This window comes from Mucilaginibacter sp., assembly GCF_028288105.1.
Taxonomy (GTDB): Bacteria; Bacteroidota; Bacteroidia; order Sphingobacteriales; family Sphingobacteriaceae; genus Mucilaginibacter.
Map to the genome: position 1 here is coordinate 1 of NZ_JAQBOI010000069.1, position 48,493 is coordinate 48,493.

A 48,493-nucleotide genomic window follows, 5' to 3' on the forward strand; every position below is an offset into this window, starting at 1 on the left:
ATAGGTAATTTAGGTATTTGTTTACTCCGCTTGATTTCTTAGTTTTATAGCGCACACAATAAGCAGTATGGTTAAATTATTTGTTGGTGGTTTTCCGCTGGATATGACAGAATTGGAACTCGTTCAGCTTATCGCGCTTCATGGAGATGTTAGCACGATCAAGATCGTTCGTGATAAAAAAACACGGGTATGCAAAGGGTATGCCTTTGTGGAAATGACAGACAGGAAAGGTGCCGAACAGGTAATAGAAATGCTGGATGGTACCCCTTTGGGTGACCGGAAATTAAGCATCAGTATTAAAGAAGATGAACCGGCAGTAGTTAAACCTGCCAACCTCAATATAAGGCGTTACGATGCACCTGTTAAAGCCAAACGGCCGAGACGCCAGTAATGTGTTGTTAATTTAAATTTAAACTTCCATAACGAGCTTTATCTCGCCATTTTCCTTAATCTTTACATCTGTCTTTGTAGGAACTTTAACCCGAAAGTATTACTCCACTTTTATAAAGATACATTGATCTCTTCCTGCTTTGCATAAAGAGATAAAGAGATTGAAGTATTCGACCTTGATATTCACATTTCAATAGTTGTATAGGCCTACTTGGCAAATATTAGTTTCAATATAGCCAATAAGGACGTAAATTTAGGGTAACAAATCAATGCATTTACCAAAACATACAAAATGGAAACAACAAACAGCACATCTTCTGCAGGGGTAGTTAACTATGCAGAAGATACACACCTGGACAAAGGAACCAAAGAGTTTTTAAAGGCACTAAACTCGGGCGGTGGGGCACCATTGGAGACGCTCGCAAAAGAAGATGCCAGGCAGGTATTAGTTGGCGCACAGGCCTCTATTAAGGTCGATCTTTCAGGTGTCGAAGTTTCAGAAAAAACAATCACCGAAGATGGACAATCTGTAAAGCTAACTATTGTACGCCCGGAAAGTGTAAGCGAAGTATTACCCGTGTTTATTTTTATACATGGTGGTGGCTGGATATTGGGCGACTATCCAACCCATGAGCGTTTAGTACGCGATCTGGTGGTAGCCTCTGGCGCGGTAGCTGTTTTTGTAAATTATACACCATCGCCAGAAGCACAATATCCTGTAGCTATTAACCAAATTTATGCGGCTACAAAATGGGTTGCCAAAAATGGAGCAGAAATCAATGTGGACGGCAGCAGGCTGGCTGTTGTGGGCAATAGCGTTGGCGGAAATATGACCGCGGTAACCTGTCTTCAGGCAAAAGCCAAGAACGGCCCTAAGATTAGTCTGCAGGTGATGATGTGGCCGGTTACAGATGCAGGTAGAGATACTGAATCTTATCATTTATATGCGCAGGATAGATTTTTAACAGCCCCGTTGATGAACTGGATGTTTGATCAGTATACCACCGATCCGGATGAACGGAAGCTAATAACCGTATCTCCATTGCAAGCAAGCATAGCCGAACTCAAAGACTTGCCACCGGCGCTAATTCAGGTTGCCGAAAACGATATACTGAGAGATCAGGGTGAAGCTTATGGACGTAAGCTGAATGAAGCAGGGGTTACCGTAACAACTGTTCGCTATAACGGAATGATCCATGACTTTGGATTGTTAAATGCCCTGGCAACACTTCCAAGTGTTAAATCGCTTATTGTTCAGGCCGGCGCAGAATTGAAAAAACACTTATTCATTTAATCATACTTATCGCAATATTTAAATCATGAAAACTAACATCGGAATTAAAGAGGAAGACCGGAAAGCTGTTGCAGACCAATTAGCCAAGTTACTAGCAGACGAATTTGTATTATATACCAAAACCAGAAATGCACACTGGAATATTGAAGGCCCTGATTTTCATGCTATGCATATCTTTTTCGAAAGCCAGTATGAGCAACTGGATGAGGTGATGGACAGTGTTGCAGAGCGTATCCGCAAGTTAGGCCATTATGCACCAGGTACTTTAACCCAACTATTGCAGCTTACCCATCTTACCGAAAAAAACGATAGTAAAAATGATAGCCCGGGCTTTTTGAAAGAGTTATTGGAAGATCATGAAAGTATCATTGAATTTATTAGAGGTAATATAAATACGATAGCGGATAAGTATAACGATGCCGGCACCAGCGACTTTATTACAGGACTAATGGAAACTCACGAAGGTATGGCCTGGATGATCAGAGCTCACTTCAGATAATTTATCAGCAGGTATTAAAGTTGCATTTATAGAAATCAAATGCTTCCTGAAGGGAATAAAAACATTAATATACTGCGTTAAATATGATGATCGTAAATGCTAAAAGGACAATATATTTATATTGTCCTTTTAGCATTTATTAATTGGAGATCCCTTGATTTTATATTGAGTTCACAACACTATCGTTAACCAGATTATTATTCAATAATAGGCGTATTAACTGTACAAATGTGATAAAAAGTGTGTGTTTATACAGATTGGTACACAAAATGTAAAAAGAGTTATTTTGATGACTTTTATGATTTAAGTTTACTAAAGATTTCATTTCAAGGAAATCATTTCCAATCAAAATACTTCAAAATGGTCAGATGGCTGAGAGGAAGGCAAAGGCCCGCAAGTCCTTGTACAGTGGTTCGAATCCACTTCTGACCTCAATAAACGATGCGGAAAATGGTGATAGGCGGAACTCATTAGAGGTTCCGCCTTTTTTGTATGTAAGCTAATCTTAATTATGTCTATATACGCAATTAATGCTATTGGAATCTTAATCCAGGCTTGTTAAGCTGGTTAAAAACAGAAGGCTTCTTTCTTCACGCTGTTTTAATTTTGCAAATAATTCAGCCTTTTCAGGCATCATTAGTGTTTCAGCATAAAAGCTTAATTTCTCGTAACTTTTTATTTTGAAATCAATTATCTTTCTCATCCAGATACAAAACCAAGCTTTTTCTTCGGCTTCAGGGCAGTGCAATAGGGAGTTATTAAAATCTGTGGTTAATTTTTCAAAAGCAGTATTTATATACAACTCTTTATCTAAATATTCATCTCTGAAATAAACCTCAAGATGGAGAATGTTTTGGTTGGTATGATGATAATATTTAAGTATAACGATTTTAAGGTCTAATGAATGAACCTCATTTACCCATTCAAATAATAATAATTTTAACTGCATCTCTGCACTTATTATTTCTCCCGAATTTTTGTCTAACATTGTGAGAAAAGTGCTTTTAAAATTACTTTTATTTGTCATGTACAGGCCAAATTAATTGCTTTAGCACTAATTAGGGCAGTTAGTAGTTATATTTAATTATGATCTTAATCATAAAAAGGAAATTAAATAGTTTGAATCCAGATTAAGGTTGTACTTATATGTCAGTATTGAATAAACAGAAGACTCTGACAATTGATTCCCATCTATATCTTGTATAACAGGATCAATGATTTTTAACTGAATAGTTCTAACTAATAAATTTGCCTGTAATGGGCTTAACGTGTTTTTCCTCCAGTATGGGTTAATAATACTAACGCTGCCGGTAACGGTTTCATTACCTACCCTACGTGTAAGTATAGCACTTGTTTTGAAACCAACGTTTGAGCCTTTGTCCATAGGGTAATTGATTTGAAAGCTCACTGTTTTATTAGGGCCGCCAAATAAGCTTCTAAAACCAATTAATATACCTGCCCCTGTATTATATTCAGTTTTAGGGCTGTTAATAACAACATTTTTTAATTCATCAGTAAATGTCTCTGCTTCAAAGTCGATACCAGCTGAGGGAGGGGTGCCGTCGCTATACCCGGCATATGGTGCTTCTAAAAGCAGTCCATCAACACAGGTTACAGAAATACCATTTCTGCGGTTGTTTTTGCAATAGGCATTATAAATTTTAATGTTTTTATTAGTGATCCTATCTTTTGCTGCCAAATAAATGCCATCTCCCCAGCAATTACTAACACGTGGCCCGTTTATAGTAACATTGTAAGCCCCATATAAGCCTATCCCTTGTCCCCATTCGCCCCCATTATCCCCAATATGGTTATATCTTTCTCCAACAAGTACCGGGTTGTTTAAAGTAATATTTCCTGCATTTGAAATTCTTAGTATGCTGTAGTTACCGCTTGCCGTAGGCTTTAGTAGTAGCTGAGAGCCAGTCATAAATGTAATTGTTTTGTTAGACCCTATGGTTAGTCCTCTATCATTAACCATGATGGGAAATGCTGGAAAAACTAAATTAGAATTTTTGTTTATGGCATCCTGCAAATAAGTAGTATAGTCTTTAGATCCATCTTTTACATAGTTTTTTGGAAGCGCATTGGTTACATCATAGGCTGTAACCGGGATAGCGGTTGCACTAAATTTTTTATTAAGAAAAGGATTCTTTGCAGCGTCGTATTTGTCAACCGCGAAGTTATCTGCATTTTCTTTTTTGCATCCCTGATATACAATGGTTTGCGTAAGTAAAATTGGTATCACCAATAATTGCTTAATTCTAAAAGTAAAGTTTTTTGCTTTCATAGGGCTCAAAATTACAAGCTTATATAATTGGGCTGGTAAGCAATTTTAGGCACACTAATGTGCAATTATTTGATCAGGCTGAATATCATTATATAGTTTAACTTGAGCCCTATTATGTTCAAAAATTGTATAACGTTTAGAAAACTTATTACAGAAGATAGGTATAATTTTGTGATGATTATTTATTATTTAACATAATCATGAAAAAGGTGCTTGTAATTGACGATGACCCAATCTATCACCGTATTATGCAACTTATGCTTAGTAAGTATCAATTGTTTGAAACCAGCTTCTATTTTAACGCAACCGAAGTACTGGATTATCTTAAAAAAAACAAAAATATAGTTAACAACCTTCCAGATGTTATAATTTGTGACCTTTCTATGCCAAAAATGACGGGTTGGAAATTTTTAGAAATGTTAAAACAAATATACCCGTTGTTGAGTAAAAAAATTATTATTTATATTATTTCATCTTCTATAGATCCCCATGATTTAGCTTGTTCAAAAGAATATGAATTTGTAAAAGCGTATTTTATTAAACCTGTTACCCGGGAAATATTGATGGAAATAGCACAAACTCCTGATTAATGAATTTTATTTTTAAAATTGGCGGGCTACCATTTAATATAGCTATTAAACTGTTTTGTATATTCAATGTACCTTACAATTATATTGAACACTCCACTGTTGATAGCGTATATGAGGTAATTAACAGCTTGCCAAAAAACTATGTGCGCGATGGTAGTGTAGATTACACCTCAGCACTGCAAGTTGCCATATCCGAGCACCAAAATTTACTTTTTCCTTCTTTTCCACTATTGGTGAATGATAACGGGTTGCTCATTGGCTCAAACAAAACACTTACCTTTTTACCAGGTAGTGAGATAAGGCTAAAAGGATCTGATAAAAAAAGGTACAATATCATTAAAATTGAAAGGGCAGTAAATGTTACTATAAATGGCTTATTTATAAAAGGAGATCGATATACACATCAGGGTACCAAGGGTGAGTGGGGAATGGGTTTAGGCATTTATTCGTCCAGCAATATTACTTTAAATAATATAAAAATAGTTGATTGCTGGGGAGATGGGATCTATCTGGGAAATGCCGGAGGCAATGGCCCGCCGAATTATAATGTTTTAATAAAACGGCCTGAAATAAGTAACTGCCGAAGAGATGGGATCTCAATAATTACTGCCAGGCGTTTAACAATAATATCGCCGCACGTTACCGGCACTAATGGTACTTTGCCTATGAGTGGTATTAATTTTGAACCAAACAACCCAATGGATGAACTTCAACAAATTAATGTAATAGATGCATCTACCGAAGACAACATTGGGTCGGGTATTTCTATAGGGATAAAAAATTTATATGGTATGTCATCTAAAAACATAGACATAGCCATTATTCGCCACACGGATAAAGGATCTGGTATTGCCCTTAAAATTCATAATTACCTAAGCAAACGAAAGCTGGCTGAGACAATTACCGGAAATATTACCATTACAAACCCTGTGTGGACAAAAAATTCAAACTGCGCCATGCGGGCAATCCTATACGACCCCAATTTAAAACTATTTATAAGCACGCCAAGAGTAACAGATTTGCAGGGAAATAGCTTAACGCGTAGTGCAATATTTGATCGTCTCACAGCAGCTCCAAACGTGAATAAAGAAGCACAAATTAATGTTAGATTTTAATTATTATTTCTAATAATTATTAAAGTAATAAATAACATATTATTATTTTCAGCATGGCTGTTTTACACTTTTTTTGTGTAGGTAATTGTAATGCTTAGTGTGTTTAACTTATTCTGTTTTATTCTTTTTAAAGTTTTTTGTTTGTTAAATAGATGTGAAATAAAGTCTTTTCGCGTTGTATAACAGTGCTTTATAGTTAAATACCACTTGTTTTATTTTCGTTTGATTTTTTTTATACACGAAAGTGTGATAAAAAGTGTATCGGATGCACGACTTGTTATACAATCATGTAAAGGGTGTTTTACCTTGTATATTTAATATATAAGTTTGTTTCAACATAAAGAAATAGACAATAATATGAGCACAAAACTTACAAAATTGAACAGGTTTATCTGGGTTATTCTGTGTCTCCCTTTGGTAGCAGGATCATGCAGTTCCAACCGAAATTTGGTGTATTTCAGCGATATGCAGAATAGCACCAAGTACACCAAAAATGTGACCAAACTATTGGAAGATAGTCAACCCAAAATACAGCCTAACGATTTGCTCAATATTAGAGTTAATACTATAAGCGCAGAGTCTAACACCTTGTTTAACAATATAAGTTATACAAATAGCAATAATTATGATCTTATAAAATCTGGTTATAGGGTAGATAGGGCAGGCGATATAAGTTTCCCTGTTTTAGGCCAGGTTAAAGTGGGAGGGCTATCAATAGATGAGGCCAAAATTAAATTAGTTAAAATTTTAAGTGATTACACTAAAAACCCGGTTGTAAACCTCGACTTTATCAACTTCAAAGTTACCGTAATTGGCGAAGTGCTGCGGCCTGGTACTTACACAGTAACTGATGAAAGTATAACCCTATTAGGCGCGCTCGGGTTAGCCGGTGATATGACGCCATATGCTAAAAGAAATAATGTATTAATTGTTAGGGAAAATAATGGAATAAGAACAACGGAAAGAATAAACCTAAATAGTAGTGAAATTTTCGAATCTAAATATTATTACCTGAAACAAAACGATATAATATATGTAGAGCCGGATAAGGCAAAAGTACTTCAAACAGATCAAAACAATCGTTTTATACCAATAATTGCAGCTTCTATGTCTGTTATTGCAGTTGTTGTAAGCATATTGTTAAGAAACTAAAAAGAATCATTAAGTATAAAACCTAACTGTAAGAAATGAAAAATTTGTCAAAATATCTTAAACACTGGTATTACTTTTTAATAAGTATCCTATTCTTTATCGGCTTAGCTGTATTGTATATAATGTATGCTACGCCCGTTTACAAGGTAACTGCAACTATATTAATTCAGGATGATAAAAAAGGCGATGGGTTGCTTAAACAAACTGCTTTTAGTGATCTGAATATGTTTCATACAGTTAAAAATGTTGATAATGAGATCCAACTGTTAAAGTCATATAACTTATTAGAAAGAGTTTTTAAGCAATTGTCATTAGATAGCCGTTATTATACCGATGGGACGTTTAGAGAAAAAGAAATATACGGACGCGACGTGCCGGTTAAAGTAGCTATAAGTAAACTATATAATGGAGCTTACGACACTGAACCAAAAATTGTTATTTTAGATGATAGTACATTTACATACATTGCAGATAAAGGCGAAAGAGCGGTAACATACAGCTTCGGCCAACTGATCCGCGAACCACAATATGAGTGCAGGGTATTAAAAACCTCAACTTTTAAACTAACCAATAAACCAATTTATTTTAAGTTTAATAATTTAAAATCAATGGCCCGGGCATATGCCAATGGCAGGTTGGAAATAGCACCGGTAATAAAAGATGCGAATACTATTTCTTTAGGTGTAAATGATGCAATATCTCAACGGGGGATAGATATACTTAATACACTAATAACAGCCTATAATCAAAATAATGTAGAAAGCAAAAGTAAGCTTGCCCTGGCCACAATCCAATTTATTGATGATCGTATTAAGTATTTAGGTAAAGATTTGTCTGCAGTAGAACAGAATGTTGCCCAATACAAACAAAATAATATGGTTACAGATGTAAATGCCGATGCCCAGGTTAATTTGCACAGAGCCGATGATTATAGTTCCGAATTAGGGAAGATAGACCTTCAGTTAAAAATGCTTGATGCTACTGAATCTTACTTTGATCAATCAGTAAACCAATCTACTTTAGTTCCTAGCACATTGGCCATTCAGGATGGAACGTTGTCAGCGCTTATTAATAGATATAATAGCCTACAGCTCGATTATCAGAATTTATTGGGTGTAAATGAACCAAATAACCCACTGGTAATTAATGCAAAACAGCAATTAATTAACCTAAAACAAAGCATACAGGAAAACCTGCGGAATATTAAAAAAGGCTTGCAGCTAAGCTATAATAATTTGGCCTCAAATACTGCCCGGTTTGAATCAAAGGTTAAAACAGTGCCTACAATTGAGCGGGAATTATTACAGCGTAACAGGCAGCAGGATGTTAAAGAAAGTTTGTTTGCTTACCTGGTGCAAAAACGCGAAGAAACGGCGCTTTCATTAACTGCAGCACAAACAGATGCACAGGTAATAAACAGCCCAAATACAGGCGATGGCCCAGATAGCCCGAAAAAGCCGCTGATACTCCTATACTCCTTTATTTTAGGACTAATAGTCCCTGCTTTTATCATACAGGGTAAAGATCATTTAAATAAGAAAGTACAGCACGTAAGCGAATTAAAACTTTTGCCAAGTGTACGCATATTGGGAGAGCTAAGCCATTCTAAAGATAAAATGAGTTTGGTAGTGAAGAAAGGTAGTCGTACAAATATATCTGAGCTGTTTAAATACATCAGGGTAAATTTAAACTGTGATGCTACAAATGGCGCCAGCAGAGTGCTGATGGTAACTTCAAGCATGCAAGGGGAAGGTAAAACCTTTGTTAGCTTAAATCTTGGTGCAACATTAGCCCTTACAGATAAAAATGTTGTGCTCCTTGAGTTTGATTTGAGGAAGCCAGACTTATTAAAAAGATTGAAAATAGACAGCCAGCCCGGAATAACAGACTATTTAAGTTCAGAGGATACAAATTTGTCTGATATTATTACTCCATCAGGAGTAGCAGCCAACTTGTGGGTAATTGGAAGTGGGAAACTGCCGCAAGATCCGTCAGAAGAATTGCTTAATCCTAAGTTAGACCAGCTTTTTGAAGCGCTGAAAAAGAAGTTTGATTATATCATTATAGATACGTCGCCGGTTGGCCTTGTTGCTGATGCCTTTAGTTTTGAGAGGCATGTAGACGCTACGCTTTACGTGGTGAGATATAATTATACCAATAAGATGTACTTGAATACTATTGAAGACATTTTTAAAAATAGTAAGCTCACCAACCCCATGATTGTTTTAAACGATGCACGGCCCGAAAATTTAGAAAATTACGGATATGCAAGTACTGATTACGTTTATTCAGAATAATATTATTCAGGATAATATATTGTAAAGAATGTCCCTTTGATGGCCAGAGTAAAACTGGCCTGTTATTGCCACTACACCAAAGAATAAGCCGATCCTAAAACAGAAAGCCTGGTAATTAATATCCCCGCTTACTGTGTACCCGCAAAAAGAAGGCTTTTGACCTTCAAAAAAGGTAAGAAGGCATCTTTAGCCTTCAAAAAAAAATAAAAGTTGGCTAATCGGTATGTAACCGAGATGGCGAAGCCATACACCACCATTATACCTAAACTAAAAAAACAATTTTTTAGTATCCGTCCAAGAATTTTCTTAAACAAAAAATATTATGGAATTGGTTTACATCACAAAAAAAAACTTATCAAGGCGCTGGTTGGTCATCTATACACGCCCGAGATGGGAGAAAAAAGTAAGTCAGCTATTAGAAACACAGGGTATAATATCTTATTGCCCGGTAAGAAAGATAGAGAATCAATGGGCTGATCGAAAGAAAATAGTGGAGATCCCGCTATTTGCCTCTTATGTATTTACAAAGGTAAACGCCCTTGAAGAAAGCAAAGTAAGGCAAACCCTGGGTGTTATAAATTTTATATACTATCAGGGCAAACCGGCAGAAGTTCAGGATAAAGTGATTGAAGATATTCGTCACTTCTTAAGTATTTGCCCGGATATGGAGGTTGTTAGCCTTAATAACCTATCTGTTGGGGATAAAGTTCGGATAAAAAATGGCGCCTTTAATAACCACGAAGGTGAGATAATACAAATTCAAGGTAAGCATGTACTAATGATGCTGGATAACCTTGGTTGTTATTTAGTAGCCAGGGTACCGGTTAATAATATCATTATCGCTTAACTAAACTTTTATGAATAATCAGATTATTGATAACCCTAAAATAGCAATTATAGGATTGGGGTATGTTGGCCTTCCATTAGCTGTAGAATTTGCAAAACAATATAAAGTTTTTGGGATGGACACCAGCGCAATGCGGATAAATGATCTTAAAGATTACTGCGACCGTACATTAGAAATTACTCGTGAAGAATTGCAGGATGTAATCACTTTTGACTGTACCACCACAAGGGGTTTATATCTTACCACCCAAATGGAACAGACAAGAAGCTGTTCTGTATTTATAATAACAGTACCAACACCAGTTGATAAGAACAACCGCCCTGATTTAACTCCGCTTTTTAGAGCGAGTGGCATGGTTGGCAAAATGTTAAAAAAAGGTGATATAGTTATTTATGAGTCAACAGTATATCCCGGGGTAACAGAGCAAGAATGTGTGCCTGTGCTTGAAAAACACTCCGGATTAAAATTTAATATTGATTTTTTTGCAGGATACTCCCCTGAGCGTATCAATCCAGGCGATAAAGAACATACTGTTTCCCTTATCAAAAAGGTTACATCGGGATCTACCGAAGAAACCGCTGAACGTGTGGACAGTTTATACAGATCTATTATTAAAGCAGGAACCCACAAGGCCTCATCTATAAAAGTGGCTGAAGCTGCAAAAGTAATTGAAAATGCTCAGCGGGACATAAATATTGCCTTTGTGAATGAATTAGCCAAGATTTTTAACAGGCTAAATATTAGTACAAGCGAAGTTTTGGCAGCTGCCGGTACTAAATGGAATTTCTTACAATTTAAACCAGGCTTAGTAGGAGGCCACTGTATAGGAGTAGATCCTTATTACCTGGCACAAAAAGCACAAGAGGTTGGATACCACCCCGAAATAATTTTAGCCGGCAGAAGATTAAATGATGGCATGGGCAGTTACGTAGCTGATGAGTTGATAAAATTTATGCTGCTTAAGGGGATACAGGTAAAAGACAGTAAAATATTGATAATGGGTTTCACTTTTAAAGAAGACTGCCCTGATACACGTAATACAAAGGTTATTGATATTGTTACCAGGCTTAAAGGTTATCAAGCCAAAGTGTTTATTCAAGACCCCTGGGTTAACGTTCAAAAAGTGCAGGACGAATACGGAATTGTGTTTGACAATAACGATGGTAAAGCTCAAAAATATGATGCTATTATTATGGCTGTTGCTCATAAAGCCTTTAAAGAAATCAATATTAAGCCACTGCTTAAAAAGCATACCGTTGTGTATGATCTTAAGGCAACCCTGCCAGACAATGTGGTGAATTTTCGTTTGTAACCTTTAACTTAACAAAACAATATGACCAATTACAATTTGCCTTATCACGGTGATAAGGAACTATCTAACTATTCATTTTTAGTAACAGGAGGCGCAGGGTTTATCGGAACAAATCTGGTTGAGTACCTTTTAAAGTACGGAGCTGGTCATGTTCGTGTGCTGGATAACTTTTCGACAGGCCTTAGAGAAAATATAGACAGATTTTTCCTGCATAATAATTTCGAACTAATAGAAGGTGACATAAGAGATTATGACACCTGTAAAATGGCTGTTAAGGGAATGGATTTTGTGTTACATCAGGCCGCTCTGGGCTCGGTACCAAGGTCAATAACAGATCCGGTAACAACTAATGAAGTTAACATCTCTGGGTTTTTAAATGTAATGCTTGCATCAAGTAAAGAAAACATAAAAAGAGTTGTTTATGCCGCTTCTTCATCAACTTATGGTGATAGTGCCGAATTACCTAAGGTTGAAGAGCGTATTGGCAAGCCATTATCGCCATATGCTATCACAAAGTACGTTAACGAACTTTATGCAAGTGTATTTGCAGATGTTTTTAATTTAGAAACTATTGGCCTGCGTTATTTTAATGTATTTGGTAAACGGCAAACACCAGAGGGCGCTTATGCTGCAGTAATTCCAAAATTTGTAAAGCAACTCATGAATTATGAAAGCCCGGTTATTAATGGCGATGGCAGCACATCCCGCGATTTTACCTATATTGATAATGTAGTACAAATGAATATTAAAGCCGCTTTAACAGATGACTTAATAGCTGTTAACCAGGTATATAATGTGGCAGTTGGCGAACGTACAACATTAAATGAATTAATACACCTGCTAAAAAAATATCTGACAGAAATTGATCCTCAAATTCAAAATGTACAAATTAAGTATGGGCCAGAAAGACCGGGTGATATAGCGCATTCACTTGCGAGCATAGATAAAGCAGTAAGGCTATTAGACTATCAGCCGCATTATAACATCGCACAAGGTCTTCAGGAAGCTATCCATTGGTATGCAAGAGAACAACAGGCCTCCTGACCGGCAATTACAGCGCGAAGGTGTAAATGCCTTTAAATGGGCGCTGGTTGACAAGTTCGGATCACAAGTTATTGTGTTGATGAATACACTGGTGTTGGCCAGGCTGCTTGATCCGCATGATTTTGGACTTATCAGTGTACTTTATATCTTCATGTCCATTTCCAGTGCCTTTGTAGATAGTGGAATGGGAGGAGGATTGGTTAGGAAACAGGATCTGACCAATACAGATTGTAATACCTTTTTCTTATTTAACATTTTCACCGGGTTATTCTTTTATTGCTTACTGTTTTTCTTAGCACCGGTTATCGCCAATTTTTATCACGAACCAACGCTTATTATGCTGCTTAGAATACTGAGCATAACTGTATTGGTTAATGCAGTAAGTTTAATTCATAAAAGTTTACTGGTTAAAAATTTAAGATATAAACTGGTTACAAGAGCATCGTTCCTGGCAGCTATATTAAGTACTATAATTGCCTTAATATTGGCTTGGAAAGGGTTTGGGGTATGGTCGTTACTAACACTGCAAGTATCTCAATCTGTATTTTACATGCTTTTATTATGGAAATTTTCTGGGTGGCTCCCAGGCCTTAAATTCTCCTGGGCGTCGTTTAAAGAACTATATGGATTTGGATTTGGTTTATTTTTAACGGCATTAGTGAACATTATATATGCCAATATTTATCAACCGCTTATAGGTAAGTTTTTCTCTCTTGCATATTCGGGGTACTTTTACCAGGCTAAAAGGTTATATGAAGTGCCGGTATTATCTATTTCTTCAGTAGTTGACTCTGTTACCTACCCTATATTGGTTAGATATCAAAACAATAGGGAAGAACTGGTTGAGAATTACCGGAAGATTGTACGTTTGTTATTATTTGTATCAATCCCAATTATTATAACAATAGGCTTTTTGGCCCATCCCCTGGTGTTAGTATTGCTTGGCAAAAAGTGGTTGTTCTCTGCAGATCTGCTACAGATATTGAGTTTTTCGGGCATATTTCTTATCCTGGAAACTATTAACGGTAGCCTGATGAAAGTTGAAGGCCGCACCAAACTGATATTTAAACTGGAAGTGCTTAAAAAAATCATTATCACCATTAACATTATTATTTTTTGTCAGTTCGGGATCAAAACACTGGTTTACGGCATAGTTATAAATTCTTTTATATCATTTGTGATCAATCAGTATTTCACCAGCATCAGAATCGCCAGTTATAAAAAACTATTTACCTTATTTATAATGGGTTCAATAATGGCAGTTGTGATACTGAATCTTACAAGGGTAATACTCAATCCATATTTTGCCATATTATTGGGAGGCATAAGCGGCGTTTTAACCTATTTAACAGCAAGTTATTTATTAAAATTTCCGGAACTAAGGTGGATCTTCATGATCATAACCAATAAAATTAAAACTGTTTCTTAGCTATTTTTTACTGTAACATTCACTAAATAAAATGATTAAAAAAGGAATAATATTGTTTTTGATACTGATGTATCAATATACATTGATGGCAGATATCTTCCTTAATTCTTATTTTAAATTGCCAACTCCGCTTTTATTTGGCGTCCCGCTGATCTTATTTTTTGCAGTGAAGAAATATTATACGGTTGAGTTTGGCTGGGAAACCTTCTTTTTTTTAGCCGCTAATTTACTTTACTATGCTGTTGGCCAGGGAGATTTTAAGCCATTTATTGTAAACAGTATTACGTTTATTGTATGCATGCTCTACTTTAAATCGTTTATTGGAGATAATAACGCCCGTTTTAAAATAGCTGTATTCTTGTTTTTTATGTTATTAGGAATATCTGTTTGCATAATGCTGGTTAACCATTTATTCCCTCAACGTGTAGATAGCTTACGAGCAACGCTATTAGGATCGCCGGTAACCCAGAGCCCTACCGGAATAAGTACAACAATATTTACTTTCGGCTATCAGTTAGCTGCATTTACCAGTTTTACTATAGTTGCTGCATTTTTATGGAAGAGAAGCATGTTTTTGCCTGTAGCTGCGTTGCTTGCCTGCCTTGTAGCAGCTTGGTATGGTATGCAAAGGTCAGCACTAATTGCTTTCGGTATGTCTGTAATAGGGTTTACCTTATTTTATTATAAACAAAGAGCTATTCCTATATTAAGTGCAACGCTCGTTTGTGGTTTACTCTTCTTTTTATTGGTGCTTAAACCATACGCAAGTACTGGCGATAATATTTTAGATAAAACAAACCGAAATACCGAAAATGGAGAAAACAGATCAGAGCTTTTTATTGAGAATTTAAAAATATACTCGGAATATCCCTTTGGGTTAGTGTTTTATGGCAAGCAATGGAAAGACGCTATAATTGGGAGTTCTGTTTTTTCAAGCGGTATTACATCTCACAATGCTTATTTAATGTTTTTTACTTATCTGGGGCCTTTTGTAGGTATTACTTTGCTACTTGGGTTATATTATCCGGCTTATAAAGCATTTAAATTTGCTGCATTTAATATACGAAAACCGCAACACAAGTTATTTGTGGCCCTATGTTTTTCACTATTGGCTATCTCTATCAATTCACTGTTCCATAATGCCTGGTTAGTAAATGCAAACGGCCCCACTGTGTTTTTATATGTTGCCATTTTGCACAAGTATGATTTAAATACAGCTGTATGAAAAAAAAGGTTTTTTTCATAGTTAGCTCTTTAGTTGCAGGCGGATCAGAGCGGGTTTTTTGGCTATTAAGCCAGGCTTTTGATAGGGATAAATATGATGTGAGCCTGGTTATTTTGAATGGTGTTAATCCACATCTTTCAACAAACCTGCAAATAAGGATCATTGATTTAAATACTATTAAAGCATCCCGGTCATTTTTAAAATTGTATAAGTTTATAAAAAAGGAAAAGCCATATGCTATTTTTTGCACAGCAGCACATATAAATTTATTAGTATCCCTTGTTTCCTTTTTCGTTAATGTTCCCGTTCTAATTGCAAGAGAATCTAATATTTTCCACCAGATGTTAACCATTGGAGATCGTAGTTCAAAGATGTGGGAACTGCTGATAAATATTTTTTACAGAAGGTTTAAGGTGGTTATTTGCCAGTCAGACGAAATGCAAAAATCGTTTATCAGCAATTTTGGGATAAAAGAGAATAAACTCACCATAATTCCAAACCCGGTAATAATACCTTTAAATATTGATGAGCCTGCAGACAAGGGATCATATAAGAAAATTTTAATTGTAGCCAGGTTGGTTCCCGAAAAAGGTCATCATCGCCTGCTTGAAATTTTCTCAGAGCTTCCGCCCGATTATCAGTTAACAATTGCCGGTGACGGACCATTAATGGAAACCCTAATCGAAACCGTTAAACAGCTTAATTTGCAGGATAGGGTTTTTATGCTGGGCAGGATCCGCAACGTTACCGAGGTTATTAGTAACCATCATGTTTTTGCACTTACATCATACACTGAAGGATTCCCGAATGCTGCGCTTGAGGCGCTGGCCGTAGGTGTACCTGTAGTAGCGTTTAATGTAGGGGGGATAACTGAATTGGTTCAGCCTGGTTTTAACGGTTACATTGTTGAGCAGGACAGCCCCCGTGTTTTTAGAAACTACCTGATCAAAGCCGCCGAACAACAATGGGATGCAAAGGCCATCCGCGATGATATTGCCCAACGATTTGCAGTAGATAAAATTGCCAACAGATACCAGGAACTGATCAATTTCTAATTCAGGTTATTCATTTAATTTTTAAGTAATGTGTGGAATTTTTGGCAGTACCTTTGAGTATAGCGATACACTGATACATGCAAAATTAGAGCGTATTAAATTTCGCGGCCCAGACAATGTAGCATTTCAAAAGCAAGGTGGTATTACATTAGGCCATACACGGTTATCAATTATTGATTTAGATTACAGATCAAATCAACCTTTTAATTACGCACATTTAAGCATTGTATTTAACGGTGAGATATATAACTATCAATACCTTAAAAATAAACTAATAAAAGAAGGATATAATTTTACTACGCTATCAGATACAGAGGTAATTTGTGCTGCTTATTTAGCCTACGGTACAAACTGCGTTAATCATTTTAACGGCATGTTCTCATTCGTTATTTATGATGTAATAAGCAACACATTTTTTGGTGCCCGAGATCGCTTAGGTAAAAAACCTTTTTATTATTACAATGATCACTCGGGCTTTGAATTTGCCAGCCAGCCATCTGTAATAGCCGAAGGTAAAAAGCTCAGCATTGACCCGGCAGCAATTAATGCATTTCATTTTTGGAACTGTATTCCCGACTCAACTTGTATTTATAAAGGAGTAAAAAAATTACCAGCTGGTTGTTATTTCATTTATAAGATAGAAAATCAAGATCTTAAGATCACACGATATTGGAACATTGACTACAAGCGGAGTGAAAAGTTTACCGGATCATACAACGATGCGGTAGATAAGCTTCAGGATATTTTAGAAGACGCTGTAAAAATAAGGATGAATGCAGACGTTCCATTAGGCGTATTTCTTTCATCCGGTATTGATTCATCATTAATAGCGGCTATTGCGGCCTCTCACCATAACTCGGTTAAAACGTTTAATGTACGGTTTGATGAAAAGGGATTTGATGAAAGTGTAGCATCCCAAAAAATAGCTGCTTGCATAGGTACAAATCATCATACAATAGATTGTACCTATCAGGAAGGAATACAAATGATAGAGGGCTTTTCTAAATACTACGATGAGCCGTTTGCAGATTCAAGCGCCTTACCAGGTATGCTATTGGCTTCACACACCAAGCCATACGTTACCGTAGCCTTAACTGGCGATGGTGGAGACGAAAGCTTTTTAGGGTATAGCCGTTACGGCTGGATGAGAAAAATACAGCCATTTTACAATTGCCCATTAGTGCTTCGTAAGGCAATAGGCTGGTTACTAAGTCTTTCGCCTAATTACAGGCACAAGTTGTTAGCGATGGGGGTGGTGCAAAAGGACTTAGCCCAGTTGTACATTAAAATTTGCAGTGGTATGGATCACTCATACATGCTTGATCCTGAACCTGATTTTGCACAGATAGATAGGTTTTGGTTATATAACCGGCATAAGCCTTTATTAGAAAGGATTTCTGATTATGACCTTAAAACATATTTAAATAATGATATAAATACAAAAGTAGACCGTGGCTCTATGGCCTACGCAATAGAAACCCGATCACCTTTAATGGATCATCGCGTTGTTGAATTTGCCCAAAGTTTACCTACATCTTTTAAGATGAATAAGCTGGTTCAAAAGCGTATCCTGAAAGATATCCTGTTTAAAAAGGTTCCTTCCGAATATTATAACCGGCCAAAATCCGGCTTTTCTGTACCGCTTGAAAAATGGTTCAGAAACGAGTTGAAAGAATATGTACTTGATACGCTTACCCCACAAAAATTAACCAACATACCTGGCATAAACATTAGCGCAACTATGCAAATGATAGAAGATCATATGGATGGGAAGTGGAACAGGGCCCCACGCATTTGGAGCTTACTGGTTTTAAGCCAGTGGCTGGAGTCACAAGTGCAGGTTAGCACCCCATCTAATGCCCTGGTATTGTAGCAGATTATTACCAACCCAAACACAATAGCAATGAAGATATTAATTACAGGGTGTGCCGGCTTTATCGGTTTTCATTTAGTGAAGCATTTAGTTAACTGTCCTATTGAAATAATCGGGGTTGATAATATAAATGATTACTATGATGTCAATTTAAAGTACGGCCGCCTGGCAGAACTGGGAATTAAACAGGATAGCATAGTTGCTTCAGCACCCCTGAAAAGCGAATATTATCCCAGCTTTACTTTTATCAAAATAGACCTGATTGATAAAGCCCGGCTTCAGGAAATATTTGCTGATAATTCTTTTGATATTGTGTGTAACCTGGCTGCACAAGCTGGTGTAAGATATAGCTTAACAAATCCACACCTTTATATAGATTCAAATATAACCGGTTTTTTAAATGTGTTAGAAATGAGCCGGTTATATTCAATCAAACACCTTATTTATGCAAGCTCGTCAAGTGTTTATGGGTTAAATAAAGAGATGCCATTTTCTACCACCCACCCAACAAACCATCCGGCTTCTATTTATGCAGCTACCAAAAAAGCAAATGAATTAATGGCGCACTGTTATAGTCATTTATACAATTTGCCAACAACAGGCTTACGTTTTTTTACAGTGTACGGCCCATGGGGAAGGCCAGATATGGCTATGTATCTTTTTACTAAAGCGATAATAGAGAATAAACCCATAAGTGTTTTTAATATGGGAGAGATGAAACGTGATTTTACCTATATAGACGATATTGTAAAGGGGATAGCTAAAATTATTGAAAGCCCATATAATCATAAATATCAATCTGGTGGCGGCAATAATGATGTGCCATCGAGTATATTTAATATTGGTAAAGGGAGCCCCATAAAATTATTAGACTTTGTTGCCGAGATTGAAAAGAATTTAGGTATCACAGCTAAAAAGAAATTTATCCCAATGCAGGATGGTGATGTTGCAGAAACATGGGCAAATGTTGATGAATTATATGAAGCATACAACTATTTGCCTAAAGTTACTATTGAAGAAGGGGTAAAGAACTTTATTAAGTGGTATAAAGAATTTTATACACCGGTAGAATTAGTTAAAGTAAATACATTATAATTTTGTTACCTGTATCTAAACCATTGCTAATTGTATCCCTTTCAAACAGAGCAGGGGGAGCAGAACAGTGTTTGCAAATGATTGCAAATGCTGCCTGTGCTAAGCAACTCTTTTTACTAAAAGCTGAAGTTAATATACTATCAAAATCAGTTCATAGCGAAAGTGATTTTATTAGTAAAAAGTCTTTGATTTTTGGATATATATTTTTAATTTGTAAGCTTGTTAAGTACCGTAAGGGATATGTTATTTTAAGCTCTGCTGTGTATTTGAATGCTTACCTGGGTTTTTTAAAACGAATTGGATTTTTAAGATCAGAGGTTGTAGTAAGGGAATCAACAACAGTTTTTAGCCGGTTTAAGGGGCTTAAAAAACTTAGCTACGTATTGGCATATAAATTAGGGTACCCAGCTATAAAACTTATTATCTGTCAAACAGAGTTTATGCGTGCGCAATTTGTTAAATACAACTCATTTATCCCGGCAAGTAAGGTAATTATATTGGCTAACCCAATGAATTTAAAAGCCATAAAGGGTGATGCATTGAAAGGAGAAATGCCTTTTAACTTTGAGTTTATTTGTGCCGCAGGCAGATTGATTCCTATAAAAGGTTTTTCACTGCTTATTAATGCCTTTAAACCTATAGTTGAAAAAAGAAAAGATCTTAAATTAGTTATTTTGGGAGAAGGCCCCGAAAGGGATAATCTTCAGAAACAAATACATCAACTTGGGCTTGAAGGAAGCGTTATTTTAATGGGGCATGTAGCTAACCCGTATGTTTATTTCAAATACGCAAAGGTTTGTGTAACATCATCGATAGAAGAAGGGTTTCCTAATACGTTATTGCAAATGATGGCGTTGAATACATCAGTGGTTTCAACACTTTGTGCCGGTGGTATAGCAGACATACCGTCAATTTTAAAGGTAGAAACCGGAAATATATATGCCTTACAAAGCGCTATAAGTACCTGTTTAGAGATGCAAAAATCTCAGGATAGGAGACTCCTTGATAGATATTTAGCAGGGCGCGACCCACAAAACTTTGTAAATCAACTCATGAAACAGATCGGGAACTTAAAAAAAGATCTTTATACCCCATCTATTTTCCCTTTAAAAAATACCTTGGATAAAGTATTTAAATAGAGCTTAAAGCTCTAAAGACTAAAACGTAAAGTTTTTTTTAATAATGATATCATACATTCTCATAGCCCTTTTGTATTAAAATTACTTTTTAAACAGGGGTGCGGGGAGGTTTAACTGGCAACATAGCGCAAAAAGCGTGCGTTAAAGGCTTAGTTAAATTAAAAAAGCATGATTCAAACAAAACACAAAAGCCAAGCAACTGTTTTAAAATTCTTATTATTATTAACCTTATTATCCTTTAGCCGATGCAAGAAAGACGAAGTACAAACAACATCAGACCTTGAAAAATCAGAGTTGTCAAATCTGCCGCCAACTCTGGAATCAACCACAGCCGTTTCCTCTACAAGTTACAGATTAGAAAATAGCCTTCCCAGTGGCTATGTTAAAGACGGATCGAGAGATTACACAAGCTACATACAAACAGCAATTAATAAATATGCTGATATTACATTCCCGGCCTTCCCTATAATGGTGAACAACACGGGAATAATTATTCCATCAAATAGAAAAATAAGCTTTTTGACAGGCTCTAAAATTATACAGAAGCCAACATCAGCTACAAACTATAACGCAATCCGGATATATAAAGCAACTAACGTTACTTTAAACAACCCGGTAGTTGTAGGAGATAGATATAAACACTCGGGTTCATCTGGCGAATGGGGCCAGGGGATAACAATTTATGGGTCTTCTAACATTACTTTAAATGGCCCAAATGTAAGTAATTGCTGGGGCGATGGGATCTACTTAGCCTCTACGGATAAAATTACCAATAGAAACATTACCATAAATAATGCATCCTGCACATATAACCGCAGAAACGGCATTTCGATAACCAGTGTTATTGGTTTAGTTTTAGAAGCTCCTTATTGTGCTTATAGCAATGGTGTATCGCCATATTGCGGTATTGATGTAGAGCCGTCATTCTATACAGACGAAATACAGAACGTAGCCATAAACAATGCCAGAACCGAGTATAACCCTGGATACGGTATACAGGCTGGGTTCAGGAACTTATTTGGTGGTCCAAATAAAAGCATTGGATTAAAACTTACAAACCATATTGATAAAAACTCAAAAGTTTCTCTGAAAGTCAGTGCTACACTTACACGACGAGTAGGTAGTGAAACTGTAACAGGTAACGTTGACATTACCAATCCGTACTGGAGAAAAAACTCGCTAACCCCTATACAAACCAACATACTGGTAAAAACAATTAAACTGAATATCACTAACCCTACTGTACAAGATATTAATGGTGTTAATTTAAGTGATGCATCTATTTTGTCATTATTTACTTATAAAACCAATATTAACAGGGAGGCGAATTACGTGATCAAATTTTAATAGTTCATAGTTATAAGCTGTGGCCGGGTCGTCATCATAAACCATGAGACCCGGCCTGGCAGCTTATTAACATCCCGGTCCTCAGTTGGTTAATATTTCATATTATGAAAGATACATTATTACTGCTGATGACACCCAACATGAGCTTACAGAAATGGAAAGCGATTGGTCAATTAAACAGGGAAATTGACATTTATAATTCTTTAATTAAAGCTGCCGGGCTTAAGCTGCTCATATTTAGTTATGGCAGAAATGACCAGCATCTGGTAAAAGATCACCCTGATATACAGGTTTTAACTATACCATCGTGGATACCGGCACGCATGCCTTTCAAATTGCAAAATTTGATATATGAAACCCTGGCCCCATGGTATTATCGTGACTATTTTAAACGTGTTATACTTGCAAAAACCAATCAGTTTGCAGCTGGCCGGTTTGGGCTTATACTAAAGTTTCTATTTGGTATTCCCCTTGTTATAAGAATGGGTTACTATCGTTCCCATTTTCAACCTATCAGCAAAATTAAAAGTATCAGGGAAAAGCTTTTCTTTCGATTTTCCGATAAGCTGATTGTAACCTCATACGCAGCTAAAAAATTCATTAGTGAAACTTACCACATACCCAACAATAAAATATTGTGGATGTGCAACTCTATTGACCTAAGCATATTTAAACCACAACCGGCAGAAAAAGAGTTTGATGTGATTTTTGTTGGGCGACTGGAGAAAATAAAAAACATTAAGCTTCTGTTAAAAACCGTTAACCGGGCTTCCTTAAAAGCTTTGATAATTGGTCGTGGATCACTTGTAAAGGATATGTTTGATTTTGTTATTCATAATGACAAAATCACATGGATGGAAAGCGTTAACAATAGCGATTTGCCTGCCTATTACAACAAAGCCCACGCCTTCCTTATATTATCAGATTATGAGGGTTGCCCTAAAAGCTTACTCGAAGCAATGGCATGCGGCATTCCATGTATAGGCACTAATGTGCCGGGTATCAGAGAGTGTATGGATGACGAACAGAATGGATTACTGGTAGAAAAAAACGCGGACGATATCCAAAAGAAATTACTTTTAATAAAAAACAATCCGTTATTAGCTAAAAAACTAACTGATAATGCAATTAAATGGGTTGGCAGTAATTGCGAACTTGAGGCAAATGTGCGGAAAGAATTTGAACTCTTTAAAGAGGCCATCAACGCTAAATACAAAAATACTCCTTTTAATAGACCTGTTCCCACAAGTAATACACCTGTTACAACCAAGTTCTGAAATATGCAAGTATCTGTAGTGATGTCTGTATTTAATGCCAAACGGTATTTAAATGAGGCAGTAGATTCCATATTGGAACAAACTTTCAAAGAATTTGAATTTATTATTATAGATGATGGATCAACTGATGGTTCAGTCCAAATATTAGAGGATTACGCGCTTATAGATAAAAGAATAATTCTGATAAAAAACGAGCGAAACCTTGGCTTGCCTACCTCTTTAAATAAAGGTATCCTTTTAGCTAAAGGAAAATATATAGCCCGGCAAGATGCTGACGATGTATCTGGAATTTGCCGGCTAAAAAAACAACTCCATTATGCCCAGCTTAATCCAGATATTGATATTATCGGTTCAGATTGTTACATAATTGATTTAAATAGTGAGCTGGTTTGCAAAACTACTCACCACAGCCAAATAACAGACTTTAAATCTACTTTACTCAATCGCCAAGCTATTTTTCCGCACGGCTCTGCGTTAATAAAGCGCGATAAGATTATAGCAGCCGGTTTGTACGATCCCCGATTCTATTACTCGCAAGATGGGGAACTGTGGCTGCGCATGATTAGTAAGGGAAGTAAAATAAAAGTTTTACAAGAACCGCTTTACTACTTCAGAATGTTACCCGTTGTTAATAACAAAAAGAACGAAGGACAAGCGGCATATAATAAAGTTAAACAGCTAATTTACCTGCATAAAGCCGATAACGAAACAATAGATCAGGAAACTATTCGGATAAAAAATAAGTTAGCTGGTTATAATAATATTAACTCTTTGCCAAATTATATGGCCGTATATTGGAAAGGATTAGCTAACACGGCTTATTTTAATCAGAATAATAGTATAGGTATTCCTTATAAATACCTATATAAGGCCTTCCGCGAAAAAAATAATATTAAAGATTATTTAAGCTACTTAAAATTGGTTTTACTATATATATTCCCCGCAAAACCAATAAGATATCTCCTTTCTAAAAGGTAATTATTCAAAAATGTGTTTATAACGAATAGCTTTAGTTATTCGGCAGATTCTCAATCCTCCTTATTTATGGTCAAGATCATGCGCATAACTACTGTGCCTGTTTCACTGTTGGTACTGCTTAAAAATCAGTTACAGTTTATCTCAAAACATTACCAGGTGGTTGCCATATCTTCCGGAGGCGAGCAACTTGACCAGGTAACCCAGGAAACTGCCGTAAGAACTATTGCAGTTAACATGACCAGAAAAGTAACTCCTTTTAAGGATCTGATATCGTTGATGAACTTAATAATACAGATTAGAAAGGAGCGGCCCCTCATTGTGCATACCCATACACCCAAGGCAGGTTTACTTGGCATGATCGCAGCAAAAATAACAGGAGTGCCCATTAGGTTACACACGGTAGCTGGTTTGCCCTTGCTTGAAAAAACAGGGCTAACAAGAAAGGTGTTGAACTTAACAGAAAAGGTTACTTACAGCTGCGCTACAAAAATATATCCAAATTCAACAAAAATGATGGATCTACTTGTAGGGTACCAATATTGCCAAAAAAGCAAGTTACGGGTTATTGGAAAAGGGAGCTCGAATGGAGTTGATACAACCCACTTTGACCCTGAGTTGTTTACCAACGATGATATTAGTAATATACGTACACAACTTGGTTTCCTGGAAAACGATTTTGTTTTCAGCTATATAGGAAGAGTAGTTGCCGATAAAGGCATAAATGAATTAGTAGAGTCGTTTGTAAAAATTAATGAGGTTACTAATTCAACAAAACTCCTTCTGGTGGGTCCGTTTGAAGATGATCTTGATCCTTTACAAATAAAAACACAACAGTTAATAGATAATCATCCATCCATAAAAAGAATAGGTTTTGTAAAAGATGTAAGGCCGTATCTTATAGTTGCAGATGTGTTTGTATTTCCAAGTTACAGGGAAGGTTTTCCAAACGTGTTAATGCAGGCGGGCGCCATGGGTATCCCCTGTATAGCTACAGACATTAATGGCTGCAATGAAATTATAGAACATAATGATAACGGGCTAATTATTCCGGTTAAAGATACAGTAGCGCTATATGATGCTATGCATTTGCTTTACAACGATAGGGCCCTGTTGAAAAGCTTAGCAGAACATAGCCGGCAAAAGATCCGGAATGATTATGAAACGTGCTATGTGATGGATGAGCTACTAAAAGAATACCGTTATCAGATTGAGTTGCACCTGGCTCATCAGTAAAAACTGCAATGTGTTGATGCATTGCTTCCCTAAAATTCCCTTTATGTACCGCGCGGCTTTTAAACGTTTGATTGATGTAATGGCGTCTTTTATACTATTACTTATACTGTGGCCAATTATGTTGCTCGTTTATATACTGCTTTGGCTGGTATATAAAGAAAAGCCATTATTTTATCAGAAAAGAATAGGCTTACATAATAAATCATTTCACCTGATCAAATTCAGGAGTATGACCAGCCAAAAGAACGAAGATGGTGAGTTGTTGCCCGAAAAAATGCGACTAACCCGATTGGGTCTGTTTTTAAGAAAGTCGTCTTTAGATGAATTACCCCAACTATTTAACATACTATCAGGAGATATGAGCCTAATAGGCCCCAGGCCCTTATATGAACGCTATTTGCCTTATTATACAAATGAAGAGCAGGTCAGGCATTCTGTAAGGCCTGGTATATCCGGATGGGCGCAGGTAAACGGGCGCAACGCCATTTCATGGGATACCAAACTTGCTTTGGATGTATTTTATGTTAAGCATTTATCTTTTAAACTGGACTGTTTAATCGCTTATAAAACCATCATTAATATACTTACTGCCAAAAATATCCTTGCCGATGAAACTTCTACCGTTAAGTATTTAGATAAGGAAAGACCATACCAATCAACAAACAATTATTAATAAATCCGTATGGAATACCAGATCATCAATCAGAACCAAAAAGAGGAATGGACGCAGTACATAAAAAAAGCCGTTGCCTTCGATTTGTATCACACCTGGCAATACAATTCGTTTGAAAAAATAGACAAACCGTTTTTGTTTTTATACCAGCAAAACGATGATTTTATTGCCTTTCCGTTAATAAAAAGAAAAATAGATAACTCCAGCTTTTATGACCTTACCTCTGCTTATGGGTATGTGGGGCCTATTAGTAACAGGCAATTTACGCATGCGGATGATGAATTTTTGGAAAATTTTAAAACCGCATTTTTACAATTTTTAAGGAAAGAGGCAATTATTTGCGTGTTTTCCCGTCTGCATCCCATTATTACCCAAGGGGCTGTTTTGAATAAGTTTGGAGGTGTTTATGATAACGGGCAAACTGTTGCTATAGATTTAAATATACCAGTTGAAATACAGATAAGCAAGTATCGTAAAGGCCACCGAAACGCTATTAAATATCTTAGACAACATGACTATTTAGCAAAAGAAGCTTCGAACCCCGAAGGGGTGAAGACCTTTGTGAAAATATATCATGAAAATATGCGGCGCATTAAGGCGGCTAATGAGTATTTTTTTAACGAAGCATATTTTTTAAACCTGATCAATGCAGAGGAATTTGAAGCCAGGATAATGCTGGTTTATTTAAATGATACGGCTGTAGCCGGTGGTGTATTCACCTTTACTGATCAGATTATTCAAGTGCATTTATTAGGCACACTAACAGAACATCTACAACATTCGCCGGTGAAATTACTAATTGATGAGGTTAGTTTACTTGGCCGTGAGTGTGGTATGCGGTACCTGCACATTGGCGGCGGAATAGGCGGCCAAAACGACTCGTTATTTTATTGGAAATCAGGATTCTCTGATTTGTACTTTAATTTTCAAACCTGGAGGTATATCAATAATCAAATGATATATAAAGAACTGGTTGAAAATAAGACTGAGGAATTTAGTTTCCAGAAGACTGACTTTTTTCCGTTGTACCGAAAGTCATCTATTTAAGCATTAAACCTATCGCTATGCCTTCAATTAAGGAACACTATAAACCCCTTACTAAAAACAGTATAAAGATGAACAAGAAAATCTGGCTCTCACCTCCCCATATGGGAGGCAGTGAAATTTTATATGTTAAAAATGCTTGTGATGCTAATTGGGTAGCACCATGCGGCCCCTGTATTGATGGGTTTGAAGACGATCTTTCAAGATTTTTAGGAGGATCGGTTGGGGTAGCTGCCTTAAGCGCAGGTACCGCGGCTATTCATATGGCGTTAATTGTTTTAGGCGTTAAAGCCGGAGACGAGGTTATTTGCCAGTCACTTACATTTGCAGCATCTGCTAACCCTATTGTATATCAAGGTGCTATACCCGTATTTGTTGATAGTGAAGAACAGACGTGGAACATGTCACCGCATTTATTAGAAGAGGCGATAAAAGACAGGATAGCAAAAGGTAAAACCCCCAAAGCAATTGTTATTGTTCATTTATTTGGTATGCCCGGGCGGATGGCTGAAATTGTTGAAATTTCTAAAAAATACGAGATCCCCCTTATTGAGGATGCTGCAGAAGCACTGGGATCAACTTATGGAAGTAAGAAATTAGGGACATTTGGTGATATTGGGATACTTTCTTTTAATGGGAACAAGATCATAACTACTTCTGCAGGCGGTGCTTTAATTGCCGAAAACAGTGAGTTAGTAACGCGGGCCAGGTTCCTTGCCACTCAAGCCAAAGAAAATTTGCCTTATTATCAACATAATAATATTGGGTACAATTACAGGATGAGCAATATATGCGCCGGCATTGGACGAGGGCAAATGGAAATTTTGAGTTTGAGAATATTCCAAAGACGAAGGAATTTTTACAATTATAAGCGGTTGCTTTCATCAATACCCGGTATAAGTTTCCAGGAAGAAATTTCAACAGATTATTTTTCAAACCGATGGCTAACAACAATTTTAATTGAGCCAACTAACAAAGATCTCAATAATGAAAATTTACGCCTGTTTTTAGAAAAATCTAACATTGAGGCCCGGCGAATATGGAAGCCCCTGCATTTACAGCCGGTATTTGAACAGTATCCGGCGTATGTAAACGGCATTAGCGAGAGGATATTCGATAAAGGGCTTTGCCTGCCTTCAGGCTCCAGCCTTACAGATTATGAGTTGAATAAAGTAGTGAAAAGAATTGCAACGTTTTTTGATGTTTAAGTTGATGGTTTGCTCAAAAATATGTTAAAGCTATGATAGGAAGAAAAGCCATGTCTAAATGGCTAATATTTGTAGTAGACCAGGTAATTATTTGCTGGTCACTTAGTATTTCTTTGTTCATTGTATTGCAATTTCAATTCAGTGAAATACTTAGAGGATATTTTTTCATTTATACTGGAATATATTTTCTTATAACAACCGTGGTATTCCTTCGGATGCGCATCCACACGGGTATAATACGATATTCTAACCTGGCAGATATTTATCGAATATTTTCGGCTGTATTAATAAGCAGTATTATTTATTGGCTGGCAATTACATTGTTGGTTAAGCCCTATCTGCATTCGGAATGGAAGAAGTTTAGTTTAAGTGTGTTGCTTAACTTTTTTATCTCCAGCTCGTTATTAATCATATTAAGAATTTATGTACGCCATTTTTTCTTCTCGGGCAAGGCAATGCAAAACGATAGAAAAGAAGTTGTTGTAATATTTGGCAGCGACGAATCATCTGTTTTAATAAAACAAGCGCTTGAACTGCAAGAGCAAAGGGAATTTGCAATTTTTGGCTTTATTGATGATGGAACGGATAGGGTAAATAAATATATACAACAGAAGAAAGTTTTTTCATCACTTGATTTGCCTTTACTTAAAAACCAGCACAAGGTTACAAAAATGCTGCTAACAGGCGACTTTGTTTTAAGCCCGGCAAAAAAGATGGTTATAGACAGATGTATTGATGCTGGAATTAGAGTATCTATCATACCACCCTCCGGCCAATGGCTGTATGGCAAACTAAGTGTGAACCAAATTCAGGACCTGGATATAAATGATCTGCTTCAAAGAGCACCGATAATTTTAAACAAGGATAACATAGCGCAAGAGCTTACAGGTAAGCGCATATTAATTACCGGTGCAGCAGGGTCTATCGGATCAGAAATGGTAAGGCAGATCATTCGCTACAACCCCGAATTGATCATATTATATGACCAGGCAGAGTCGCCCCTGCATGAATTGCAGTTAGAGATAGAAGATAAATATCCGGAGGCTAAAACAGCTATTTATTTAGCTAACATTAGGAATGCCGCCCGGCTAAGAGTTTTATTTGAAACCCATCGGCCGCAAATAGTATTTCATGCTGCAGCTTACAAACACGTTCCACTGATGGAGAAAAATCCATGTGAGGCAGTTTGGACAAATATTTTAGGCACAAAAAACCTTGCAGATATGGCAGTGGAGTATGAGGTAGAGAAATTTGTGATGATATCTACCGATAAAGCTGTAAACCCAACAAATGTAATGGGGGCATCTAAAAGAATTGCCGAAATATATATTCAAACCCTTAATAGTAAGTTGAATATGCTGAATAATAAGGAGCAGGAATTAGGTGACAGATGCATTGGAGATGAATGTAAAACAACCACAAAATTTATAACAACCCGTTTTGGTAATGTGCTTGGTTCTAATGGTTCAGTAATACCAAGATTTAAAACTCAAATTCAAAATGGTGGTCCTATAACCGTCACCGATCCAAAGATAACCAGGTATTTCATGTCAATTCCAGAAGCTGTTGATCTGGTTATGGAAGCAGCATCTATGGGTAAAGGTGGTGAGATATATATATTTGATATGGGCGATGCGATAAAAATAGATGATCTGGCAAGGAAAATGATCAAACTGGCGGGTCTTATACCAGATAAGGATATAAATATTGTGTATACAGGATTACGGCCAGGCGAAAAAATGTATGAAGAGTTATTAAATATAGAGGAAGCTTGCATCCCCACGCACCACCCTAAGATCAAAATAGCTAAAGTGATACTTTATCCCTTTACTCAGGTAGATAGTGCTATAAAGCTCTTATTTACGCTAAACAGACGTAGTACCGAGAACGAGGTGGTGAAAATGATGAAAAAGATAGTTCCTGAATATAAAAGCAACAATTCTGTATTTGAGCAATTTGATTTACAATCCGCAGATGGGTTAACAATTAAGTAACAATTACATAACAATTTGGTAACAATTACTAAAATATTACTCTCTGGGCTTTATTAGGGTATTTTTGAGCTTTTGCAGGTTTTCTACCAGCTTAATCTTTGAATAAATTTACAATCAGTTAGCCGAAGAATGAAATTAATTTGCTGAAACTTAACCGAATACCCCAACTAAGTTAATTAATTATGCAACAACATGCCGGTGAAATAATCGAACTTGCGGTAAGACGCAAAGGTGTTAGCATTAGCGAGCTTTCTCGCAGGATGCACGTGAACAGACGTTCCATTTATAATTGGTTTCAGCAACGTTGTTTAAAAATAGAAACAATTTGCGAAGTTGGTTATATTATTGGATATGATTTTTCCCAGGACTTTCCGGATGCCTTTACCCAACAAGGCTTTGCAATTATGGAAAACTTAATTGCAGCCGGTAAAAAGAATAATTTAGATTCATCTAACTCTGTTCATTTTTGGATGACAAAGTATATCGCTGTATTAGAAAAATACAACGAGCTTTTACAAATCCATGAACAAAATTTCCCTGATTTTGAATTGTCGGGAAACGACCTTATGGGTCAAACAAATCTCATCAATCGTTAAAAGCTACGCTGGAATACCCCTAATTACCTTGCCTTCACATAGTGAAGGCAAGGGCTGGCTTTTGTAAAAAATATTCAAAACTTTCAACCAAAATCATATGTGTGGAATTGTAGGATACATAGGTCATAGAGACGCATGGCCTGTGCTTATTAAAGGGCTTAAGCAATTAGAGTACCGGGGCTATGATAGCGCTGGTATTGCCCTGATAGAAGATAAGATAGTTATAAATAAAAGCAAAGGTAAGGTTGCAGATCTTGAATTAAAAACTGAAGGATCTCAGTTCCATAGTAAGATAGGCATAGGTCACACCCGGTGGGCAACCCACGGCGAGCCAAATAATATAAATGCTCATCCTCATTACTCGGGTAATCAAAAGCTGGCTATAATTCATAATGGCATCATTGAAAATTACCAGGCCATAAAAGAAGCCTTATTATTAAAAGGGCATCAATTTGAAAGTGATACTGATACAGAGATACTTATTCATTTGATTGAAGAGATACAATTAAGAACACAATTTGATTTACAGGAAGCCGTACGGGCCGCTTTAAAGCAAGTTATAGGCGCTTACGCATTGGTTATTTTAAATGAGGATAACCCGGGGCAACTTATTGCAGCCCGAAAAGGGAGCCCGTTGGTTATTGGGGTTGGGAAAGGCGAATATTTTATCGCATCAGATGCAACCCCTATATTAGAATACACACGCAATATTATTTATTTAAACGATGACGAAATAGCCAGTATCAATTATGATTCTCTTGAGGTAGTAAATTTGGATAATGATGTACAAGTACCTTATATCCATGAGCTGGAAATGGAGATAGAGTTGATTGAAAAGAACGGTTATGAGCACTTTATGCTTAAAGAGATACATGAGCAGCCACGTTCAATAAAAGATAGCATGCGCGGGCGTATTTACCCACGGGATGGCCGGGTTGAATTAGGCGGCTTAAAGGAATATGCCGAAAAATTAAAAAATATAAAAAGAATTATTATAGTGTCTTGTGGCACATCATGGCATGCCGGTTTAATAGCCGAGTATTTATTTGAGAAATATGCACGTGTACCTGTAGAGGTAGAATATGCGTCAGAGTTTAGGTATCGTAACCCGATAATCGATAAAAGCGATTTGGTTATAGCCATTTCTCAATCTGGCGAAACTGCAGATACACTGGCTGCCTTATCTATAGCGGGTATAAAAGGGGCTACTTTATTTGGCGTTTGCAATGTAGTGGGCTCATCAATTCCAAGAATGACACATGCCGGGGTATATACCCATGCCGGCCCCGAAATAGGAGTGGCCTCTACAAAAGCATTTACATCGCAGGTTACGGTACTTACTCTTATGGCACTTTACGTGGCCCAGCAACGAGATATTCTTTCTAAACAAAAAATGCAGGAATTACTTACCGAGTTAGAGAAATTGCCAGACTTGGTTGAAACTACTCTTAAATGCGAGGATAATGTGAAAATGATAGCCGGCATAATTAAACACGCAAATAATTGTATCTTTTTAGGGCGGGGTAGTGCATTCCCTGTAGCTTTAGAAGGGGCATTAAAGCTAAAAGAAATATCATATATACATGCTGAAGGGTATCCAGCTGCCGAAATGAAGCATGGCCCAATTGCATTGATAGATGAAGAAATGCCGGTTATATTTATAGCCACTAACCATTCTTCGTATGAAAAGGTTATTAGCAACATACAGGAAGTAAAAGCCCGTAAAGGCATGGTAATTTCCGTTATTTCTGAGGGTGATCTTAAAGTTAAAGCAATGTCTGATTATACTATTGAAATACCCGTTACCAATGAATTATTATTGCCGGTTTTAGCAAGTATCCCTTTGCAACTATTAGCTTACCATATTGCGGTGATGCGTAATTGCAATGTAGATCAGCCAAGAAATCTGGCCAAATCAGTAACAGTTGAGTAAATATTGATAAAGTCATGAAAAAAATATTAATTAGTACCAGATATTATTATGAATTAGTATCTGGTAGCAAAAAAACTATCGAAGCTATATGTTTTGTTTTTGGGTTAGTTTTTATTCTTGTTTTATTAATTACCATGTAGTGTAAAAAATTATTAATAATTGTAATTTAAATGTTACAATTATTATTCTATCTTAACGTAATATTTGATCGCAACCAAATGTTTACTGTCAAAAACCTGGGAGATTCTTTCATATCGGATCAGCAAGATAGGATAAAAGGTCAGCTACACGCCATGATGGCTTACTGGGACAATGACCTGGTTTGCCGTTTTGCGAATGGAGCCTTTCAAAAATGGTTTGGCTTTACTCCGGAACAAATGATAAACCGGATCACACTTAAAGAACTTCTTGGGCCAACATATGTAAAATATGCTCCATTTATATTAGGTGCATTAGAGGGCAAGCCCCAAATATTTACACGGGAAATTACTATACCAACAGGAGACGTACGAAGATCAATAGCAACTTATTACCCTGATTTTAATAACGAAGAAGTACAAGGTTTTTTTGCGTACGTTACAGATGTAACCGATTCAACAATTGTAGAAATTGAGCAATTATTATTTGAATTCAGAACTAATGTTAATAAAAAAGCTACAGATGTAAGTGAGGCCAGTATAAATAACTGTATTGAATATAATAAGGTGGATTTGAAAATGCAGGAGGTGGCCGAAACATTAAAAACCAATTTGTTAAATAAATTTCCCGGATTAGAAGAATTGGCCAGCGCTCATTTTATATCGGTATCTAAGCTAAAACGCGATTTTAAGGCTTCGTTTAAAGTTTCACCATATGTATATTATCGTAATTTACAAATGATGTTTGCCGAGAAATATATAAATCAAACCAAATGTTCTAAAAAAGAAGTGGCTTCAATCCTGGATTTTGCAAACCCGGCAAATTTTTATTCCAACTTTAAAAAATTCAAAAAAGGAAATTCAGCTTAGCTTCAAATAATACTTATCGTTTAGGATAATCCCTACGGGGATACTTCCTTCCGAAATTATGTTTTCATTTATAGTGTAACTTTCAAGATCTGCTTTATCAAGGCAAGAAACCTTTATTTTTTTGATAACATGGTCTGTGTTATTATATGCAAATTTTACACCGCTATAATTTTCCTGGCTTCTAACCAAATTGATTATATCTTTTGCAGGCATTGCCCCGGTAATATATAACATAGATTGATCTACCGGAGGGAAATAGTGTTCGTTATTATTAATAAACGTAGAATAGTTATTATTGCTTAGATAGTCATTTAGATCTGTTAACAAATTGGGAACCTGTTCCAGCAAATTTTCCCACAAAGCGATATTTCCCATCCAATAATACAACGGGATTGTTTTACGTGATATAATTTCTCCCTCATCAATACCGGTAGTTACCTTATGGAGGCTTATGCCGGCTTCTTTTTCTCCGGCCATAATGGTATAAAAAGTACAATTTTTGCCCTTATACTTTGGAAGATAGCTTGGATGGATATTGTAGATGGTATGTGACTGAAGTATTTCTTCCCTTATCATTATCCCAAACGAAAGCATAATAACAAAATCAAAGGTTCCTGACGCCAGGTTTAACTGCTCGCTCAAATTAGTATGATTTTTTATTTCAATGATGGGTATCTCTCTAACATAACAACAGGTTAATAACTCGTCATTGATCATTTTTGACTGGCAAATCACTGCTGTTACATTAAAATCTTTATGGCAGTGTATATAATCGCATGCCCTTGCATTGTTTCCCAAATAAATGACATTGTGTTCCATCTTCAGTTTATATAAAATTGTTAAAGTTCAATATACACCTACCTGTTGGCCAAATCATTACATTTTATAAAATGTATACTATTATGTGAAAAGTGTGTATCTGCACACTCTAAATAGTAGGTGTGAAATTTTCACACCCACTATCCATTATGTTATACAATCAACTCATTTAACAATTGTTAACAATAGCAAAGGTTATATTTCATACAAGAAAGTATTCACTATAAGCAAATTACAAGCGTGTTATACATTCGATATTTTTTATACCTATTTGTTTTTATGATACAAATAAATAATGCTATAGGTTCATCCTTAATAGCTGATATTCAAGATACGATAAGTTATAAGGGGAACCCGGTGATTTGCCCGGGCGGCCAGCTTGTGTTAACAGGCGCAAATGCCCCCGCCAACAGCACCTTTAAATGGTATAAGGATAAGCAAACCTCTCCGGTAGCTACTACACCTGCATACACGGTAACAACAGCTGGGAGTTATATATTAAACATCGTTAGTAATGGCGTTTCTTATACCTACCCGGCTTTAATGGTAACAAATAGTCCGCTGCCTGTCGCCGACTTTAGTTTAGTAAATAACCCCGAATGCGCGTCTGAGCCCATAATATTTAAAAACCTATCCACCGGGGATGGATTAAAATATGTTTGGAATTTTGGGGATCCGGCAAGTCCACTGAACCGGTCATACGAAACCAACCCTGTACACCAGTTTGTGGGGAAACCCGGTGATAGCTTACAAACATTTACAATTACCCTAACAGTTACCAATAAAGGGGGATGCGTACAGACAACATCAAAAAGCATTACATTAAAACAATCGCCCGGAATAGAATTGGGTGGTATGGGCAAAACTATATATGACGGTAAGGATTACTTTGTGGTATGTGAAAATGTACCAACCGTATTTACCTTCACAAACAATTCATCTACTAAAAGCACTAACGAAAGTTACAACCTGTATTGGGGTGATGGGAGCGGGCAAATTAAGTTAACTGAGTTTACAAGCATGACCCACCGGTACAGGCCGGGGCTGTATGTATTGTTTTATACGGTTACAGGAAAAAACGGATGCAGCCTTGTTAAGAAGTATAGGGTTTTTGTTGGCGAGGCTCCTAAGGCCGCATTTGCCGCCGCCGCGCCCGTTAATACCGGCACCGGTAAGCCGGTTACATTGTCATTAAGTAATCTCAGCAACAATACAAAGGGTACCCTGTATACAGCAACTTATAGTGACGGTACTGTTGTTGATTATGATTTGCCGCCAGATACATTAATGCATACGTTCTTATCTAATTCGGTTAATAAAACAAGTACTTACGAAGATAAAACGTACAATAATGCTTTTTTAGTAAAGATAGTAGCCTCTAACCCCTGCGGTTCGGCAACGGCTGTATCCCAACCAATTTATGTTTCAGATCCGCCTAAAGCAGTTATAAAGAATACCATAAATACACTTTGTTTAAACACGCTTGCCAACGTAAAAAGCGTGGGTGCATTAGGATATACGGTATCAGCAGATGGGTATCATTCCAATAAACTATTATGGAAAATTACACCGGCAACCGGGTTTGAAGCAAATAGCAATGATTTGGGTAGTGGCCAGGCAGATGCGGATGTAAAAAATTGGATAGGCGGTACCGATGATTTAAATATCCGCTTTACAACTGCCGGTAATTATAACATAACCTTAATAGCCGGGAGCGAAGTTTGTGGTATTGATTCAACATCGGTACAAATATGTGTAACTGATTTACCCGTAGCTTTATTTGATGTAGATGCCGCGCAGGGGTGCTCGCCAGTAATTATAAAAACAACCAATAAATCTACCCAGCCGTTATGTAACACTAATAGCTATAAGTGGCGTGTTTCCTATAAGCCCGATGCCTGTAATACCAATACAACAGAATATGTATTTCTTGAAGGAACCAGTTCTGTTTCTGAGAACCCTGTTTTTCAATTTACAAAATCGGGCACTTATACTATCTCATTGGTTAACAGTTACCCGGTCCAGAACTGTGTATCAAAGGCTTTTTTGCAGGAAATTGTTGTTAAGGCAAAGCCTATAGTTTATTTAAAAGCGCCTGATGTTATTTATAAAGATCAGTCTTTTAAACCCACAATAGAGGTCACAAATTGCAGCCCTGCAGATCAGTTATCATTTGCATGGGAGTATAACGGCGGTTCGGCAACATTTAGCCAGGGCCAGCTTGATTCTGTGAAATATAATTATTTAGGCAGGTATAACTTATCTGTTAAAATAACCAGCTCGTGTGGAGTTACCGAAGCAACAGTAGCAATTCAGGTAATTAAAAAACCCGACTTTTTTATCCCAAATGCTTTTACACCTAATAACGATGGCGTTAACGATACCTGGAGTATCAGAGGCCTTGATAGTAACCCCCGTAATACATTAAAGATTTTTAACCGTACGGGGAGTTTATTATATGAAGCCAAAACAAACCTTACCCCTTGGGATGGTCAATTTATGGGAAAGAGATTACCTGCCGGTGTATATTATTACACACTGTATTCTGGCGTGGCTAAACAGTCTTTTTCGGGCTGGATAAGTATGATCTATTAGCAAACCATTTATTCATCACCATTAATTCCATCACTATGAAACGTTTAATGATCTTAATGACTTTAGTAATCACTATTATTGGGTGTAAAAAGGATAATAACAACCGAACGAGTGCGGTGCCTAAGGTCACGAATACCGGGTATGACGGGACGCTGCTTTTTGTAGATAAGGCAAAAGACTTTCAAATACAAACAGATGTTGCCTCGGCGTTTTCTTCAACCAACCCAAATATTGAAATTACCAGTAGCGGGTTAATAAAGCGATTCATGTCTGGCGAGGTAGTGCCCATAACCATTACAAATAAAGTTAATAGTGCTTATAAAACCACAATATATGCGCTGGCAGCAACAGATGTTACTTTTGTCAAACCATATTCAGATTATCATGCAGAGGATGCAACCGATGCTCTGGCTTCGTATCGCCAGGGCTGGAGCACTTTAAATAAATTACCAACATCCAACGAAACATTTGCAATTGTTGTAAGGCATGCTGATGCTGATGACGGCATTGATTATTCCGTAAATCATTCGGATGCAGGCCCTGCTAATTGGTGGAAATCATGCGACCCAGCGCAAGCCAGGCAATTGAGTACTATAGGTAAACAGAACGCAACAGACCTGGGCAAGGTTTTTAAAGATCTGAATTATACTATATCCCGGGTATATTCAAGTGAGTTTTGCAGAGCTGTAACAACAGCTACGCTTATAAATGCCGGGCCTGCTATTCAACTAAATGCGGATTTAAATCACCCAAGCCATAATGTTTCCGGGAAGCCTTTATTTGATAATTTAGTAAATTTGTTAAAGGTTCAACCGGTAGATAATAAGTTAACACTGGTAGTAGCACACCATCCACTTAACAGGGTCGATAGAACAGATTATCCAACATTTCCAAAAGTAATCCCTTTTATTTGGACAGGGTCGTATTTTATAAAGGTATCGGCAGACCATAATTTAACATATGAAGGTGCTGTTTCGTTAAGTATGTATAAATTTTGGCGCGATCTTAAATTAAAAAAGTAATTGTATAAAGATATGATCATGCCTTATTTAATAAACAAACAAAGTACCTACGAAAAGAAAACTGTTTGTCAGCTTTTAGAGATGGCCGGCATCAACCTTAACGGCCCCGAACCATGGGATTTGAAGGTTAATGATGACCGTTTTTATCACCATGTTTTTGGGCAGGGTTCGTTGGGTTTAGGCGAATCCTACATGGCCGGTTATTGGGATTGCAAACAACTTGATGTTTTATTATACCGCGTATTGAGCGCGAATCTGGAGGAAAGGATCCCCCACAACTTAAGAACATTCATTCATTTTATTAAATCGAAGATATTTAATGAACAGTCTGTAAAAAAAGTACAGCAGGATATTAGAAAACATTACGATTTGGGGAATGATCTTTTTAAGGCGATGTTAGATAAAAGGATGATCTACTCGTGTGCTTACTGGCGGGATGCCAAAGGGCTTGAAGAGGCGCAGGATAAAAAGTTAGACCTGATTTGCAGAAAGCTACAGTTAAAAAAGGGCCAGCGTTTGTTAGACATTGGCTGCGGATGGGGAGGGCTTGCAGGCTTTGCAGCAGAGCAATATGGCGTTGAAGTAGTAGGTATCACTCTTTCACCAGAGCAGGCCAGCTTAGCAAGCCAAACATACAGTAATTTGCCTGTAGAAATTCGCCTGCAGGATTATAGGAGTGTTACAGAAAAATTTGACCGTATTGTATCGGTAGGGATGTTTGAACACGTTGGGTACAAAAATTATCCAAAGTATATGAGTGTTATTAATAACATACTTACCGATAACGGCCTTTTTCTTTTACACTGTATCGGATCAAACAAAACTGTTACCCATACCGATCCATGGATGCATAGCTATATTTTTCCAAACGGAATGATGCCATCTATTAAACAAATAGGTGCTGCCGCCGAAAAGTATCTTGTAATGGAAGACTGGCAAAACATAGGTACACATTACGACCGTACCCTTATGGAATGGTTAAAGCGGTTTCAGTATGCCTGGCCTAATCTAAAAGATAAATATAACCAAACATTTTACCGGATGTGGGTATATTATTTATGTTGCAGTGCCGCATCTTTCCGGGCCAAGAAAAACAACCTTTGGCAAATAGTATTTTCAAAACCTACTAATCACGCGCCATACCAGGCGGTAAGATAATTTTACAACCAATTTAATATATATATACAACCAACTCAATCATTAAAGGCGCCAATTACATTGTGCGCCTTTTTTATTGGTTGTGTATGCGTAAAGGCCCATTAAAAAGCCCTTTAGCTATAATTAGCTAAGGGGCTTTTTAATGGGGATTATCTATGATTATTCACAACCAAACCCACATGTTTCCAGTGATCCACAAATCGCACTCGTTTTGTATACACCTGTTACAGTGTTATGGCTTACATTTTTGTTCACAGTAAGCCTGTAATAAGAGATATTTGAGCCAGTTGTTCCCAGATCAAATTTTATAACTTTATCCGTGAAACAACTTTGGCCTTTATCAACTGCAATAGTTGGTGCAAAAGAATTCCAGGTAGTTCCGTCTGTACTTGTGGCACCGCTTACAATATCTGTAGCTTGAACACAAGTACCTAAACTAATATCCCAACCATTTAGATTCGGCGCTGTTCCACCGCTGCCATTACCGGGATTTAAATTCTTTATCCGCCATTCCCATGTATAAGTTCCATCACCATTATCGGTAATCTTGTACAGATAAATGTTATAGGGTATAGTGCTTTCACCCGAGCCTTCGTTCAAACATTTTTCCGTTACAAATTTTGGAACAGAGGATTTTTTGTCCTTTTTACAAGCATAAAGCACTGTCATCAGTACTGCTACACCTATACTGATCATTGTTAGTTTTCTTCTCATATCGCCCTTTGTTTAGTGTACAATAACTAAATATACCTCCTAAAGTAGCAGGATGTTTGCCGTGGATATGTGTTGTGTATCAATTTGAATTATTGCACACGTTTATGCACATTATTGTAACAATCAGGGCGTTATATGAATTTTTTTAACGGAATGCTCCCGAATTTGTCGATATTAGATCGTTGAACTTATAATCATGTAATTTTTTAGATGGGGGTAAGCCAATAATAATCTAACCTATCATCATGACAACAAAATCAGGCTTTACTTTAATGTCCATCCAGGAGTTTGAAACCTGGATAGATGCCTTACGCCTTGCGCGTACAATTTTAACCATACAAGAACATCATACTTTTAGCCCCGCGTATCCCCAGTTTAACGGGGGTAACCACTTTGCGTTGCAGCAAGGCATGAAAAGCTATCATGTTACCCATAACGGATGGAGCGACATTGGCCAGCATTTCAGCACTTTCCCCGATGGCAGCATCATGACAGGCCGTTCGCTTGAAACCTCGCCTGCCTGTATAGTAGGGCAAAATGCACACGCGATATGTATAGAGAACCTGGGTAACTTTGATACAGGTAAAGATGCCATGACCGCCGCGCAACGCGATACCATTATCCGCATTACCGCGAAACTGTGTTCCCGGTTTCACCTGCTGGTAAATACCAATAGCATTGTTTATCATCATTGGTTTGACCTAAGCACCGGCGAACGTAATAATGGCACAAAGAATAATAAGACCTGCCCCGGAACCGGCTTTTTTGGTGGTAACAAGGTAGCAGATTGTGTTGCTAACTTTTTGCCTTTGGTTGCGCTGGCTGGCGGGCCTGTTGCGCCTGTTGCTGATACAGCTGCAATATTAAAATATGTGAGTGTTACAGCGTCATCATTAAACATCCGCACCAAGCCCGATGCCACAAGTACCAAGGTTACAGATAGGGCAGCCGCAACCATGGGAGCAATATTAAGAGTATATAAGGAAAGCAATGGTTGGTATAAGATCTCCGGCAGTCAGGAGCATTGGGTATTAGCCAAATACACAACAGAAGTAAAAAGGGCGACAGTAAAAGCCGATACCTTAAACGCCCGTAACGGCCCGGGCAAAGATTTTGAAAAACTTGGTTCGTATACCAAAGGGCAGGAACTGTTTATTGTGAAGGAAGAAAATGGCTGGTGTAAAGTAAACATGGATGACCGGTGGGTAAGCAAGGATTTTTTGGCGTTTACTAATTAACATAGCTTATGAAACGTATTATAGTTTGCAGCGATGGTACCTGGAACAAGCCGGGCGATATGTATGAAGGAACAATTGTTCGCACCAATGTGCAGAAGATCTTTGAAGCTATTTGTAATGAAGATGAAGAGCATATTAAACAGATAAAGTTTTATGACCAGGGGATCGGATCCAGCGGGACAAAGCTAAGCCGTATGATAGATGGCGCTGTAGGCCGGGGGCTTGATGATAATATATTGGATGCCTACAAATTTATTATCTGGAATTATGAGATAGGGGACGAGATATTTCTTTTCGGTTTTAGCCGGGGGGCCTACACGGTACGCAGCCTGGCAGGTTTGATAAGAACAGCAGGGCTTGTAAAGAATAACAATTTACGGCTGATACAACAGGCGTATGACATGTACCGTGACCGTAGCAACATGGCTAAACACCCCAGCGGCGATATTGCCGAAGACTTTAGAAAAAAATACAGCCAGCCAGAGGTACGCATTAAATTTATTGCAGTTTGGGATACAGTAGGCGCGCTGGGTGTGCCATTAAAGCTATTTTATAACAAAAAGAAGTATGAGTTTCATGATACTACTTTAAGTAGTTATGTTGACTATGCTTACCATGCATTAGCTATTGACGAGCGCAGAAAAAACTTTGAACCCACCTTATGGCAGCAAAGTGAAAATGTAGACAAGAATAATGTAAAACAGGTGCTGGAGCAAGTATGGTTTGCGGGGGTACACTCAAACATTGGCGGAGGTTACCCAGACGAAGGCCTTAGTGATACGGCTTTGGAGTGGATGATAGAGAAAGCTAAAGCAGTTGGATTAAGTTTTGAAGATAACTATATACAAGCACAGATAAAGCCTGATATAAAAGGGAAGATCTATGAATCTAATGGTTTACCATTTTCACTATTAGGGCAGCATATACGAAAACTATTACAAAAGCCACGCGCCAATGAAAGCCTGCACCCATCTGTGTTACAACGCGCTGATGCAGGTATTGATTATAAGTATGAATTATAAACCATAGTCTGTTAAAGCCATTTCTTCTTACATATTTTAACATTTCAAATGTTAAAATATGTAAACTCCTTTTTTATAATTACGTCCTGGTAAACGCTTTTTGAAAATTCAATAACCTTAGTATCAGTAGTATATTAAAACATAAAATTAACAGGGTCGAAAAGCTCATTTCGGCCATTTGTTAAAATATGCAAACTCAATTTTTTTCCTTGCAAATAATTTTAGTTTAGTCGCAAAATGTATTTGTAAAATGAAGAAAAACGCACTTTTCCTGTTCATCGTCCCGGCTGTTATCTTATCTCAAGGTTGTAAAAAAGATACCCCTGCAACTGATACTGCCGCCACTCCGGCTTTTCAGGCTTACATCAACGCAACCGTGTGGACGCCTGACACTATAGCGGCTAATATAACTTATAATGCAGCATTAAAAAATAAAGTATTTTCCTGTAGCGGTGTTAAAGATCAAAAGAAAGTAGAGATTGTTTTTAACGATCCAAGCCCGGCAGATAATAGTGGGTTAACTATAGGTACTTACAATGTTGACGCGACTTCAAACCTATTATTTAATTATTCCACACAAAAAAAGGATGCCGGGGGTAATTATGTTTTTGAACCCTTTGGTACAGTGCAGCCAAGTTCGGGCACGTTAGTAATTGCCGGTATTGATACCGTAAAGAAAACTATAACCGGTACCTATAGTTTTACTTCATCAAAGTATAACTATGGCGACGATGGTGGTATAATATCAATTGACCTGGCAACCGTATCATCGGGCACTATCCAGGATATGCCTTATACATTTAAACGCGAATAGTTTTATTTAAACTGCATAACCAACCAGTGTAAGGCAATATAACTAAGGTAAAGTATCGCGCTTATTACTATCAGTAATACAATTAATAAGATAGCGATAATGCCATTACCACTGCCGGTATGCCTGCCTTCCTGGTAATGCTCTTTTAGTAATTTTATGTTACGGGTATTGGCTTTTATATAAAAGTCAGAGATCTGCCCCAATAATGGTATGGCGCCAATGGCTGCATCAACACTAATGTTAATAGCCATTAAAATAAGTACTTTACGGCTTACACCGTTTTTTGCCATTACATAAAGCAAAGCGGCTGATACCAGAAAGCCGGATACATCGCCCGCGAATGGTATTAAATTGAGGATAGGATCGAGGCCGAAACGGAAGTTTGTGCCGGGGATACGAAATTTATCATCCATAACAGATGCTATCTGCTCTACCCATTTAAGCTGGCCGCTTAATACTACTTGTTTTGATTTATCCATACGCTTATTAATTGAATAAACGAGCGGGATATTTGTTTTAAAGCTGCATTTTATTTACCTGGCTAGGCAAAAAACCAAACCGTTTTTTAAAAGCCGCGGTAAAATGATGTGGGTTTTTATAACCTATTAACTCCGCAACCTCGCTTACGCTTTTATCATCCTGTAAAAGGGTATAGGCAGTATCCATGCGCAAATCAAACAGGTAACCAAATACAGTATTGCCAAACAGGGCTTTAAATCCCTTTTTTAGCTTAAAATCATTTAACCCGGTTTTGCGGGCAAGCTCAATTAATGAGCAAGGGGTTTGCATGTTTTGAGCAATGTATGCTTTAGCTTCCTGTAAACGGGCAATATCCTCCCGGTTAAAGCCTTTTGGGTTTCCCTGTCCACTTTCTGCCTGCTGCAGCTGCAGGGATAGTAGTTCCAGTATCTTCGATTCTATAAAAAACCTTCGGATGTAACCCTGTTGCCGGGCCTCCATTATCTCATTTATAATGGTATGCAAGCGGGTGTGCCTGTAATTCCCTTTAGTTATGATCGTGTCTTTCTTCAGTTCTTTCCCCATAAGTTTACTTACAAACTTGCGTGTAAGGCATACAGCAAAAACCTTTGCCGATCGCTCATAAACTAAGTCGGTATTTAATAACGAGGTGCAAATGGTATAGTACCTGCCATCTTTTAACGCCAGCGGTTTGCTGTCTCCAAGCTTTGCGCTTAACTCCCCATCTAATACAAAATTCATTATCCAGCAAAAAGTATCGCAGTGTAAATTGATAGTGCATGGCTGCTTTACATTGGTTTCTATAGCGCATATACATACGCCTTCAAACCACAGATCGCTGATCTTGAACTCTCCCCAGCTTTCAGATAATTCTGTAGTACGTTCTTCATAAGGCCCAGATCGGGCCAGATTTGCAGGATAGGGCAGGTTGACACTTTTTGCTTCGGATGATAAGGATGTAAAGGTTAGTTGCATAAAATCCGTTTGGCGTTGTTTTCAATCCGTTTGGCGTTAACCAACTGGCTAATTTTAGCGCAAATTTGCATTATTATTTTTAATTAGTCTAAATAAATGAGATACATCTTCATCTGTATGCTAACAATTGCAGCCATAAGTGCCAAAGCACAGCATATAGATACCTTATCTGCAGATACGTCAAAAACTAAAAAACTAAAAGAAGTGGTTGTTACGGCTACCCGTACAGCAAAAAGCCTGATGCAATTGCCCATGCCTGTAAGTACCATCAGCAATAAAGAAATTAAGAACAGGGGATTGGTGCGATTGAATGAAATACTTGCCGAGCAAACCGGTTTAAGCGTATTACCTGATGCTCATGGGCAGGGAATCCAGATCCAGGGTTTTAGTCCGGATTATACCATGATAATGCTGGATGGGCTGCCGCTCATAGGGCGCACAACAGGCATCCTCGATCTGTCCCGCATCACCACAAATAATATCGATAAAATAGAGATCGTAAAAGGGCCGGTATCATCCTTATATGGCAGCGAGGCCATGGCCGGGGTAATCAATATTATATCTGCTACGCCGCCATTAGGTGGTTCGGGCAGTGTATCGGCAAGGTACGGTACTAATAAAAATGCCGATATCTCTTTAAACGGTGGCTATGCTACGCAGCGCTTGTCGCTATCGGGTTTTGTGAACAGATATAGCAGCGGCGGGTATACTTTGGTGCCTCAATCAGGCAGTCCCACTGTATCGCCATTTATTGGCTACACCTTAAACGGCAGGCTGGGTTATAAATTTAGCGATGCCACTAATTTGAAGATCCAGGTACGTAATTATACCAATACTGCCGATAATAACTTTTTGGTTGATGATGACCGCATAACAGGAGATGGTACCGAAAAGGACCTGAATATTTCTGCCGGATTAACGCACAAATTTACAGAGAAATTTACGGGCGATGTAAGGCTTTACCATGCGGGTTACAGCACAAAATCGCTATTGCGAAATACCGCGGATAATTCGATATATGACGAAACCTTTTTCGACCAAAACTTTAACCGTGCCGAACTGCAAGGCGATTATAAGATATTAAGTAGCTTAAGGTTTACCGGCGGCGTAGGTGGGCAAACCGAAAGTGTTGTGGCTACCCGTTATAACGAGAAAAAGACCTTTCAATCCGGCTACGCTTACGGTCAGGCCGATTGGACACCGCTTAAGAAACTAAACATTATTGCAGGCGGTCGTTTTGATACGCACAGCGTTTACCGCTCGCAGTTTAGCCCCAAACTGGCGGCCAGTTACCAGTTGAGCGATAAGTTTGTGATACTGGCTTCAACAGGTAAGGGCTATAAAGCGCCAGATTTTAGGCAGTTATACTTAAACTTTACCAATGCGGTTGTTGGATACAGTGTTTTTGGTACCGAGGAAGCTGCTTTTGAGTTGCAAAAACTCCAGGATCAGGGGCAGATAGCAAGCGTATTGATAAACCCCGCGTCGTTGCGAACCCTGAATGCTGAAAGTTCTACCGCTTATAACTTTGGTTACCGCTATCGCCCGTTTACCAGTTTGATGTGGACGGTTAACGTGTTCCGCAATAATATCCGCGATTTGATAGATTCTGAGCCTATAGCAATCAAAACAAACGGGCAATCAGTATTTTCTTACCTAAACCTTCAAAATGTTTATACCCAAGGTGCCGAAACCGATGTAACCTTCAGCTTTTTAAAACACTGGACGGTTGCCGGCGGCATGCAATACCTGGAAGCTTACGACCAAACCGTGCTGGATAAAATAAAGGCAGGGCAGGTGTTTGGTACCGACCAGGCAACCCGCGAAACGGTAAAGGTTAAAAAGAGCCAGTACGGTGGTTTATTAAACCGGTCTAAATACATGGCTAATGCCCGTATTGCTTACCAGGACGATAAAACAGGCATCATTACATCGGTACGGGCTATTTACCGCGGCCGTTACGGTTTCTCTGATGTAGATGGCAATGGCATTGTTAACCGCGATGACGAGTACGTGAAAGGTTACGTGCTGTTTAATGCATCGGTATCAAAGCTATTTATGAACAATCAATTACGCCTGCAATTAACAGGCGAGAACCTGGGTAACTACAAAAATCCGGGAGCTATAAGCAATCTGCCGGGCACACTGGTTTACGCCGGTATCACCTATAATTTAAACAAACAATAATCATACACACAATAAACAAACAACATGAATAAATTTAAAACTCTTGTATTAGTATTATTTAGCAGCACTGCCTTACTGGTAGCATCGTGCAGTAAAAACAATGACGAACCCGAGCCGGATAAGCCCGTTACCCTTACCATCAGTACCGTGGCCGATTTAGATGGCACTGGTCGTGATGTTTACTACAACCTAAGCAAAAACGCCGAAGTAACCGGAACCGATATCGCCAGCAATAAATGGGACATAAAATTCACCGCGACAAGCATTTTTGTAAATGGTGGTACATCCGGTACGGGTACAACACAGGCACAGGTAGTTAATAACACCTTTGCCGATCTGAAAACAGCACCCGCTGATGGTTATAAGACAGATGCTACCGGCGCCAACGCCATCACAGGCTGGTATACTTACACTGCCGAAACTGCACCACAGCATGCAATACTTGCAGTACCAGGCAAAATCATCCTGATAAAAACAAGCGATGGTAAATACGCCAAGCTGGAAATGAAAAGCTATTACAAAGGCAATCCGGATACCACCACACCAGCATTTGCTGATCTGGCTACAAGGCCGGCTTCAAGGTTTTACACCTTTAGGTTTGCTTACCAGGCTGATGGCAGCACTACTTTACAATAGATAAATGAATATAAAATAATAAGTCCTGTTTTTGCCTGCGGTTTAAAGAGCGTTGGCCGCAGGTATTACAGGCACCAATTAAACATCACCATTATGTGCGAAACCAGGATACTAACTCAGCGGGGACAATCGGTAATAAGCCACTGCGCCGATTGCGGCATGTTAAATATATGGCACCAAAATTTGATGTTATGTTTTACACCCGAGCAATTCATGTCATTTCACCGCTTTACGCAGGAAATGGATTTTGAGGACAGGTGTTACCCATTCCCGGATGGATCTGAGCGGGTAGTGCTGTGCACGCCAAACCGTGATATCAATTTTGTGTTTACCGAAGCCGAGTGGGAAGATTTTAACGCCGCTATGCTGGAGGCTATGTACCTGATGGAAGTATATAATACCATTTATCAGTAGGCGGTTTAGCAGTTTGCAGTAGGCGGTTTACAGTTAGCGATAGCCGATGGTCTTTCTAGCAAACTGCAAACTTGGAACTGCCAACTAAAGAATCCAGCAAACTGCAAACTAATAACTGCCAACCGCAAACTGAAAGCGGTACAGTTGTTGCAAGGATATAACAAAGGCCGGTAACAGGCCAAACTGTAAAATTTAAATACATCTGTTATGAAAACTAAGGATTCAAAAAACAACGTAAACGGACAAGGTTCTTCAACTGCCGATCGTGCTTTTAACGATGCTAAGGAAACACAAAAACAAAATGGCATAAGCAATGGCGGTGGCCAGCGCTCCGATCAAACATCGAGCAGGGACAGCGCCCACAAGCCTCAACAAAAAAAATCATAAGTTAAATTTACCTTAAACGCTCTCAGTGAAAGCTAAGGGCGTTTTTTATTAAAGTTCTCTTCTTGTTGGTGTCCTCACCAACAAGCCGCTATACTC

General features: G+C 37.7%; 43 protein-coding genes and 1 tRNA gene. 38 read left to right on the plus strand and 6 right to left on the minus strand.

Annotation, left to right across the window (positions count from 1 at the left end):
- Positions 1-67: 67 nt before the first annotated feature.
- The 4 genes from JWQ85_RS04825 (at position 68) to JWQ85_RS04840 (ending at position 2,615) form a co-directional block, all read left to right on the plus strand.
- Positions 68-391: an RNA-binding protein gene (locus JWQ85_RS04825; protein WP_299464767.1), complete on the plus strand. Its 324-nt coding sequence runs from the start codon at positions 68-70 to the stop codon at positions 389-391.
- Between the two features lie 291 nt (positions 392-682).
- Positions 683-1,684, plus strand: a complete 1,002-nt coding sequence (locus JWQ85_RS04830) for an alpha/beta hydrolase (protein WP_299464770.1) — start codon at positions 683-685, stop codon at positions 1,682-1,684.
- A 25-nt stretch (positions 1,685-1,709) separates the two neighbouring features.
- Positions 1,710-2,183, plus strand: a complete 474-nt coding sequence (locus tag JWQ85_RS04835; RefSeq protein ID WP_299464773.1) for a DNA starvation/stationary phase protection protein — start codon at positions 1,710-1,712, stop codon at positions 2,181-2,183.
- A 362-nt stretch (positions 2,184-2,545) separates the two neighbouring features.
- Positions 2,546-2,615 (plus strand) — tRNA-Cys (locus JWQ85_RS04840).
- A gap of 112 nt (positions 2,616-2,727) precedes the next feature.
- Here the strand turns inward: JWQ85_RS04840 and JWQ85_RS04845 are convergent.
- Both JWQ85_RS04845 and JWQ85_RS04850 read right to left on the minus strand, forming a co-directional pair.
- Positions 2,728-3,171 carry a hypothetical protein gene (locus JWQ85_RS04845; protein ID WP_299464777.1) on the minus strand — a complete coding sequence of 148 codons (444 nt, stop codon included), beginning with the start codon at positions 3,169-3,171 and terminating at the stop codon, positions 2,728-2,730.
- Between the two features lie 108 nt (positions 3,172-3,279).
- Positions 3,280-4,473: a right-handed parallel beta-helix repeat-containing protein gene (locus JWQ85_RS04850; protein ID WP_299464779.1), complete on the minus strand. Its 1,194-nt coding sequence runs from the start codon at positions 4,471-4,473 to the stop codon at positions 3,280-3,282.
- A gap of 200 nt (positions 4,474-4,673) precedes the next feature.
- Here JWQ85_RS04850 and JWQ85_RS04855 point away from each other — a divergent pair, with 200 nt between their 5' ends.
- The 24 genes from JWQ85_RS04855 to JWQ85_RS04970 all read left to right on the plus strand — a co-directional run bounded on the left by JWQ85_RS04855 (position 4,674) and on the right by JWQ85_RS04970 (position 33,936).
- Positions 4,674-5,063 (plus strand): response regulator, encoded by a 390-nt coding sequence (locus JWQ85_RS04855; protein ID WP_299464782.1) that lies wholly within the window; start codon positions 4,674-4,676, stop codon positions 5,061-5,063.
- Positions 5,063-6,178: a right-handed parallel beta-helix repeat-containing protein gene (locus JWQ85_RS04860; RefSeq protein ID WP_299464785.1), complete on the plus strand. Its 1,116-nt coding sequence runs from the start codon at positions 5,063-5,065 to the stop codon at positions 6,176-6,178. The genes JWQ85_RS04855 and JWQ85_RS04860 overlap by 1 nt, the downstream gene beginning before the upstream one ends.
- 465 nt (positions 6,179-6,643) lie before the next feature.
- A complete protein-coding gene (locus tag JWQ85_RS04865) occupies positions 6,644-7,330 on the plus strand; it encodes a polysaccharide biosynthesis/export family protein (protein WP_299464788.1) in 687 nt (228 codons plus the stop codon).
- 35 nt (positions 7,331-7,365) lie between these two features.
- Positions 7,366-9,627, plus strand: coding sequence for a tyrosine-protein kinase (locus tag JWQ85_RS04870; RefSeq protein WP_299464791.1), 2,262 nt, complete (start codon positions 7,366-7,368; stop codon positions 9,625-9,627).
- 322 nt (positions 9,628-9,949) lie between these two features.
- Complete coding sequence (locus JWQ85_RS04875; protein WP_299464794.1) at positions 9,950-10,474, plus strand: UpxY family transcription antiterminator; 525 nt, start codon at positions 9,950-9,952, stop codon at positions 10,472-10,474.
- Between the two features lie 10 nt (positions 10,475-10,484).
- Entirely contained in the window at positions 10,485-11,786 is a 1,302-nt protein-coding gene (locus JWQ85_RS04880; RefSeq protein WP_299464797.1) for a nucleotide sugar dehydrogenase, read from the plus strand.
- Between the two features lie 21 nt (positions 11,787-11,807).
- Complete coding sequence (locus JWQ85_RS04885) at positions 11,808-12,830, plus strand: SDR family oxidoreductase (RefSeq protein ID WP_299464800.1); 1,023 nt, start codon at positions 11,808-11,810, stop codon at positions 12,828-12,830.
- Positions 12,805-14,259 carry a lipopolysaccharide biosynthesis protein gene (locus tag JWQ85_RS04890; protein ID WP_299464803.1) on the plus strand — a complete coding sequence of 485 codons (1,455 nt, stop codon included), beginning with the start codon at positions 12,805-12,807 and terminating at the stop codon, positions 14,257-14,259. The genes JWQ85_RS04885 and JWQ85_RS04890 overlap by 26 nt, the downstream gene beginning before the upstream one ends.
- An 85-nt stretch (positions 14,260-14,344) precedes the next feature.
- Positions 14,345-15,484: a hypothetical protein gene (locus JWQ85_RS04895; protein WP_299464806.1), complete on the plus strand. Its 1,140-nt coding sequence runs from the start codon at positions 14,345-14,347 to the stop codon at positions 15,482-15,484.
- Positions 15,481-16,539, plus strand: coding sequence for a glycosyltransferase (locus tag JWQ85_RS04900; RefSeq protein WP_299464809.1), 1,059 nt, complete (start codon positions 15,481-15,483; stop codon positions 16,537-16,539). Before JWQ85_RS04895 ends, JWQ85_RS04900 begins: the two co-directional genes overlap by 4 nt.
- Positions 16,540-16,567: 28 nt before the next feature.
- The gene (asnB, locus tag JWQ85_RS04905) at positions 16,568-18,412 is read left to right on the plus strand and encodes an asparagine synthase (glutamine-hydrolyzing) (protein WP_299464812.1); all 1,845 of its coding nucleotides are present in this window, start codon (positions 16,568-16,570) and stop codon (positions 18,410-18,412) included.
- Positions 18,413-18,442: 30 nt separating this feature from the next.
- The gene (locus JWQ85_RS04910; protein WP_299464815.1) at positions 18,443-19,507 is read left to right on the plus strand and encodes an NAD-dependent epimerase/dehydratase family protein; all 1,065 of its coding nucleotides are present in this window, start codon (positions 18,443-18,445) and stop codon (positions 19,505-19,507) included.
- A 2-nt stretch (positions 19,508-19,509) separates the two neighbouring features.
- Entirely contained in the window at positions 19,510-20,646 is a 1,137-nt protein-coding gene (locus tag JWQ85_RS04915; RefSeq protein ID WP_299464818.1) for a glycosyltransferase, read from the plus strand.
- A gap of 168 nt (positions 20,647-20,814) precedes the next feature.
- Positions 20,815-21,993, plus strand: coding sequence for a hypothetical protein (locus JWQ85_RS04920; RefSeq protein ID WP_299464821.1), 1,179 nt, complete (start codon positions 20,815-20,817; stop codon positions 21,991-21,993).
- Between the two features lie 104 nt (positions 21,994-22,097).
- The gene (locus tag JWQ85_RS04925) at positions 22,098-23,270 is read left to right on the plus strand and encodes a glycosyltransferase family 4 protein (protein ID WP_299464823.1); all 1,173 of its coding nucleotides are present in this window, start codon (positions 22,098-22,100) and stop codon (positions 23,268-23,270) included.
- Between the two features lie 3 nt (positions 23,271-23,273).
- Positions 23,274-24,248, plus strand: a complete 975-nt coding sequence (locus JWQ85_RS04930) for a glycosyltransferase (protein WP_299464826.1) — start codon at positions 23,274-23,276, stop codon at positions 24,246-24,248.
- A 78-nt stretch (positions 24,249-24,326) separates the two neighbouring features.
- The gene (locus tag JWQ85_RS04935; RefSeq protein ID WP_299464829.1) at positions 24,327-25,481 is read left to right on the plus strand and encodes a glycosyltransferase family 4 protein; all 1,155 of its coding nucleotides are present in this window, start codon (positions 24,327-24,329) and stop codon (positions 25,479-25,481) included.
- Positions 25,482-25,524: 43 nt separating this feature from the next.
- Complete coding sequence (locus tag JWQ85_RS04940; protein WP_299464832.1) at positions 25,525-26,154, plus strand: sugar transferase; 630 nt, start codon at positions 25,525-25,527, stop codon at positions 26,152-26,154.
- Positions 26,155-26,163: 9 nt separating this feature from the next.
- Entirely contained in the window at positions 26,164-27,201 is a 1,038-nt protein-coding gene (locus tag JWQ85_RS04945; RefSeq protein ID WP_299464835.1) for a GNAT family N-acetyltransferase, read from the plus strand.
- Between the two features lie 68 nt (positions 27,202-27,269).
- Positions 27,270-28,406, plus strand: a complete 1,137-nt coding sequence (locus JWQ85_RS04950) for an aminotransferase class I/II-fold pyridoxal phosphate-dependent enzyme (RefSeq protein WP_299464838.1) — start codon at positions 27,270-27,272, stop codon at positions 28,404-28,406.
- A gap of 32 nt (positions 28,407-28,438) precedes the next feature.
- Positions 28,439-30,400 carry a nucleoside-diphosphate sugar epimerase/dehydratase gene (locus JWQ85_RS04955; protein ID WP_299464841.1) on the plus strand — a complete coding sequence of 654 codons (1,962 nt, stop codon included), beginning with the start codon at positions 28,439-28,441 and terminating at the stop codon, positions 30,398-30,400.
- Between the two features lie 182 nt (positions 30,401-30,582).
- Positions 30,583-30,996: a helix-turn-helix domain-containing protein gene (locus JWQ85_RS04960; protein WP_256536775.1), complete on the plus strand. Its 414-nt coding sequence runs from the start codon at positions 30,583-30,585 to the stop codon at positions 30,994-30,996.
- 97 nt (positions 30,997-31,093) lie between these two features.
- On the plus strand, positions 31,094-32,929 hold the full coding sequence (gene glmS / locus JWQ85_RS04965) for a glutamine--fructose-6-phosphate transaminase (isomerizing) (RefSeq protein ID WP_299464846.1): 1,836 nt from the start codon (positions 31,094-31,096) through the stop codon (positions 32,927-32,929).
- Between the two features lie 170 nt (positions 32,930-33,099).
- The gene (locus JWQ85_RS04970) at positions 33,100-33,936 is read left to right on the plus strand and encodes an AraC family transcriptional regulator (protein WP_299464849.1); all 837 of its coding nucleotides are present in this window, start codon (positions 33,100-33,102) and stop codon (positions 33,934-33,936) included.
- Here the strand turns inward: JWQ85_RS04970 and JWQ85_RS04975 are convergent.
- Positions 33,928-34,755, minus strand: a complete 828-nt coding sequence (locus JWQ85_RS04975) for a formyltransferase family protein (RefSeq protein WP_299464852.1) — start codon at positions 34,753-34,755, stop codon at positions 33,928-33,930. The genes JWQ85_RS04970 and JWQ85_RS04975 overlap by 9 nt on opposite strands.
- Before the next feature lie 279 nt (positions 34,756-35,034).
- Between JWQ85_RS04975 and JWQ85_RS04980 the strand changes: the two genes are divergently transcribed.
- Genes JWQ85_RS04980 through cfa form a run of 3 tightly spaced genes read left to right on the plus strand, consistent with a single transcriptional unit; the run spans position 35,035 to position 39,530 of the window.
- Positions 35,035-37,350 carry a gliding motility-associated C-terminal domain-containing protein gene (locus JWQ85_RS04980; protein ID WP_299464855.1) on the plus strand — a complete coding sequence of 772 codons (2,316 nt, stop codon included), beginning with the start codon at positions 35,035-35,037 and terminating at the stop codon, positions 37,348-37,350.
- A 56-nt stretch (positions 37,351-37,406) separates the two neighbouring features.
- Entirely contained in the window at positions 37,407-38,372 is a 966-nt protein-coding gene (locus JWQ85_RS04985) for a histidine phosphatase family protein (RefSeq protein ID WP_299464858.1), read from the plus strand.
- 18 nt (positions 38,373-38,390) lie between these two features.
- Positions 38,391-39,530: a cyclopropane fatty acyl phospholipid synthase gene (gene cfa, locus JWQ85_RS04990; RefSeq protein ID WP_299464861.1), complete on the plus strand. Its 1,140-nt coding sequence runs from the start codon at positions 38,391-38,393 to the stop codon at positions 39,528-39,530.
- A gap of 159 nt (positions 39,531-39,689) precedes the next feature.
- Here cfa and JWQ85_RS04995 read toward each other — a convergent pair whose 3' ends face one another.
- A complete protein-coding gene (locus tag JWQ85_RS04995) occupies positions 39,690-40,244 on the minus strand; it encodes a hypothetical protein (protein ID WP_299464864.1) in 555 nt (184 codons plus the stop codon).
- Positions 40,245-40,489: 245 nt separating this feature from the next.
- On the opposite strand from JWQ85_RS04995, the gene JWQ85_RS05000 reads away from it, so the two are divergent.
- The 3 genes from JWQ85_RS05000 (at position 40,490) to JWQ85_RS05010 (ending at position 43,318) form a co-directional block, all read left to right on the plus strand.
- A complete protein-coding gene (locus JWQ85_RS05000; protein ID WP_299464867.1) occupies positions 40,490-41,482 on the plus strand; it encodes an SH3 domain-containing protein in 993 nt (330 codons plus the stop codon).
- Between the two features lie 8 nt (positions 41,483-41,490).
- Complete coding sequence (locus tag JWQ85_RS05005) at positions 41,491-42,504, plus strand: DUF2235 domain-containing protein (protein WP_299464870.1); 1,014 nt, start codon at positions 41,491-41,493, stop codon at positions 42,502-42,504.
- A 250-nt stretch (positions 42,505-42,754) separates the two neighbouring features.
- Positions 42,755-43,318 carry a DUF6252 family protein gene (locus JWQ85_RS05010; RefSeq protein ID WP_299464906.1) on the plus strand — a complete coding sequence of 188 codons (564 nt, stop codon included), beginning with the start codon at positions 42,755-42,757 and terminating at the stop codon, positions 43,316-43,318.
- A 2-nt stretch (positions 43,319-43,320) separates the two neighbouring features.
- Here JWQ85_RS05010 and JWQ85_RS05015 read toward each other — a convergent pair whose 3' ends face one another.
- Both JWQ85_RS05015 and JWQ85_RS05020 read right to left on the minus strand, forming a co-directional pair.
- Positions 43,321-43,797 carry a DUF4112 domain-containing protein gene (locus JWQ85_RS05015; RefSeq protein ID WP_299464909.1) on the minus strand — a complete coding sequence of 159 codons (477 nt, stop codon included), beginning with the start codon at positions 43,795-43,797 and terminating at the stop codon, positions 43,321-43,323.
- Positions 43,798-43,834: 37 nt separating this feature from the next.
- Positions 43,835-44,773 carry a helix-turn-helix transcriptional regulator gene (locus JWQ85_RS05020; protein WP_299464912.1) on the minus strand — a complete coding sequence of 313 codons (939 nt, stop codon included), beginning with the start codon at positions 44,771-44,773 and terminating at the stop codon, positions 43,835-43,837.
- A gap of 96 nt (positions 44,774-44,869) precedes the next feature.
- On the opposite strand from JWQ85_RS05020, the gene JWQ85_RS05025 reads away from it, so the two are divergent.
- From JWQ85_RS05025 to JWQ85_RS05040, 4 genes are all read left to right on the plus strand, one after another.
- Positions 44,870-46,960: a TonB-dependent receptor gene (locus JWQ85_RS05025; protein ID WP_299464915.1), complete on the plus strand. Its 2,091-nt coding sequence runs from the start codon at positions 44,870-44,872 to the stop codon at positions 46,958-46,960.
- A gap of 24 nt (positions 46,961-46,984) precedes the next feature.
- Positions 46,985-47,596, plus strand: coding sequence for an HmuY family protein (locus tag JWQ85_RS05030; protein ID WP_299464918.1), 612 nt, complete (start codon positions 46,985-46,987; stop codon positions 47,594-47,596).
- 93 nt (positions 47,597-47,689) lie between these two features.
- The gene (locus JWQ85_RS21885) at positions 47,690-48,010 is read left to right on the plus strand and encodes a DUF6686 family protein (protein WP_367186182.1); all 321 of its coding nucleotides are present in this window, start codon (positions 47,690-47,692) and stop codon (positions 48,008-48,010) included.
- A gap of 207 nt (positions 48,011-48,217) precedes the next feature.
- Positions 48,218-48,397 (plus strand): hypothetical protein, encoded by a 180-nt coding sequence (locus JWQ85_RS05040; protein ID WP_299464924.1) that lies wholly within the window; start codon positions 48,218-48,220, stop codon positions 48,395-48,397.
- Positions 48,398-48,493 lie beyond the last annotated feature (96 nt).

Bases quoted from the DNA above. Each gene is read 5' to 3' on its own strand.
- JWQ85_RS04900 (WP_299464809.1), top strand. From the start codon at position 15,481: ATGAAAAAAAAGGTTTTTTTCATAGTTAGCTCTTTAGTTGCAGGCGGA.
- JWQ85_RS04950 (WP_299464838.1), top strand. From the start codon at position 27,270: ATGAACAAGAAAATCTGGCTCTCACCTCCCCATATGGGAGGCAGTGAA.
- JWQ85_RS04925 (WP_299464823.1), top strand. From the start codon at position 22,098: ATGAAAGATACATTATTACTGCTGATGACACCCAACATGAGCTTACAG.
- JWQ85_RS04870 (WP_299464791.1), top strand. From the start codon at position 7,366: ATGAAAAATTTGTCAAAATATCTTAAACACTGGTATTACTTTTTAATA.
- JWQ85_RS04945 (WP_299464835.1), top strand. From the start codon at position 26,164: ATGGAATACCAGATCATCAATCAGAACCAAAAAGAGGAATGGACGCAG.
- JWQ85_RS04860 (WP_299464785.1), top strand. From the start codon at position 5,063: ATGAATTTTATTTTTAAAATTGGCGGGCTACCATTTAATATAGCTATT.
- JWQ85_RS04960 (WP_256536775.1), top strand. From the start codon at position 30,583: ATGCAACAACATGCCGGTGAAATAATCGAACTTGCGGTAAGACGCAAA.
- JWQ85_RS04855 (WP_299464782.1), top strand. From the start codon at position 4,674: ATGAAAAAGGTGCTTGTAATTGACGATGACCCAATCTATCACCGTATT.
- JWQ85_RS05020 (WP_299464912.1), bottom strand. From the start codon at position 44,773: ATGCAACTAACCTTTACATCCTTATCATCCGAAGCAAAAAGTGTCAAC.
- JWQ85_RS04920 (WP_299464821.1), top strand. From the start codon at position 20,815: ATGATTCAAACAAAACACAAAAGCCAAGCAACTGTTTTAAAATTCTTA.
- JWQ85_RS05025 (WP_299464915.1), top strand. From the start codon at position 44,870: ATGAGATACATCTTCATCTGTATGCTAACAATTGCAGCCATAAGTGCC.
- JWQ85_RS05015 (WP_299464909.1), bottom strand. From the start codon at position 43,797: ATGGATAAATCAAAACAAGTAGTATTAAGCGGCCAGCTTAAATGGGTA.
- JWQ85_RS04955 (WP_299464841.1), top strand. From the start codon at position 28,439: ATGATAGGAAGAAAAGCCATGTCTAAATGGCTAATATTTGTAGTAGAC.
- JWQ85_RS04845 (WP_299464777.1), bottom strand. From the start codon at position 3,171: ATGTTAGACAAAAATTCGGGAGAAATAATAAGTGCAGAGATGCAGTTA.
- asnB (WP_299464812.1), top strand. From the start codon at position 16,568: ATGTGTGGAATTTTTGGCAGTACCTTTGAGTATAGCGATACACTGATA.
- JWQ85_RS05005 (WP_299464870.1), top strand. From the start codon at position 41,491: ATGAAACGTATTATAGTTTGCAGCGATGGTACCTGGAACAAGCCGGGC.
- JWQ85_RS05010 (WP_299464906.1), top strand. From the start codon at position 42,755: ATGAAGAAAAACGCACTTTTCCTGTTCATCGTCCCGGCTGTTATCTTA.
- JWQ85_RS04975 (WP_299464852.1), bottom strand. From the start codon at position 34,755: ATGGAACACAATGTCATTTATTTGGGAAACAATGCAAGGGCATGCGAT.
- cfa (WP_299464861.1), top strand. From the start codon at position 38,391: ATGCCTTATTTAATAAACAAACAAAGTACCTACGAAAAGAAAACTGTT.
- JWQ85_RS04835 (WP_299464773.1), top strand. From the start codon at position 1,710: ATGAAAACTAACATCGGAATTAAAGAGGAAGACCGGAAAGCTGTTGCA.
- JWQ85_RS04930 (WP_299464826.1), top strand. From the start codon at position 23,274: ATGCAAGTATCTGTAGTGATGTCTGTATTTAATGCCAAACGGTATTTA.
- JWQ85_RS04850 (WP_299464779.1), bottom strand. From the start codon at position 4,473: ATGAAAGCAAAAAACTTTACTTTTAGAATTAAGCAATTATTGGTGATA.
- glmS (WP_299464846.1), top strand. From the start codon at position 31,094: ATGTGTGGAATTGTAGGATACATAGGTCATAGAGACGCATGGCCTGTG.
- JWQ85_RS05040 (WP_299464924.1), top strand. From the start codon at position 48,218: ATGAAAACTAAGGATTCAAAAAACAACGTAAACGGACAAGGTTCTTCA.
- JWQ85_RS04895 (WP_299464806.1), top strand. From the start codon at position 14,345: ATGGCAGATATCTTCCTTAATTCTTATTTTAAATTGCCAACTCCGCTT.
- JWQ85_RS05030 (WP_299464918.1), top strand. From the start codon at position 46,985: ATGAATAAATTTAAAACTCTTGTATTAGTATTATTTAGCAGCACTGCC.
- JWQ85_RS04910 (WP_299464815.1), top strand. From the start codon at position 18,443: ATGAAGATATTAATTACAGGGTGTGCCGGCTTTATCGGTTTTCATTTA.
- JWQ85_RS04940 (WP_299464832.1), top strand. From the start codon at position 25,525: ATGTACCGCGCGGCTTTTAAACGTTTGATTGATGTAATGGCGTCTTTT.
- JWQ85_RS04980 (WP_299464855.1), top strand. From the start codon at position 35,035: ATGATACAAATAAATAATGCTATAGGTTCATCCTTAATAGCTGATATT.
- JWQ85_RS04875 (WP_299464794.1), top strand. From the start codon at position 9,950: ATGGAATTGGTTTACATCACAAAAAAAAACTTATCAAGGCGCTGGTTG.
- JWQ85_RS04890 (WP_299464803.1), top strand. From the start codon at position 12,805: ATGCAAGAGAACAACAGGCCTCCTGACCGGCAATTACAGCGCGAAGGT.
- JWQ85_RS04865 (WP_299464788.1), top strand. From the start codon at position 6,644: ATGCAGAATAGCACCAAGTACACCAAAAATGTGACCAAACTATTGGAA.
- JWQ85_RS05000 (WP_299464867.1), top strand. From the start codon at position 40,490: ATGACAACAAAATCAGGCTTTACTTTAATGTCCATCCAGGAGTTTGAA.
- JWQ85_RS04825 (WP_299464767.1), top strand. From the start codon at position 68: ATGGTTAAATTATTTGTTGGTGGTTTTCCGCTGGATATGACAGAATTG.
- JWQ85_RS04935 (WP_299464829.1), top strand. From the start codon at position 24,327: ATGCGCATAACTACTGTGCCTGTTTCACTGTTGGTACTGCTTAAAAAT.
- JWQ85_RS04880 (WP_299464797.1), top strand. From the start codon at position 10,485: ATGAATAATCAGATTATTGATAACCCTAAAATAGCAATTATAGGATTG.
- JWQ85_RS21885 (WP_367186182.1), top strand. From the start codon at position 47,690: ATGTGCGAAACCAGGATACTAACTCAGCGGGGACAATCGGTAATAAGC.
- JWQ85_RS04830 (WP_299464770.1), top strand. From the start codon at position 683: ATGGAAACAACAAACAGCACATCTTCTGCAGGGGTAGTTAACTATGCA.
- JWQ85_RS04985 (WP_299464858.1), top strand. From the start codon at position 37,407: ATGACTTTAGTAATCACTATTATTGGGTGTAAAAAGGATAATAACAAC.
- JWQ85_RS04885 (WP_299464800.1), top strand. From the start codon at position 11,808: ATGACCAATTACAATTTGCCTTATCACGGTGATAAGGAACTATCTAAC.
- JWQ85_RS04970 (WP_299464849.1), top strand. From the start codon at position 33,100: ATGTTACAATTATTATTCTATCTTAACGTAATATTTGATCGCAACCAA.
- JWQ85_RS04995 (WP_299464864.1), bottom strand. From the start codon at position 40,244: ATGAGAAGAAAACTAACAATGATCAGTATAGGTGTAGCAGTACTGATG.